General features: G+C 64.8%; 42 protein-coding genes and 6 rRNA genes (2 of these 48 only partly in view). 31 read left to right on the forward strand and 17 right to left on the reverse strand.

Features of this window, described 5'->3' with window-relative positions; genetic code table 11:
- On the forward strand, nucleotides 1–296 hold the 3' portion of the coding sequence (locus AC6JAM_RS09640; RefSeq protein WP_134164923.1) for a hypothetical protein. It extends 217 nt beyond the left edge of the window; the window shows 296 of its 513 coding nt (coding positions 218–513); its start codon lies beyond the left edge, outside the window; it ends in the stop codon at nucleotides 294–296.
- Nucleotides 297–313: 17 nt separating this feature from the next.
- Here AC6JAM_RS09640 and AC6JAM_RS09645 read toward each other — a convergent pair whose 3' ends face one another.
- The gene (locus AC6JAM_RS09645; protein WP_018771931.1) at nucleotides 314–697 is read right to left on the reverse strand and encodes an RNA-binding S4 domain-containing protein; all 384 of its coding nucleotides are present in this window, start codon (nucleotides 695–697) and stop codon (nucleotides 314–316) included.
- A gap of 154 nt (nucleotides 698–851) precedes the next feature.
- Between AC6JAM_RS09645 and AC6JAM_RS09650 the strand changes: the two genes are divergently transcribed.
- Nucleotides 852–1,208 carry a hypothetical protein gene (locus AC6JAM_RS09650; RefSeq protein ID WP_497934535.1) on the forward strand — a complete coding sequence of 119 codons (357 nt, stop codon included), beginning with the start codon at nucleotides 852–854 and terminating at the stop codon, nucleotides 1,206–1,208.
- Between the two features lie 40 nt (nucleotides 1,209–1,248).
- Here AC6JAM_RS09650 and AC6JAM_RS09655 read toward each other — a convergent pair whose 3' ends face one another.
- The 4 genes from AC6JAM_RS09655 to AC6JAM_RS09670 all read right to left on the reverse strand — a co-directional run bounded on the left by AC6JAM_RS09655 (nucleotide 1,249) and on the right by AC6JAM_RS09670 (nucleotide 5,083).
- The gene (locus AC6JAM_RS09655; protein ID WP_497934536.1) at nucleotides 1,249–2,382 is read right to left on the reverse strand and encodes a sulfite oxidase; all 1,134 of its coding nucleotides are present in this window, start codon (nucleotides 2,380–2,382) and stop codon (nucleotides 1,249–1,251) included.
- Between the two features lie 106 nt (nucleotides 2,383–2,488).
- Nucleotides 2,489–3,364 (reverse strand): SDR family oxidoreductase, encoded by an 876-nt coding sequence (locus AC6JAM_RS09660; RefSeq protein ID WP_497934537.1) that lies wholly within the window; start codon nucleotides 3,362–3,364, stop codon nucleotides 2,489–2,491.
- Nucleotides 3,365–4,369, reverse strand: coding sequence for an aldo/keto reductase family protein (locus AC6JAM_RS09665; protein WP_018771927.1), 1,005 nt, complete (start codon nucleotides 4,367–4,369; stop codon nucleotides 3,365–3,367).
- Between the two features lie 54 nt (nucleotides 4,370–4,423).
- Nucleotides 4,424–5,083 (reverse strand): hypothetical protein, encoded by a 660-nt coding sequence (locus AC6JAM_RS09670; protein ID WP_497934538.1) that lies wholly within the window; start codon nucleotides 5,081–5,083, stop codon nucleotides 4,424–4,426.
- Nucleotides 5,084–5,245: 162 nt separating this feature from the next.
- On the opposite strand from AC6JAM_RS09670, the gene AC6JAM_RS09675 reads away from it, so the two are divergent.
- Nucleotides 5,246–5,644: a YchJ family protein gene (locus AC6JAM_RS09675; protein WP_497934539.1), complete on the forward strand. Its 399-nt coding sequence runs from the start codon at nucleotides 5,246–5,248 to the stop codon at nucleotides 5,642–5,644.
- On the opposite strand, the gene AC6JAM_RS09680 is transcribed toward AC6JAM_RS09675, so the two are convergent.
- The 3 genes from AC6JAM_RS09680 to AC6JAM_RS09690 all read right to left on the reverse strand — a co-directional run bounded on the left by AC6JAM_RS09680 (nucleotide 5,645) and on the right by AC6JAM_RS09690 (nucleotide 8,907).
- Nucleotides 5,645–6,478, reverse strand: coding sequence for a TIGR04086 family membrane protein (locus tag AC6JAM_RS09680; protein ID WP_134164926.1), 834 nt, complete (start codon nucleotides 6,476–6,478; stop codon nucleotides 5,645–5,647).
- Between the two features lie 64 nt (nucleotides 6,479–6,542).
- Nucleotides 6,543–8,543, reverse strand: coding sequence for an acyl-CoA dehydrogenase family protein (locus AC6JAM_RS09685; RefSeq protein ID WP_497934540.1), 2,001 nt, complete (start codon nucleotides 8,541–8,543; stop codon nucleotides 6,543–6,545).
- Nucleotides 8,544–8,604: 61 nt separating this feature from the next.
- Nucleotides 8,605–8,907, reverse strand: a complete 303-nt coding sequence (locus AC6JAM_RS09690) for a hypothetical protein (protein WP_497934541.1) — start codon at nucleotides 8,905–8,907, stop codon at nucleotides 8,605–8,607.
- Nucleotides 8,908–9,176: 269 nt separating this feature from the next.
- Here AC6JAM_RS09690 and AC6JAM_RS09695 point away from each other — a divergent pair, with 269 nt between their 5' ends.
- The 4 genes from AC6JAM_RS09695 (at nucleotide 9,177) to AC6JAM_RS09710 (ending at nucleotide 15,756) form a co-directional block, all read left to right on the forward strand.
- Entirely contained in the window at nucleotides 9,177–10,634 is a 1,458-nt protein-coding gene (locus AC6JAM_RS09695) for a DUF3375 family protein (protein WP_268002180.1), read from the forward strand.
- Nucleotides 10,627–11,439: a DUF4194 domain-containing protein gene (locus AC6JAM_RS09700; protein WP_497934542.1), complete on the forward strand. Its 813-nt coding sequence runs from the start codon at nucleotides 10,627–10,629 to the stop codon at nucleotides 11,437–11,439. The genes AC6JAM_RS09695 and AC6JAM_RS09700 overlap by 8 nt, the downstream gene beginning before the upstream one ends.
- Entirely contained in the window at nucleotides 11,436–14,909 is a 3,474-nt protein-coding gene (locus tag AC6JAM_RS09705; RefSeq protein ID WP_497934543.1) for an ATP-binding protein, read from the forward strand. The genes AC6JAM_RS09700 and AC6JAM_RS09705 overlap by 4 nt, the downstream gene beginning before the upstream one ends.
- Nucleotides 14,910–15,126: 217 nt before the next feature.
- On the forward strand, nucleotides 15,127–15,756 hold the full coding sequence (locus AC6JAM_RS09710) for a hypothetical protein (protein WP_497934544.1): 630 nt from the start codon (nucleotides 15,127–15,129) through the stop codon (nucleotides 15,754–15,756).
- Between the two features lie 54 nt (nucleotides 15,757–15,810).
- Here AC6JAM_RS09710 and AC6JAM_RS09715 read toward each other — a convergent pair whose 3' ends face one another.
- Nucleotides 15,811–16,305 carry an FBP domain-containing protein gene (locus AC6JAM_RS09715; RefSeq protein ID WP_018771917.1) on the reverse strand — a complete coding sequence of 165 codons (495 nt, stop codon included), beginning with the start codon at nucleotides 16,303–16,305 and terminating at the stop codon, nucleotides 15,811–15,813.
- Between the two features lie 354 nt (nucleotides 16,306–16,659).
- Here AC6JAM_RS09715 and AC6JAM_RS09720 point away from each other — a divergent pair, with 354 nt between their 5' ends.
- The 7 genes from AC6JAM_RS09720 (at nucleotide 16,660) to AC6JAM_RS09750 (ending at nucleotide 25,089) form a co-directional block, all read left to right on the forward strand.
- The gene (locus AC6JAM_RS09720) at nucleotides 16,660–17,748 is read left to right on the forward strand and encodes an iron-siderophore ABC transporter substrate-binding protein (RefSeq protein WP_497934545.1); all 1,089 of its coding nucleotides are present in this window, start codon (nucleotides 16,660–16,662) and stop codon (nucleotides 17,746–17,748) included.
- A 13-nt stretch (nucleotides 17,749–17,761) separates the two neighbouring features.
- Nucleotides 17,762–18,841: a FecCD family ABC transporter permease gene (locus AC6JAM_RS09725; RefSeq protein WP_497934546.1), complete on the forward strand. Its 1,080-nt coding sequence runs from the start codon at nucleotides 17,762–17,764 to the stop codon at nucleotides 18,839–18,841.
- Complete coding sequence (locus tag AC6JAM_RS09730; RefSeq protein ID WP_497934547.1) at nucleotides 18,841–19,872, forward strand: FecCD family ABC transporter permease; 1,032 nt, start codon at nucleotides 18,841–18,843, stop codon at nucleotides 19,870–19,872. Before AC6JAM_RS09725 ends, AC6JAM_RS09730 begins: the two co-directional genes overlap by 1 nt.
- Nucleotide 19,873: 1 nt before the next feature.
- Nucleotides 19,874–20,686: an ABC transporter ATP-binding protein gene (locus AC6JAM_RS09735; protein WP_497934549.1), complete on the forward strand. Its 813-nt coding sequence runs from the start codon at nucleotides 19,874–19,876 to the stop codon at nucleotides 20,684–20,686.
- 59 nt (nucleotides 20,687–20,745) lie between these two features.
- A complete protein-coding gene (locus AC6JAM_RS09740) occupies nucleotides 20,746–21,768 on the forward strand; it encodes a siderophore-interacting protein (RefSeq protein WP_497934550.1) in 1,023 nt (340 codons plus the stop codon).
- Between the two features lie 180 nt (nucleotides 21,769–21,948).
- Entirely contained in the window at nucleotides 21,949–24,144 is a 2,196-nt protein-coding gene (locus AC6JAM_RS09745) for a CBM96 family carbohydrate-binding protein (RefSeq protein ID WP_497934551.1), read from the forward strand.
- A 99-nt stretch (nucleotides 24,145–24,243) separates the two neighbouring features.
- A complete protein-coding gene (locus tag AC6JAM_RS09750) occupies nucleotides 24,244–25,089 on the forward strand; it encodes an SGNH/GDSL hydrolase family protein (RefSeq protein ID WP_488315424.1) in 846 nt (281 codons plus the stop codon).
- A gap of 14 nt (nucleotides 25,090–25,103) precedes the next feature.
- Here AC6JAM_RS09750 and AC6JAM_RS09755 read toward each other — a convergent pair whose 3' ends face one another.
- On the reverse strand, nucleotides 25,104–25,409 hold the full coding sequence (locus AC6JAM_RS09755) for a YciI family protein (RefSeq protein WP_018771909.1): 306 nt from the start codon (nucleotides 25,407–25,409) through the stop codon (nucleotides 25,104–25,106).
- A 60-nt stretch (nucleotides 25,410–25,469) separates the two neighbouring features.
- Here AC6JAM_RS09755 and AC6JAM_RS09760 point away from each other — a divergent pair, with 60 nt between their 5' ends.
- The gene (locus tag AC6JAM_RS09760; RefSeq protein ID WP_026266173.1) at nucleotides 25,470–25,967 is read left to right on the forward strand and encodes a MarR family winged helix-turn-helix transcriptional regulator; all 498 of its coding nucleotides are present in this window, start codon (nucleotides 25,470–25,472) and stop codon (nucleotides 25,965–25,967) included.
- Nucleotides 25,968–26,010: 43 nt separating this feature from the next.
- On the forward strand, nucleotides 26,011–26,772 hold the full coding sequence (locus tag AC6JAM_RS09765) for an SGNH/GDSL hydrolase family protein (RefSeq protein WP_018771907.1): 762 nt from the start codon (nucleotides 26,011–26,013) through the stop codon (nucleotides 26,770–26,772).
- 30 nt (nucleotides 26,773–26,802) lie between these two features.
- Here the strand turns inward: AC6JAM_RS09765 and AC6JAM_RS09770 are convergent, their stop codons facing one another.
- From AC6JAM_RS09770 to AC6JAM_RS09780, 3 genes are read right to left on the reverse strand one after another with little or no spacing between them, the layout of a single operon-like run.
- Nucleotides 26,803–27,579: an FAD:protein FMN transferase gene (locus AC6JAM_RS09770; protein WP_497935948.1), complete on the reverse strand. Its 777-nt coding sequence runs from the start codon at nucleotides 27,577–27,579 to the stop codon at nucleotides 26,803–26,805.
- A 28-nt stretch (nucleotides 27,580–27,607) separates the two neighbouring features.
- A complete protein-coding gene (locus tag AC6JAM_RS09775; RefSeq protein WP_497934553.1) occupies nucleotides 27,608–28,066 on the reverse strand; it encodes an FMN-binding protein in 459 nt (152 codons plus the stop codon).
- Complete coding sequence (locus AC6JAM_RS09780) at nucleotides 28,063–29,535, reverse strand: ferredoxin reductase family protein (protein WP_497934554.1); 1,473 nt, start codon at nucleotides 29,533–29,535, stop codon at nucleotides 28,063–28,065. Before AC6JAM_RS09780 ends, AC6JAM_RS09775 begins: the two co-directional genes overlap by 4 nt.
- 318 nt (nucleotides 29,536–29,853) lie before the next feature.
- Between AC6JAM_RS09780 and rpmB the strand changes: the two genes are divergently transcribed.
- From rpmB to AC6JAM_RS09855, 15 genes are all read left to right on the forward strand, one after another.
- Complete coding sequence (gene rpmB, locus AC6JAM_RS09785; protein WP_013602738.1) at nucleotides 29,854–30,090, forward strand: 50S ribosomal protein L28; 237 nt, start codon at nucleotides 29,854–29,856, stop codon at nucleotides 30,088–30,090.
- The gene (gene rpmG, locus AC6JAM_RS09790) at nucleotides 30,090–30,257 is read left to right on the forward strand and encodes a 50S ribosomal protein L33 (RefSeq protein ID WP_013602737.1); all 168 of its coding nucleotides are present in this window, start codon (nucleotides 30,090–30,092) and stop codon (nucleotides 30,255–30,257) included. Before rpmB ends, rpmG begins: the two co-directional genes overlap by 1 nt.
- Nucleotides 30,258–30,259: 2 nt before the next feature.
- Nucleotides 30,260–30,565: a 30S ribosomal protein S14 gene (gene rpsN / locus AC6JAM_RS09795; RefSeq protein ID WP_009358853.1), complete on the forward strand. Its 306-nt coding sequence runs from the start codon at nucleotides 30,260–30,262 to the stop codon at nucleotides 30,563–30,565.
- Nucleotides 30,566–31,206: 641 nt separating this feature from the next.
- A 16S ribosomal RNA gene (locus AC6JAM_RS09800) occupies nucleotides 31,207–32,729 on the forward strand.
- Nucleotides 32,730–33,240: 511 nt separating this feature from the next.
- Nucleotides 33,241–36,370: ribosomal RNA gene (locus AC6JAM_RS09805) — 23S ribosomal RNA — on the forward strand.
- A gap of 173 nt (nucleotides 36,371–36,543) precedes the next feature.
- Nucleotides 36,544–36,660, forward strand: a 5S ribosomal RNA gene (rrf, locus tag AC6JAM_RS09810).
- The 16S, 23S and 5S rRNA genes sit together here, the layout of an rRNA operon.
- 104 nt (nucleotides 36,661–36,764) lie before the next feature.
- Nucleotides 36,765–37,772: a LacI family DNA-binding transcriptional regulator gene (locus AC6JAM_RS09815; RefSeq protein WP_026266224.1), complete on the forward strand. Its 1,008-nt coding sequence runs from the start codon at nucleotides 36,765–36,767 to the stop codon at nucleotides 37,770–37,772.
- A 93-nt stretch (nucleotides 37,773–37,865) separates the two neighbouring features.
- Nucleotides 37,866–40,898 carry a glycoside hydrolase family 2 TIM barrel-domain containing protein gene (locus AC6JAM_RS09820; protein WP_497934556.1) on the forward strand — a complete coding sequence of 1,011 codons (3,033 nt, stop codon included), beginning with the start codon at nucleotides 37,866–37,868 and terminating at the stop codon, nucleotides 40,896–40,898.
- A 597-nt stretch (nucleotides 40,899–41,495) separates the two neighbouring features.
- Nucleotides 41,496–43,018 (forward strand): 16S ribosomal RNA (locus AC6JAM_RS09825).
- Nucleotides 43,019–43,529: 511 nt separating this feature from the next.
- Nucleotides 43,530–46,659, forward strand: a 23S ribosomal RNA gene (locus AC6JAM_RS09830).
- 173 nt (nucleotides 46,660–46,832) lie between these two features.
- Nucleotides 46,833–46,949 (forward strand): 5S ribosomal RNA (rrf, locus tag AC6JAM_RS09835).
- A 283-nt stretch (nucleotides 46,950–47,232) separates the two neighbouring features.
- The gene (locus AC6JAM_RS09840; protein ID WP_011693739.1) at nucleotides 47,233–47,517 is read left to right on the forward strand and encodes an HU family DNA-binding protein; all 285 of its coding nucleotides are present in this window, start codon (nucleotides 47,233–47,235) and stop codon (nucleotides 47,515–47,517) included.
- Nucleotides 47,518–47,680: 163 nt separating this feature from the next.
- A complete protein-coding gene (locus tag AC6JAM_RS09845; protein ID WP_497934557.1) occupies nucleotides 47,681–49,858 on the forward strand; it encodes a bifunctional copper resistance protein CopD/cytochrome c oxidase assembly protein in 2,178 nt (725 codons plus the stop codon).
- Nucleotides 49,858–51,864: an NHL domain-containing thioredoxin family protein gene (locus tag AC6JAM_RS09850; protein WP_497934558.1), complete on the forward strand. Its 2,007-nt coding sequence runs from the start codon at nucleotides 49,858–49,860 to the stop codon at nucleotides 51,862–51,864. The genes AC6JAM_RS09845 and AC6JAM_RS09850 overlap by 1 nt, the downstream gene beginning before the upstream one ends.
- A 168-nt stretch (nucleotides 51,865–52,032) precedes the next feature.
- Entirely contained in the window at nucleotides 52,033–52,902 is an 870-nt protein-coding gene (locus AC6JAM_RS09855; RefSeq protein ID WP_223993001.1) for a type IV toxin-antitoxin system AbiEi family antitoxin domain-containing protein, read from the forward strand.
- 57 nt (nucleotides 52,903–52,959) lie between these two features.
- Here AC6JAM_RS09855 and AC6JAM_RS09860 read toward each other — a convergent pair whose 3' ends face one another.
- The 4 genes from AC6JAM_RS09860 to AC6JAM_RS09875 form a co-directional block, all read right to left on the reverse strand.
- Nucleotides 52,960–53,952 (reverse strand): hypothetical protein, encoded by a 993-nt coding sequence (locus tag AC6JAM_RS09860; RefSeq protein ID WP_196804800.1) that lies wholly within the window; start codon nucleotides 53,950–53,952, stop codon nucleotides 52,960–52,962.
- A 167-nt stretch (nucleotides 53,953–54,119) separates the two neighbouring features.
- Nucleotides 54,120–55,895, reverse strand: coding sequence for a helicase HerA-like domain-containing protein (locus AC6JAM_RS09865; protein WP_497934559.1), 1,776 nt, complete (start codon nucleotides 55,893–55,895; stop codon nucleotides 54,120–54,122).
- Nucleotides 55,896–55,943: 48 nt separating this feature from the next.
- Complete coding sequence (locus AC6JAM_RS09870) at nucleotides 55,944–56,495, reverse strand: GNAT family N-acetyltransferase (protein ID WP_497934560.1); 552 nt, start codon at nucleotides 56,493–56,495, stop codon at nucleotides 55,944–55,946.
- Nucleotides 56,496–56,531: 36 nt separating this feature from the next.
- Nucleotides 56,532–57,671, reverse strand: partial view of an FAD/NAD(P)-binding protein gene (locus AC6JAM_RS09875; protein WP_497934561.1) — the 3' portion only. 810 nt of this gene lie beyond the right edge of the window; 1,140 of the gene's 1,950 nt are visible here — the last part of the coding sequence; its start codon lies off the right edge, out of view; it ends in the stop codon at nucleotides 56,532–56,534.

Here is a 57,671-nt window from a genome sequence, read left to right on the forward strand (position 1 = left end):
AGGGCGCCGTCGTTCTCTATGTCGGAAAGGCCGGGCCGGGAAGCAAAGGTAACCGGGGGCTGCGACGTCAGATCCAGGAGTTTGTGGACTTCGGGCAAGGAAAGCCCCCCGGGCACTGGGATGGGCGGGCGATCTGGCAGCTGGCCAATGCTGGATCACTGGCCATTGCGTGGAAAGAACTCCCGGCGGAACAACTGAATGACGCAGAAGCGGCCTGCCATTCAGCTTTCGTGGCGGAATTCGGCCGGTTGCCGTTCGCTAACCTCGTGCAGGCGCGCACCAAGTCTGGCGGTTGACCTTTGCAGCACGCTCCTCACGCAGGGCCGCGCAAACGCTCCATCTCGCGACGGTCCTTCTTGGTGGGCCGCCCGGCGCCCCGGTCCCGTTGCGGCAGGCCAAGTGCCGGCAGGACTGGCCGCGGGGGAGTGTGGTCGGTAAAGCAGTGCGATGCCGCCTCGGCTCCCACACGTTTGGCGATCAGCCGCCGAACCTCCAGGATGCGCTCGTATCCCGGCATGCGGACGGTCACGGTATCACCGGTGACGAGGGTGGCTGATGCCTTGGAAGGGCTGCCGTTGAGGCGGACATGCCCGGCGCGGCAGGCTGCCGTGGCGGCGGACCGCGTCTTATAGGCGCGAATGGCCCACAGCCAGGCATCGATTCGGACACTGGCGGGGGAGGAGGGGAGGCTGGTCATGGTTGGCACCGAGTATAGCCGCGGCCGCGTCGTGCCGTCCCGCGCCTCGTGCAAGACTTGGAGCACCTGCCAGGAAGAGAGAAACGTGGAGCCCTACCGCCCTCACCAGCACCAGGACCCCAGAGCCTGTCCGGATTCATCACAAAGGCCTGCGTTGCCTGCATGGGCGGGGACGTTCCGGACGGTCCTGCTGGTCCTGGCCGCGATTTTGTTGCTGCTTCTGCTGCTCCTGCTCATGATGGGCACGTCAAGAGCCGGGGACATGTATGCCGGCGGCACTTCGGCAGTCCTGCAGGCGACCATCTGGATTGGATTGGCGCTGCCCGCCCTGGGCGTCCCGTACGTGGTGGCCAGCATTGCCTACGGAGCCTTGTGGACGGCAAGGCTGCGGGGCAGGGGCTACCGCCGCTACCGGGCCACGACGTGGATGCTTGTGGCAGGGCCGATTGTTGTGGGACTCTCCATCACGGCCCTGGTCGCGCTGGTCATGGCACCGGCCAGCCTGCTGTGATGCCCGGTAACCCTGACCGGCCGTACCCTTGCACGCAGGACTAATTTGACTCCACCGTCACGCTGACCCGCTGCACCATGTTGTTGCCCATCCCCTGGTAGTTCCAGTTCTGCTCCAGGGGCTGGGTGGCACCAGTGACGTCCGTGGCGCGGCAGGCCAGGACGTGCTCGCCGGGGTCGGCCACCCAGGGCAGGCTCCACCTCCGCCACGCGAATCCGCCGGACGGCTTGTCCAGATGGGCCGGCAGCCAGGTGCCGTCAATCCCCACCTCGACGGCGGTCACGGCGCCTTCCCCTGACCAGGCCCTGCCTTCCAGCATGACCGGGCCCGGGCGAAGGAACCGTTGCCGGGTGAAGAAGTCCGGAACGCCCGGCGGAACCATCAACGAACGCACCCTGATCCGCGTGACCGGCCTGCCGGCGTCGTCCGCGGAACTCTGGTAGCGGTAGGCGGACTGCTGCTGGAACCCGGTGAACGGCGCCCGGACCACGTCGATGGACTGCAGCCACTTCACGCTGGCCATGCCGTACCAGCCCGGCACCACCAGCCGCAGCGGGTACCCATGCTGCGGCGGAAGGTCGGTGCCGTTCATCTTGTAGGCAAGAACGACGTCGGGACGCAGCGCTTCACGGATCGGCAGGCTCCGCGCGTACTGCTGGGGGACGCCGCCCTGAACCCCGGCATCGGCTCCGGTGAAGACCACCTCCACCGCGTCCGGCAGCACCCCCGCCTTGCCCAGGAGGTACGCCAGCGGCACCCCGGTCCAGTGCGCCGTGCCCACCGCCTCCAGCACCCAGGGCTGGCTCAGGGGCCGCGGTTCCAGGAGCGAGCGGCCGTTGCCCGCGCACTCGAGGGTGACCGGGACGGTGATGGCCGGATCCCTGCGAAGTGCCGCCATTCCCAGCTCCAGGGCACGTTCCACTGCGCCGCCGATCCGCAGATGCCAGGACGAAGCATCAAGGTCTGGAATGTCGAAGTGGGTCAACACGTAGTGAAGCCCCGGCGGCGTGACGTCGCGGCGGAGCGCCTCCAGCGGCAAGGAATGGTTCCGGGCGGCGAGCTGCAGCTCCTCACGCGTCAGTGGACCTGACACGGGCTGCGCGGCCGGGGACAGTACCGGCGCCTGCCCTGCCGCCGGCTCCTGGCCAATGGACTGCTGGTTGCTGTGATTCATGGCGGTGCGATTCTGCTTGGCGTAGTAACCCTGCTTGGCGGAGTAAAAGGTCCCCGCCACAGGTCTACGCCGGGTCCACCCGCCCGTCAACGCATAAAACAGCCCGCTACAGCACCGGCCGCGTCAGGAACTCGGCAAGGCTCATGGGGTCCTGGCCGGTCAGCCCATGGACGTCCGGCGAGAGCCCCGCCATCTCACCGGCGGCCATCGCCGTGTAGGTGCTGACCCAGGCGTCCAGCTGCCACTGCGGCACACCGTAGGAGGCCCGGGACGCATAGGCTACCTCCACCGTCTCGGGGTGGTAGCTGATGGTGCGCCCGGTCCCGGTGCTCAGCACCTCCGCCGCCTGTGCCAGGGTCAGTTCCTCCGGACCGGTCAGGTCATAGGTCTTGCCCTTGTGGATGGCCGGATCCCGCAGGACCGCATGGGCGCAGCGGGCAACATCCTCCCGGGCCACGCCCGAGAACACGCCGTCGCCGGCAGGCCCGCGGATCACGCCGTCCTCCCCGGCCAGCAGCGGCAGGAAGTCGAGGTAGAAGTTGTCCCGCAGGAAGGTGTATTGCATCCCGGACGCCCTGATCCGCTCCTCCGTGGCGTGATGGTCCCTGGCCAGGGTGAAGGTGGCGTCCGGCGCGGCACGGTAAAAGGACGTGTACACCACGTGCTCCACTCCGGCATCAGCAGCGGCGTCCACAAATGCGTAGTGCTGCTGCAGCCTGTCTTCGGCCTCCGCGGCGGACACCATGAAGAGGATTTTCGCCCCCTCCAGGGCGCGCCGGGAGGCAGCGCCGTCCCCGTAGGAACACACCACGGGATGAGCGTCATCCAGCTGTGGCGCCCGTGTGGCATCGCGCACCAGCAGGCGCTGGGCGAAGCCGGAGGCGGCAAGCTGCCGCGCCAGCATTCCGCCCAGGCCTCCGGTGGCCCCGGTGACCGCAAGCTCCGGGAGCTCTGACGGGGACAGTTCCGACGGGGACGCCACTTACGCTTCCCGCGTGGCCGGCGACTTGGTCTGTGCGGGGTCCCTTTCAGCAAGGCCACCGACGGCGTCGTCGATCTTCTTGAGGACCTCCGCCTCCAGCTTCACGCCGGCTGCGCCCACGCTGTCGGCAATCTGCTCGGGCCGCGAGGCACCCACGATGGCTGACGCAACGTTGGGGTTCTGCAGCACCCATGCCACAGCCAGCTGCGGCATGGAGAGGCCCGCTTCCTGGGCGATCGGCTTCAGTTCCTGCACGGCTGCCAGGACGTCGTCGCGCATCCAGCGCTGGATCATCTTGGCGCCGCCCTTTTCATCCGTGGCGCGGCTGCCCTCCGGAGCGGGCTGGCCGGGCTGGTACTTGCCGCTGAGGACGCCCTGGGCCATGGGCGACCAGACAATCTGGGAGACCCCCAGTTCCTCCGACGCCGGGACCACCTCGGCTTCGATCACGCGCCACAGCATGGAGTACTGCGGCTGGTTGGAGATGAGCTGGAAGCCAAGCTCTTTGGACAGTTTGTGGCCCTCCCGGAGCTGGTCCGCGGTCCACTCGCTCACGCCGATGTACAGCGCCTTGCCCTGCCGGACGATGTCCGCGAAGGCCTGCATGGTTTCTTCCAGCGGCGTTTCGAAGTCATAGCGGTGGGCCTGGTAGAGGTCCACGTAGTCCGTTTGCAGCCTCCGCAGCGAGCCATTGATGGACTCCATGATGTGTTTGCGGGACAGGCCAAGATCGTTCTTGCCCTTGGGTCCGGTGGGGCCAAAGACTTTGGTGAAGATTTCCAGGGACTCGCGGCGCTCGTCCTTCAGGGCCTGGCCCAGGACGGTTTCCGCGGCTGTGTTGGCGTAGACGTCGGCGGTATCGAAGGTGCTGATGCCGGCGTCGAGGGCAGCCCGCACGCACTGGGTGGCAACGTCGTTTTCCACCTGCGAGCCGTGCGTCAGCCAGTTGCCGAACGTGATTTCCGAGACTTTGAAGCCGCTGTTTCCGAGGTATCTGAATTCCATATGTTCACGCTAACCCAGATGGTTGCTCAGGGTAAGGGCTTGGCCGTTTCTCCCTTACGGCTGGGGGCGCGGATCCTGCGCCTTCTCCTTGAGCACCTGCTGCGGGCCGGCTATGGAAACCAGGGACCCGGTATCCAGCGGCGGTACCGGATGAGGCGGCTGGGGCTTCTTGAAGGACCTGGGCAGCTCATGCGGCGGCCGGTGGTTGTGCAGGGCGGACTCCACCAGCGGGGCGACCTCGGACACCTTGTCGGCAGGGACGGCCGGGTCTGGAAGGTCCCGTACCGACAGTTTGATTTCGGGCGCCGCGGCGCGCGTCCTGGCCTGGGCGCGCTTGTCGGCCTCGGCGACCGCGGAGGCCCAGTCCTCAGCGAGGACCGGGGGTTCATGGCGGGCGGCGGCAAGCTTGGGATGGCGTTCGACGGCGGTGCGGAGCGACTTTTTCAGCCGGTCCGGCTTGAGTGCGGAGGCCCGAGCCCGGAGCGGCCTGCGGGCTTGGTCCGGATTCACGGGGGCGCCGGCGGTACCGGGAGAATCCCTCCTGCCGGGAACGCGCCCGAACAAGGCCATCAGCACAAGGGCGGCAAACCGGCCCAGGCCCGCGAGCACCAAGGTGATAACGCCCAGCAGGAAGAGGACCAGAAACATAAGGAGGGCAACGCCCACCGTGCCCAGGAATGTCAGGTTGAGGACGAGAGTGTCCGGGTTCTCCACGTCTTCTCTCCTCTCCAATCAACATCCTGGGCCGCCCCGGCACTCACGGCCGGCGGCAGGCTCCTTCTCCACCATACGGATTTTTATCAGGCGATGCCGCCGCCTGCCCGGCACGGTTCGAGGTTGTAGCGAAGCTGTTACCGGATATGGCAGCATCACCGGATGACCGAATCGATGGAGTCCGCGAACTGCACGTGCCTGTCCGGGGAGCCGTACGCCGAATGTTGCGGCAGGTTCCTTTCCGGCCGCGCATCTGCAGCCACTGCCGAACAGCTGATGCGGTCACGCTATAGTGCGTTCGTCCGGCTGGATGAGGACTACCTGCTGCGCACCCACCATCCGTCCACCGCACCGGCCAGCCTGGACCTGGACACGGCCATGGAATGGCGCCGCCTGGACATTGTGTCCACCAGCAACGGCGGTCCCTTCGATACCGAAGGGACCGTCGAATTCAAGGCCTACTACCGGCAGAACCGGGAACGCGGGGTCCTGCACGAGAACAGCAGGTTTGTCCGGGAGGATGGCCGGTGGCTGTATGTGGACGGTGACATCCTCGCCTGACTACTCCCCGTCGTCGTAAAACTCGCTGTCCGGGGTGAAGCCGGCGCGGTCGACCTTCCGGTGGAACCGCATGCCCGCCAGGCCGCCCAGCAGCGCGCCGACAAGGGCGACTACCGCCACCACGATCGCGGCGATGATGCTGGTGGTGGTCAGCTGCCCCTCGTTGATTGGGATCCGCGGGAAGCTGTTCAGGTTGGCCAGGACGTTGAACTGTTGCCCGGCCACCAGGCCCAGGATGGCCACCACAACGGCTGCGATCAGCGCCCAGATCCAGACCATGAGTCCCTGCTTGAGGCCGTTGAAGCGGGCCATCCGCCCGGCCACGTAGCCGCCGCAGTAGTAGGAGAGGAAGAGGATCACCAGCAGCACGATGATGCCCACCAGGCCAACCGTGCCGCTGTTCTGCGCCGCCTGGTTCACGGCCTCGTTGACGTCGGTGTTGCTGGCCAGGCCCACGGCGGTTCCGGCGGCTGCCACCAGTGCGGTGAGGAGCACGGCCATCCCGGTGGCGGTCAGCCAGCCGAAGAAGGCCGAGCCCACTTTGATGCCGCCAAACCGCTCCTTCTGGCGCGCGACGGCGGTTTCCCGGTTCGCAAGCGTTGGGTCTGCCACCGGTTCCACCACGGGTGTGGCCCTGGTGGGGGCAGGCTGGTATTCGCGCTCCGCGGCGGGGGCGCGGGTGTAGTCCCGCTCCCGCTGGCCGGCCGGCGCCTGGTCCATCGAGCGCGTGGCGGCATCGTCTGCGGCTGCCTCCCGGTAGCTTCCGCTGCGGGTGGTTTCGTCCTCCCGGGCACGCCGGGGAGGCAGGTTCTCTGGTTCCGTTGAGCTGCTCATGGCTCAACTCAACCACCCGCCCCGGGTGATAGCAAGCGTGCTTACTATTTTGTGACCTGCGGCTTTACCGGTATTTCCGGTGCAGGTCCTCCTTCCTGGATGGGCCCGGCGAGGCATCGGCGATCCACGGGCCGGTGCCTTCGGACTGGTCCAGGACCCCTGCCTCAAGCCATAGGTAGTCACCGGCGAGGACCTTCCGCGTCAACGCCCGGTCGGCATCGTCGGTGTTCCGCCACAGCTGGTCGAAGTACTCGTCCACCCGCACCCTGGCCTGCTCGCAGTAGGCGTCGGCAAGCTCGTAGGCGCCGGCAGCCTTTTCCGGGGCGGTTTTCAGCAGCATCTCTGCACGGGAGCAGCATGCAGTCATGGCGAACAGTTCGGCGCCGATATCCACCACTCGGCCCAGGAACGCCTGCTTCCGCTCCAGCTTGGCCTGCCACCGGCCCATGCCATAGAAGGTCTGCCGGGCCAGCCGGCGCGACGACCGTTCAACGAACCGGAGGTGTTTGGCCAGCCTGCCGAACTCCCCGTAGGAGCGGGGGTCCATGCCGGCGCCGGCCACCAGCTTGGGCAGCCACTTTGCATAGAAGCCGGAGGCGCCGACGGCGGCCTTCGCTTTGTCCGCCATGCTCGCATCCAGCGAAGCAAGGTCGCCGGCGGCAGCCAGGTGCGCATCCACCGCCTCGCGCGCAATCAGCAGCCGCATGATTTCGGAGGACCCCTCGAAGATCCGGTTGATCCGCATGTCCCGCAGCTGCTGCTCCGCCGCTACGGCACGTTCACCGCGCGCGGCCAGTGATTCAGCGGTCTCAAACCCCCGTCCGCCGCGGATCTGGACCAGTTCGTCCGCGATCCGGCAGCTGATTTCCGTGGCCCAGAGCTTTGCGAGCGCGGCCTCGATCCGGACATCCTTCTGCCCGGCATCGGCAAGTTCTGCGGAGAGTTCGAACACGGCATCCAGGGCAAAAGCCGTGGCCGCGATGAAGGCGATCTTCTTGCCGACTGCCTCATGTTCACCCACGGGCCTGCCCCACTGGGTGCGGGCGTTGGACCATTCACGGGCAATCTTCAGGCTCCAGCGCCCGGACGCCACGCACAGCGCCGGAAGCGCCAGGCGGCCGGTGTTGAGCGTGGTCAGCGCGATCTTCAGTCCCTGGCCCTCCCGGCCCAGCCGGTTGGCGGCCGGCACCCGCACCTGGTGGAACCGGGTAACCCCGTTCTCGATGCCGCGCAGGCCCATGAAGGCATTGCGGTTTTCCACCGTGATGCCCGGCGAGTCCATTTCCACCACGAACGCGCTGATGCCGCCCTTGTGCCTGGTGCCGTCCGGATCGGTGTGCGCCGGGACAACTGCCATGACCACCACCAGTTCCGCGATCACCCCGTTGGTGGTCCAAAGTTTCACGCCGTCCAAAAGGTACGCGTCGCCGTCGTCCGTGGGAGTTGCCGTGCTGCCCAGCCGGGCGGGATCGCTGCCCACGTCCGGTTCGGTGAGGAGGAAAGCAGTGACGGCGCCGGCAGCGCACCGCGGCAGGTACTCACGCTTCTGTTCGGGCGTGCCGAACACCTTGACCGGCTCGGGCACGCCGATGGACTGATGGGCGGAGATGAGGGCGCCCAGGCTGGGGTGCACGCTGCCCAGCAGGGCAAGGGCCCTGCCGTAATAGACCAGGGAGAGGCCCAGGCCGCCGTATTCCTCCGGGATTTTCATCCCGAAGACGCCCAGGGCAGCCAGGTCCTTGATGTATTCGTCCGGAATCTTCGCTTCCCGTTCAATGACCCGCCCGGACATGGTTTTGGCGAACTCCGTGAGGCGGGCCATGAATGCCCCGCCCTTGTCCACGGAAGCGGGGTCGGCAGCCGGCCAGGGATGGACCAGGCCCAGGTCGAAACTGCCCAAATAGAGGCCCTTGGCGAAGCTGGGACGGTCCCAGTCGGATTCACGGGCGGCTTCGGCAACGGCCCGGGCATCTTCGGCGGTGGCTCCGGCGCCGATGTTGCCGGCGGGGACGGGGGTTTCTTCAGCCGGGGCGTCTTTGGCCTGGCTGTCAGTTGCGGAGGTCATGGGTTATCTCCTTGGCCGGAATGGCCGGTGTAGCCATGGATCCGCCGGGTTGGAGAACCCTTCAGCTGTCCCTCAAGATTACCCGCGGGTAGGTTCCGGTGCTAGGGGATGGCTGCGCCTGGAAATCGCCGGGCAGTTCCACGGTGGAGGCCCGGTGGACCAGCCGGTCCCAGCCGGAGTTGATCCCGTGGACCACCGCCAGGAGCGTATTGGCCACCACCATCCAGGTGAGCTTGCCCACCCCCAGCAGCACCAGGGCAACCAGCCCCACCGAGAGGACGAATGCGGCCAGGACTGCGCCGAACACCAGCGTCCCGATGAAGACCAAGGTGGCTGTTTCCACTGAGCTTAGATCGAACTGCATGAATCCCCCTGCTGCGACGTTGCTTTGCATAAGACTGCGGTGGCGAAGACCAGTAGCAGAAGCGTAGGGGGACAGCTGCGCGGCCAGCCAGACCCGGCACGGGCGGGGGAGCCTGTTGATATGGGATCGAAATGCTACCGGCAGGTAGGTCACGGAGCGGTCGCGGCGGCTGCGTTAACCTTGTAGTTGGCAGTTTTCCGGTTCGTCCCCTGCGTGCCGCCCCTGCCCGGTCCCCGTTCAGCCCCCGTTCAACAGTCCAAGGAGAGTGCGTGCCCCGCTCCGCCAGGTCATCCGCTGACGCCATCAGCGCCCGGCTCCGGGACCTCGAACTCCTCACCAAGGGGCCCGCGTGGGCACTGACGCGTTCGGCGCCCTGGGTGATCGCCGTGCTCCAGGCTTCCTTCACCCGCACCCGGCCGCAGGTGCCGCTCGAGGAATTCCATGCCGACGTCGACTCCTTCCTTGAGGAGCTCCGGCGCCAGGATCCGGGCCTGGGCGGAGGGGCCAGCGGAAAGGCGTTCGGGGATGAGTGGACCCGGCGGCAGTTCCTGACCCGGCGGAACCAGTCAGGCCAGATCGTCTACGAGGCCACCGAGCCTGCAGCACGCGTGCTCGCCTTCCTTGACAGCCTTTCCAGCGAGCGGTCCACGTTGAACGGTTCCCGGCTGGGCACCCTGCTGGGGGACGTGGAAAAGCTCGCCAACGAGACCAACCCGGACCAAAGTGCGCGCCTCGAAGCCCTGGAAGAGGAAATCGAAGAGCGGCAGCAGCTGATCCAGGACATCAGCACGGGCGACTTCGACGGCCTGCTTGACGACGACGAGGCCGTGGAGGCCGCCGGAAACATCCTGGACCTGGCCGCCAGTTTGCCCGCGGACTACAAAAAGATGCGCGACCGGATCGAGGAACTGGTGGGCGGACTGCGCAACCAGATCATCGAGGAGTCGCTGACCAAGGGCGCCACCATGGCCCAGGTCCTGGAGGCGGACAAGCGGCTCCGCCAAAGCCCGGAGGGCAGGACGTTCCGGTCCTTTACCGCCTTCCTGGAGGACCCGCAGCAGCAATTGCGGTTCCGGTCCGCGATTGGGGAGGTCCTGAGCCGCCAGTTCGCGGATGACCTGTCACCTGACGACCGGGAGACACTGAAGAACCTGGTGGCCGAGCTCCGGCAGCAGCACAGCCAGATCCAGCGCATCTACGGCAAGCTCAGCGAAAGCCTGAACACGTACGTCCAGAGCGACGACTTCCGCCAGTCGGTCCGGCTCCGGAAGGTCCTGCGTGAGGCAGAACAGGCCATCCGTTCACTCCCGTACGAGCGTGAACGGCCCGGCCTGGTTCCCGGCCCCGTCCTGTACAACGCAGGGTTTGAGTCACTGTCCATGGTGAAGCTCTTCGACCCCGACGAGTTCGCGGCACCACCCAGGCTGGCCGATCCCATCGCGTTTACCGACTCGGACCGGGTGCGCTCGCCGCGGACGGGCAAGGCCAGGCCCGACGTCGTCCGGTCCGCCATGGCTGGGGCTGCCACGCTCGCCGACGCCTGGCAGCAGCTGCCGCCAGAAGAGCAGCACATCAACACCATCCGCGCGCTGCTGTCCGAGGCCCTGCACGCCGGGGCCGACTTCAACCGCAGCGCCTGGGATGGCCTGGACTTCGAACAGATAGACGGCTCCACCCGCAGGGCCTACCTGCCCGTGGTTACGCTCGCAAAGGATCCACATGACTGAAGTTTCAAACACTGAGGGCCCAGAGCTGATCGAAGACCAGCCGCGCGGCGAAGGGGCGGGGGCGGCACCGGGCGTTGAGCGCCCCTTCGCAGTGTCCCCGCGCGATACCTTCGTCGACGGCGCTGCCCTGTTCCCCGGCGATACCGGCGTCCTGTCCATGAAAGTGCGCCAGGCCCTGGTGAAGCTGTTGAAGGGCCCGTACATCGACGGCGGCCGGGACGAAAAGCTCTGGACGGTACTGCTGGACAACCAGGTGATCCTGCGCAGCCGCCTGTCCGAGCTGTTCCTGACCCTGCAGCTGGACCACGAGCGGAAAATCGCGGTCCTTCGCCCCGTGGACCCGGACGTCATCGGCGGCAGCGCCCGGTCCAGCATCCTGCGCCAGCAGCGTGCCCTCAGCCGGGTGGAAACCATTGTGCTGCTCCGGCTCCGCCTGCTGCTGGACCGGCACGTCACGGCCCAGACCGACCCCACCATCACCCGCGAGGAGATCACGGACCTGGTGGCGCACTACCAGCCCGCCGGCCAGCAGGACGCCCTGCGCGACTCCGATGTGGTCACCCGTGCCATCACCAAGCTCCTGGCCCGCCAGCTCCTGCTCCCCACCGGACTGGACGACGTCTACACCATCTCCAACGCCATGCCCCTGGCCCTGCCGTTCGAAAACGTCGGCGACATCCCGGCCCACATCGAAGCCCTCGTAGCCGCCTCGGCTGACCAATCAGGAACGGAGCCGCTCCTGGACCTGGAGGACACAGCCGCCGCGGAGACGAACGGAACCACGTCCGAGGAGGATGACCAGTGACCATCGCAAGCATGCTCCCGCTGGGGGATGTCACCAACCCGGGCCAGATGCGGCTTGCGTTGGTGCAGGTGGTCAACTGGGGGACGTTCCATGGAGCGCACACCATGCACGTTGACCGGGACGGAACCCTGCTGACCGGTAACTCGGGCGTGGGTAAATCCACGCTGTTCGACGCGATGCTGCGGGTCTTCGATGCGCGGCCGCGGTCCAACGAGGCGGCGGCGCAGCGGTCGGGCGGTGCCGTGGAGGACAAGCGGACCACCTTCACGTACATGCGCGGCAAGGTGGGGGACAAGGCGGTGGGGGAGGGCTCGGCGAGTGCGTTCCAGCGCCCGGGTGCCACCTGGTCCGCCGTCGCCCTGACCTTCGACAACGCCGCCGGGACGCGGGTGACGGTGTCGGCGCTGTTCGACCTGCCCAAGAACGGCACGGAGTCCAGCGTGGGCCGGTTCTACCTGATCGACAACGTGCCCCTGGACCTTGAGGCGGTTGAGGGCATCGCCGACAAACGGTTCACCAAGGGCGCGCTTGAGGCGATCTTCCCGCACGCCCAGGTCTTCGACGTGCACAAGGCGTTCGCGGAGCGGTTCCGCCGGCTGCTGGGGATCAACTCGGACCAGGCCCTGCCCCTGCTGCGCGTCATCCAGGCCGGCAAGGGCCTGGGCGGCAGCGTCAACACCTTCTTCCGCGACCAGGTGCTGGATGCCCCGGCAACCCTTGCCGCCGCCGATGACGTGGTGGAGGAGTTCAGCAACCTGATGTCCATCCGCCAGCGGCTGGAGGATGTCCGGCAGCAGCGCGACCAGCTGGCGCCGGTGCCGGGACTGAACCGCGAATATGCGCAGTCGCTGCTGGACGCGAACCGGCTGCGGGAGCTGGTGGGTGGGGAGTTCGAGGCGTACAGGCAGCAGCTCGCCGTCACCGTGCACCAGAAGACGCTGGTCCGTTTCCGCGAGCTGGCGCAGGCGAAGGCGAAGGAACTCGGCGCCGAGCGTGCGGTCCGCGACAACCTGGCCAAGGAACTGCGGCAGCTGGAAACCGAGTACAACAACCAGGGCGGCAACGCGATTTCCGCGATTGAGCAGTCGCTGGAGAACGCCCGGGTTGGCCTGAAGCTGCGGCGCCAGGTGGAGGAGGCGGCGCAGCAGGCATTGGCCGACGCCGGGCTGCAGCTTGAGTGGAGCGCGGCCGGCTGGGAGCAGGCACACGAGCAGGCGGCGGCACGGTCGGCCGAGCTGAAGGATGATTCGCAGGCCCTGCAGGAGCTGCGGTTCGAGGCCTTCGACGCCCACGCCAGCCGCAAGCGGGAGCTGGCGGCTGCCGAGCAGGAACTCGTGTCGTTGAAGACGCGCAAGTCCCTGCTGCCGCCGTCGAGCATTGAAAACCGTGCCGCCATCGCCGCTGCCACCGGTATTGCGGAAGACCGCATGCCCTTTGCCGGCGAGCTCATGGACCTCGCAGACGGCGAGGAACGGTGGCGCCCCGCTGCCGAGCGTGCGCTCCGCAGCCTGGCCACCACCCTGCTGGTGCCCGGTGAGCACTTCGGCGCCGTCACCCGCTACCTGAATGACCACAACGTCCGCGGCGCGCTGCGGGCAGTGGACGTCTCCAAGCCGCTCGCCGGCGGCGCGCTCGCTGTGGAGGACGTGCGCGACGGCGACCTGCTCACCAAGCTGGATATCCTCGAGTCCGGCGCGGCGGCCGAAGCCGGCGGGTGGGTCCGTGAGCGCATCACGCTGGACTTTGCCTACCCCTGCGTGGAGGACCCGGACGAGCTGGCAGCCCTGGACAAGGGCCTGAGCCTGGGCGGCGTGGTCAAGCGGAACCGCCACACGGTGGAGAAGGACGACCGCTTCACCAGCCGCCAGGACTACGTCCTGGGCTTCGACAATGCCGCCAAGCTGGAACTCGTGGCCGGCCAGGTGGAGGACCTCCGGCAGGAAGTGGCCAAGGCCGCCGAACTGGCGCAGAGCCGCGAGGACTCGCACCAGGGCATGAGCCGCCAGCTCGACGCCCTGCGCCGGATTGCCGAAGACGACCGGCCCTGGCAACAGGTGTCCGCGGCCGTTGCTGCCGATGAGCTCACCAGGATCGAGCAGCGGCTCAAGGACGCACTTGCCGCGCAGGCGGACCTGGAGCCCCTGCGCGCCACCATCGAGGAGGTCCGGAAAAAGCACCAGACCAGCACCGAGTCCGCGGCCGTCCTGCAAAGCGAATACAAGGCATTGGACCGCCAGCTCACGGCTGCGGATTCACTGCTGGAAGCGGCGCGTGACCGCCTGGCCCAGGCGCCGCCGTCGGACGCTACCGTGACGGCGCTGGAACCGTACTTTGCGGAATTCGGCGACGTTACCGAAATGCACGAGCTGGACAACCTTGCCAACCGCGTCCGGACCACCCTGCTGGGCGAACTGCACACTGCTGAATCACGGGGGCAAGGGACAGCCGAGCGGCTCACCCGGATTTTCGAAGGCTTCGTCCGGGAGTGGGGCAGCGCCATTTCGGCGGACCACGGCACCAGCATCGGCGCGGCCAGCGAATTCGAAGCCCGCTACCATGCCATCGTCAACGACGGCCTGCCGGCGCAGGAGGCGGAGTTCCGGCAGTTCTTCAACCAGCGCACGCACGAATCCTTCAGCACCCTGCTGCACCTGCTGGACGAGGAACGCCGCTCCATCACCAGCCGCATCCTGCCCCTCAACGGCATCCTCTCCCAGGTGAACTTCCATGAGGGCAGTTACTTGGAGCTGGATATCAAGCAGACGCTGCCGCCCACTGCCAAGCAGTTCAAGGACGCCATCCAGAACGCCTTGAAGGCCCGCCACGCTCGGCCGGCCAGGACGGACGCCGCCAGGGGGGAGGGGCCGGACGTTGACGACGCCGAGCTCACCGCGCGCTACAAGTCCCTGGAGACCCTGGTCAAGAGGCTTGGCTCGCAGGCGCCGGAAGACCGGCGGTGGCGGGCGGAGGTGCTCGACGTCCGCGGCCACCTGTTCATCCAGTGCAAGGAGCACCGGGAAGTGACCGGCCCGGCGGCTGGCAAAAAGAAGGGCGGCGGCACGAAGACCGAGGTCTTCATGCACGCAGACACCGGTTCCATGTCCGGCGGCGAGCGGCAGCGGTTCACCGCGTTCATCATGGCCGCGGCCCTGAGCTACCAGCTGGGGATCGCCGAGCAGGGCTTCACCACCTACGGCACCGTGATGATGGACGAAGCGTTCGTGCTCGCCTCCGAGGAATTCGCCGGCGCCGGCATCAAGGCCCTCCACGAATTCGGGTTCCAGCTGCTGCTGGCCGCCCCGGAAAACGTCATCGATCTGTCCCGGCACCTGGGCTCCGTCACCGAGATCCTCCGTGACCGCCGCACCAACCGCTCCGGCGTCCTCACGGCCCCGGTGATCCGGCCGCGTCCGGGGGAGGAAGGAGCCTGGCGCTCCGAGGCAAACCCGGTGGATATCGTCCTGCGTTGAAACCGGATCCAGCAATATAACAAATTGATGGATTTATCGCTCCGGCCGTGGTGGCCGGTCTTTTCGCTGTGCCACTCTGGGCTTTACCAACTCACCTCGCCAGAGTAGATCCCATAGGTACTGCAGGATGCTGGGTCCGCACTTTCTCCGAGAGAACGATGGCGTCCTCTTGAAAGGCACCCCCATGCGCCCACGGCACCCCGCTCCAATCCTCCTTGTGATAACAGCCGCAGCGGCGCTGTCCCTCGCCGCCTGCGCGGACTACGCCCCCGCAGGGAGCGGGGGCGCGTCCACGGAGACTGCCGTTCCGCCGCCCTCGCCTGCTCCCACGTCCGCGCCCACTCCTGCCGGGATGGTGACCTATACCTTCCCCGATGGCCGGCTGTCCTTTGCCCATCCGGCGGACTGGCGCGTGGTACATGAGCAGGTTTCCGCATCACCCCCGGTGGAAACGGCCGCCGTCATTGATGCCAACGGCGCCGGGCGGGTCAACATCTACTACAGCCAGGTGGGTGACGCCGTGGCCGGTCCTGATGCCAGGTTTGTCCTTGCGGCGGACCCTGTGCCGGGGCTGGTGGGCCACGCAGTTCCCACGCCCCATTCGTCGTTCTTCGCCGATCACGTCAATGGTGCCGTTGAGTACCGCATGGGGCTGACGGCGGGATTGCCGGTGTCACCGGACGGCAAGGTGCAAAACGGGCCCGTCATGCTCGGCGACCGCATTTTGGCCGCAGACGTGCTGTTCACCGGTCCGCCGTTTGCCAATGACGAGGCGGCGAAGGCGTGGTACTGGGGCGGGGACGGCCAAAAACTGAAGGCGTTGCTGATGAGCTTCTCCTACCGCTGAGGCACATGGGGAAGCCCTCCGTCACCGGAGTGATGGAGGGCTTCCGCTGCCCGCCTACTTATTCTGCACGCGGGCCAGGAACTGCGCGGTGCGGTCCTGCAGGCCCTGGATCTGGCGTACCACGACGGCCGCCGGATCGGGGTTGATCTCGTTGGCCGGCGGTTCCTTGCGGACGTTGCCACAACACAGGAAGTCGGCGCAGATCAGGGTCCCCACGGTGTTGCCGTCGCGTCCTGACTGGCCTGCGCGCCTTGCGACCCAAAGGAGCACGTCCTCCTTCGAGAACACATCCCGGCACAGTTCGCACAATACCGAGCGGTTCTTCCTGGCTCCTCCTTCGGGCGCCCGGAGCAGGATGCCCGTGAGGCCCTTGGGGCCGGGAACCACCAAGTACCCGCGCAGCGGCATCTTTTCATCGCGCCAGCCCAGGAACTCCAGGCTGTCCCAGTCCAGGGCGTCGAAGTTCCTGGGCAGTGTCAGCTTGGCTGCTTCTGAGCGGCTGGCGTTGACGAAGGATGAACGGATTTGTTGGGGCGTGACTGATTGCATGGCTGAACTTTCGTAAAGGGTGGGCGGCCCTAAGCCGGGCCGGGGTAACAGGGGAGTCAGTCAGTCTCCGCGGAGCAGGCCAAAGCGGCCACCCCGCTTCCCATGGCAGCGGCGGCCGGAACGACCTTTTGCATGCGCATTGTTCCCGTTGTTCCGTTTCTGTTTCAGCGTGCCCTGGTAAGGGTGCCCTGCCGGCAAGGCAATCCTGCCAAATGTGCCCCGCCCTGTCCAAGAACCTGACGGCGGATGTGGCCTTTGTCACGTTGCGGGATTAGGTGACAAAAACGTTGCGTAATCGACATTTACATAGGTTAGCCTTACTTAAGTTTCCAGCAGCCTGATCCAAGGAGCCCCGTGACATCCCCCCTCTTTTCCGGCCCTCTCTCCACCCGCCGGACGCTTTTCTCTTCCGCAGGCAAGGCGGCTGCGGTGCTCGCCGCGGCAGCCTTGACCCTGTCCGCCTGCAGCACGGGTCCGGCCTCTTCAGTGGCTGGCACGGGCGGCACCGGCAGCAGCACCCAGTTCCCGGTGACCATCGGCCATGCATTCGGCCAAACCACCATCGAGAAGCAGCCCGCGCGCGTGGCGACGGTTTCATGGGTGAACGACGACGTCGCGATTGCCCTCGGCGTGGTGCCCGTCGGTATCCCCAGGAACGAGTGGGGTGGCAATGACAAAGGGTCCACCCCCTGGAAGGACGCGGCGCTCGAAAGGCTGGGGGCCGGATTCGGATCGGCCAAGGCCCCCGTCCAGTACTCGGAGGCGGACGGCATCAACTTCACGGAAATCGCCAGGCTCGCCCCGGACGTCATCCTCGCCGCCTACTCCGGCCTCACCGAGGAGGACTACAGGAAGCTCAGCGAAATCGCTCCCGTGGTGGCGCACCCGGAAGTGGCCTACGGAACCTCGTGGCAGGACTCCACCACCATCATCGGCAAGGCCCTGGGCAAGGAAGCGGAAGCGGCCAAGCTCGTCTCCGACACCGAGGCCACCGTTAAGGACAAGGTCTCCCAGTACCCGCAGATCCAGGGCAAGAGCTTTATCTACGGCAACCTGGAGCCCGCCCGGGGTGACGGCGTCAACGTCTACACCGCCAACGACAACCGTCCCCGCTTCCTCACCGAAATCGGCATGACCCTGGCCCATGTGGTCGCGGAGAACTCCAAGGGTTCCAAGGAGTTCTACCTTTCCTGGTCCGCCGAGAAGGCGAACGAACTGCAGTCGGACATCTTCGTCACCTGGGTTCCCGACGCGTCCACCGCGGAGGCCATCAAGGCTGATCCGCTGCTCGGGCAGATCCCGGCCATCAGGAAGGGCGCCCTGGTGGCCGACCAGGACAACACCCTGACCCTGTCCATCTCGGCGTCGTCGCCGCTGAGCCTGCCGTGGTCGCTGGATACGTTCCTGCCGCAGTTGGCCACGGCGGCGGATGCAGTGAAGTAGGGGCCGCGCCTTCATGGGTACGACGACGGTACGTCCGGCCGCCGGCACGGGCGCCCAGGTGCGGGCCGGGGCAGCCGCTGCTCCCGTCTGCGGTGATGCGCCGGGAACGCGAGCCGCCTGGCTGGCCGGCGCCGTCGTCGTGCTGGTGCTGGTGGCCGGGGCATCGCTGGCCGTAGGGGCACGGGAGGTTCCCCTTGCGACGGTATGGCAGGCCCTTTCCGCGTTCGATCCCGCCAACGGTGACCATGCCGTGGTGCTGGCCCGCATTCCGCGCACGGTCCTGGGCCTGCTGGCCGGCGGCTCGCTGGGCCTGGCCGGGGCCGCGATGCAGGGAGTTGCCCGCAATCCGCTGGCCGACCCCGGCATTCTTGGCGTCAACGCCGGAGCCGCCCTGGCGGTGGTCGCCGGCATTTACATCTTCGGTGTGGCCACCTTCTCCGGCTACGTTTGGTTCGCCTTGATTGGGGCCGCTGCTGCCGCAGTGGTGGTATACCTCATCGCCTCGCTGGGCAGGGAGGGAGCCACCCCGGTCAAGCTCGCGCTGGCCGGAGCCGCGCTCAGCGCCGGACTGTCCTCGCTCATGAACATCATCCTGGTCTCCAGCCAGGACACCCTGGACAGGTTCCGCTTTTGGCAGGTGGGCGGCATCGCGGGCCGTGACTGGACCGTACTCCTGCCCGGCCTGCCGATCCTGGCCGCCGGTGCGCTCATCGTGCTCCTGGCCGGCCGCACCCTCAACAGCCTGGCGCTGGGGGACGACATCGCGCGGGGGCTTGGCCGGCGCGTCGGGCCCTCGCGGGCCCTGGTGGCCCTGGGCATCGTCCTGCTCTGCGGCACCGCCACGGCATTGGCGGGCCCCATCGGCTTTGTGGGCCTGGTGGTACCGCATGCCGTGCGTGTCCTCACCGGGCCCGACTACCGCTGGATCCTGGCCTTCTCCCTGGTGGCGGCTCCGGTCCTGCTCCTGGCCGCCGACATTCTTGGGCGGGTGGTGCTGCCGCCGGGCGAAGTCCCGGCCGGCATCATGACCGCCCTCATCGGTGCGCCGGTGTTCGTGTGGCTGATCCGCCGCGGAAAGGGGGCCGGGCTGTGATGGCCAAGGGGGCCGGCAACCGGACCGCCGTGCTGGGCGCCGCCGTCGTGCTCCTGTTTTTCGTATCCGTCCTGCTGGGCAGCTACACGGTGACCGTCCCGGACTTCTTCGCCATCGTCTTCAACCATGTGACGGGCGGCGCCAGGATTCCGGGCGCCAGCTTCATCGTGATGGAGAACAAGCTTCCGCGGGCCGTCATCGGCACCATGACCGGGACTGCCTTCGGGCTGGCCGGCGCCCTGTTCCAGACCATGCTGCGGAACCCCCTGGCCAGCCCCGACGTCATCGGCATCAGCTCCGGGGCCAGCGCGGCGGCGGTGGTTGCGATTGTCATCTTCGGCGCCTCCGGTGCGCTGGTTTCCGGGGCGGCGCTGGCGGGTGCACTGGCCGTGGCAGGCCTGATCCATGCGATCTCCAGCGGCGGTGCCACCCGCAGGGCAGGCCGGGGGAGCGCCGCCGGAAACCGGCTGGTCCTTGCCGGCGTCGGGATCGCTGCCGCCCTGCACGCAGTGGTCAGCTTCCTGATGACCCGCGCTGACATCCGCACTGCCGCCGACGTCCTGGTCTGGCTCAATGGATCCCTGAACTCCGCCAACTGGGACCGGGCCGGCGTCCTGTTCCTGGCGCTCGCGGTGCTGGTTCCCGCCGTTGTGCTCATCGCCGGTCCGCTCCGCATCCTGGAACTGGGTGATGATGCCGCGGCAGGGCTGGGGGTCCGCGTCAATGCCGCACGCCTGGCGCTGGTGGCCATTGCGGTATCGCTCGCGGCAGTTGCGACGGCGGCCGCAGGGCCGGTGTCGTTCGTCGCCTTCCTGGCCGCTCCCATCGCCCGCCGCTTCGCCGGCAAGGCCAGCCTGCCGGCGTCGGCCCTGGTGGGCGCCCTGATTGTCCTGGCGGCAGACTATGTCGCCGCCAACCTGGCCCCCCTGTTCCTGGACGGCACCGTCCTGCCGGTGGGTGTTGTCACCGGCGCGCTCGGCGCCCCCTTCCTGCTGTGGCTCCTGGTCACGGCCAACCGAAAGGATGCCTGACGTGGCAGTTCTCGAAGCACGCGACCTGACGCTCACGTACGGCCAGCGCTGTGTGGCGGACGGGCTCAACGTCCGGATTCCCGAGGGCAGGGTGACCATGATCGTGGGTGCCAACGCCTGCGGAAAGTCCACCCTGCTCCGCGGGCTGTCCCGGCTCCTGAAGCCCGCCGGCGGCACCGTGACCCTGGACGGCAGGGACATCCACACCCGTCCGGCCCGTGAACTGGCCCGGACCCTCGGCCTGCTTCCCCAGCACCCCACCGCCCCGGACGGCATCACCGTCCGAGACCTGGTGGGACGCGGGCGCTACCCGCACCAGGGTTTCTTCCGTAGCAGGAGTGACAAGGACGACGCCGCCGTGCAGCGCGCGCTGGAAGCCACCGGGACGCTGGACCTCGCCGGGCGCGACGTGGACGAACTGTCCGGCGGCCAGCGGCAGCGGGCCTGGATTGCCATGGCACTCGCCCAGGAAACCGACGTCCTGCTGCTGGACGAACCCACCACCTACCTTGACCTGGCCCACCAGGTGGAGGTCCTGGACCTGGTAACGGACCTCAACCGCAGACGGGGTATCACCGTGGCAATCGTCCTGCACGACCTCAATCTGGCGGCCCGCTACGCGGACCACATCATCGCCATGAAGGACGGCACCGTGACAGCGGTGGGGTCCCCGCGCGAGGTGGTGACGGAAGGACTGGTCCGCCACGTCTTCGGCCTGGAGAGCCGGGTCATCCCGGACCCCGTTTCGGCCACCCCGCTGATCATCCCCATCGGCCGTCACCACACTGCCTACGAACTGGAGCCCGTCCCATGACGACCCGCGACACCGCCCGAACACAAACGGCAACTGCACAACCGGCAAGTGCCCAGCCGATGACCACCCAGCCGATGAGTCTCGCCTTTGAGGTCACCGTTTCCTCCGTCCAGCAGCTCAGCCCCACCTTCCGCAGGATCACGTTCGGTGGCTACGCGCTGCGTGACTTCGGCGTCCAAGGCCACACCCTGGACCTCCGGATCAAGCTCCTGATTCCGTCCCTGGCCCCGGACGGCTCGCAGCTGCCGTTGCCGGCCGTCAACACCGGCCAGCCCGGCTGGTATCGGGATTGGCTGGCCATGGACCCGGAGGTGCGCGGCTCGATGCGGACTTACACCGTCCGTGAGGCGCGGCTGGACGCGGTCTATCCGGAGATCGACGTGGACTTTGCGATGCACAAGGACGGGCCGCACAACAGCGGGCCGGCCGCGGACTGGGCCCTGAAGGCCAAACCCGGTGACGCCCTCACCATCATCGGGCCCAACAACCGTGCCGCCCACTGCATCACCGCCGGGACATACTCCGGCATCGAATGGCGGCCCGGCCTGGCCCAGCGCATCCTCCTTGCCGGTGACGAAACCGCAGTTCCCGCCATCTCCGCCATCCTCGAAACCCTCCCGCCGTACATGAGCGGGCACGCCCTCCTGGAGGTTCCCCAGGCCGGCGACTTCCTTGAACTGCAGTCCCCGGCGGACATCGAGATCACGTGGCTTGCCCGCGGCGCCGTCATCGGCCGCTCCCGGCCGCACGGCCAGCTGCTGCAGGAGGCCGTACGCACAGCAGTCCCCGTGCCGGGCTGGGTGGGCATCAAAGCGGACGGCGGCGGCGCCGGCCCGGAGCCCGAAGACGTCAACGTGGACACGGACATCCTCTGGGAAACCCCCGCACGCCTCGAAACGGGGGACATCGGCGCCGCCGGCAACCCCGGAATGCCCGCCGGCGCCATGCCCTTCTACGCCTGGATCGCCGGTGAAGCCGCCGTCATCAAGGCCCTGCGGCGCTACCTGGTGCGCGACGTGGGGATGGACCGGAAACAGGTGGCCTTCATGGGTTACTGGCGGCAGGGCAAAGCCGAAGGCTAACCCCGGCCCGCTCGGCGCCTCCGCGCAGTAACACAAATTTTCAGCAATTGCCAATTAAGGAAATTGCTGTGTCACAGGGTGTGACACGCGTATGCTTCGGATATTTCAACTGGAACATTAAGGTCTCATTCCATGAAAACTATCCTGCGGCCAGCTGTTTCCGTCCTGACACTCTTAGTCATGCTCGCCTCACTTGCCGTAGTGGGCAGCGTGGCGAACGCGGTGGGAGCGCTGACATTCGCGCCGACCGCCGACAGTTATGTCCAGGCCGACCGGCCAACGGAGAACTTCGGGACCAGTGTGCGTTGGTCCACGGAGGGCCGGACAAGCATCTCGCGGAGCAGTCTCCTGCGGTTCAACGTCCAGGTTCCCGCCGGGGAACACGTCGTCTCGGCAAAGCTGCGGGCATATTCTGAGGCGGCGGCAACGTCGACCGAGTTTGTGGACGTTTACACCACCAGCGGCACATGGGCCGAAACGGGCGTCACCTGGAACAACGCACCGGCCCGCGGGAGTTGGCTGGCCAAGGCCGGCGGGTTCGCCACGGGGGCCTGGGTGGAATGGGACGTTACCAAGGGCGTCGGCGCCACCGGCGGCGAGCAGAACTTCCGGCTCGAATCCAGCGCGCAGAAATGGCTGGGCTTCAAATCGAACCAGGCCCTGGACGCGGCACTCCGCCCAAAGCTGGTGGTCACCACCGCCGCTGACGCCGTGGTGACAAGCCCCGCCCCGACGCCAACCCCCACCCCTACCTCCACCCCTGCGCCCGCGCCCACTGACGCGGGCGGAGTCCAGGCTGCTGCCACGCAGAACTGGGGCGCACCTGTGGCCGGGGACGAGTTCAACTACACCGGAGCCCCGGACGCTACCAAATGGAGCGTGTACAACAGCGCAGGGCACGCCGGCCAAGGCATCCGCAGCCCGCAGCAGGTAACAGTGGACGGTTCCAAGATGGTCATGAGCGGGACCCCGGACGGGACCACTGCCGGCATGTCCGCGAAGTTCGCCAAACAGAAGTACGGGCGGTGGGAAGTCCGCGCCGCCGGGTCGGGGGACAATGAGTACCATATGGTTTCGATCCTGTGGCCGGACAGCGGAAACTGGCCTTGCGACGGCGAAGTGGATTACGCGGAAACAACGGGCGCCTGGAACGTGATCAACTTCTTCCAGCACTTCTCCTGCAGCAACTCCCAGACCAGGGCCAGCAAGACGCTGGACGTGACCCAGTTCCACAACTACGCAGTGGACTGGTCCCCCGCCGGGATGGTCGGATACGTGGATGGCGTGAAGTGGTTCGAGGACACCGACCCCAACCACCAGCCTCCGGGCAGTATGCACCAGACGCTGCAACTGGACTGGTTCCCTGATTCCACTGCTGACGGTGCTGCGGAAATGCGCGTGGACTGGATACGTGTCTACCCGGCCGCCGGCGGGACGAGCCCCACCCCGACTCCTACCCCCACCCCGACTCCAACCCCGGCGCCTACCACGCCGCCGGCGGGCGATTCCTTCGAGTTCGCCGCTGTTGGCGACATGAACCCGTCAGGAAATACGTCCACGAGTTCGGCGTCCGGCAAGAACGCTGCCAGCATCATCAGCGGCCTCAACGATGGTTCGTTGGATAATTTCCTTGCCATCGGCGACTTCCAGTACGACAAGGGGACCTGCTCGGCGCTTGGAGCGTGGAACACGCTGTGGGGCGGGTTGAAAGCCAAGACGTACTGGACCACGGGCCCCAACCACGATGTGGAGCCGGGTGTGAACGATGACGTGGACCGGTTCATGGACGGCCAGTGCGTCAACACCACCAAGTCCGCTACCAGCACCACTCTGGGCCGGTTCCAGGATGCGCTGGAGTGGTATTCGTTCGATAAGGGGAACTGGCATATCCTGGTGGCGCCCACGGCCACATGGCGCTACAACGTGGCCCGGGCGCAGGCGATGACCGCCGAAATGGACGCTGACCTGAAGGCGGCCAAGGCCGCGGGGAAGCATCTGGCGGCCGTCTACCACGACCCGTATTTCACGTCCGACACATCCAGCCACACGCGCTTCACCCAGGCGAAGCCCTGGATCGACATGTTCTGGAACAACCGGGTGAAAGTCCTGCTGTCCGGGTCCCAGCACAACTATGAGCGGACCTGCCCGGTGAACAACGCCGACCAATGCGTCCCCGACGGCATGCAGCAGTTCCAGGTGTCCACCGGCGGTATCGGCCTCCGATCGTTCGCGAGCAACCCGGCCTACGTCCAGCGGAAGTTCAGTGATACCTGGGGCCACCTGAGGATGAGCCTGAAAGCGGACGGCTCCTACACCTGGGAGTTCCGTCCGGTTTACGGAGGAATGCAGACGGACAGCGGGTCCCGGACGCCATAAGTGCTCCACCGGATCCCGCAGCGCTTTCCCAAGCTCCCGCTCACTTACTGTTCATCCCGGCGTCGTCCTTGCTTTTCCCAGCGCCGCTACGTTGGGGCGGTGGTGACTGGATCCTTGCTTCCTGACTCCGGGCGGCGGGTGTTTGTGGCCCTTGGCGACTCCTTCACCGAAGGCGTGGGGGACCGGGATGAGCGGCTGCCCAACGGGGTGCGGGGGTGGGCCGACAGGGTTGCCGAGAAGCTCGCCAAGGCGCAGCCAGGGTGGAAGTACGCCAACCTGGCCATCAGGAGCAAGCGGCTGCGGCACATCATCGACGAGCAGCTGGAGCCGGCACTGCGGATGCGGCCAACACTGGTGACCTTGTACGCCGGCGGTAACGACATCCTGGACCTGAAGACCGATATGCCCGCGCTCATGGCGGACTATGAACAGCTTGTTGACCAGCTCGCCGGCACGGGGGCCACAGTGGTCCTCTTCACGGGGTTCGACGTCAAGGTTTCCGCGCTCCTGGAGCCGTTGAAGAAACGCAACGCCTACTACAACCAGCGGGTGCGGGACATCGCGGAAAAGTACGGGGCCGTGCTGGTGGACTACTGGTGCCTGGATGCCTTCCACGACGCCAGGATGTGGGACTCTGACCGGCTCCACATGTCCAAGGCCGGGCACAAATACCTGGCCGGGCAGGTGCTGGACCAGCTGGGCGTGCCGCACAAGATCAAACCCCGGGACTGGGAGCCACCACCAAGGTTGGGCCTGCGCGAATGGGAACGGCGCCAGCGGCGCTGGGTCCATGACTGGGTCCTGCCGCTCTTTGGCCGCAAGCTCCGCGGGGTGACGCTGGGGGACAGGCTCAGCCCGCGCTGGCCCAAGCCTGTGAAGGTGCCGCGGAAAGGTGGCCTGAAGAAGCTCGCCGCAGAAGGGTACGACGGCGGCAGCCCACCCTAGCGGCCTGCGTCACCTTAGGTGGTTTGCGCGGGCGGGGTGTCCAACAGGTTTTCGAACCCCGGGGCCACCCGGCCGGCGTGGAACTCCAGCACCTCGAAGTCGGCCACGCCGTTGATGTAGAACGGGTCCTGCGCAAGGCTCGCGTCAAGGGTTTCCCGTTCCGCCTGCGAGAGCAGCAGCCCTCCAGTGCGGGGAATCTTGCGGCCGGCGGCAATGAAGACGCCGTCGTCGAACGCCTTTTGCAGCCAGGCGATGTGGGCGTCGTTGTGGAAGTCGACGATCTCCTGCGGCACGCGGTAGGTGAGGGAGACAACATACATGGGGCAAGCCTACCGGTGCCGCTTCCAGCTACTTGAAAGATCAATCGTAGAATGGGGGCCATGACCGAACCCCGCTGGCTCAACGCTGACGAACGCCGCGCCTGGCTGGCGCTGGTGAGCATCAATACGCTGCTGCCGGCGGCCCTCGACACCAGGCTGCATGCGGCCGGGAAGCTGTCGCTCTTCGACTACACGGTCCTTGCCATGCTGTCCGAGGCAGACGACCGGTTCCTGCCCATGAGTGAGCTCGCCGCCCGCAGCAGCGCTTCACTGTCCCGGCTTTCGCATGTGGTGACCAAGCTGCAGAAGCGCGGCTGGGTGGAGCGGCGTCCCCACCCCCATGACGCAAGGGTGACCACCGCGCACCTCACGGAGGAAGGCATGGCCACCATCGTTGGGCTGGCCCCGGGCCATGTTGAGGACGTCCGCGACCTGTTCCTCGATGCCCTGACCGGGCAGGATGTGCTGGACCTGGCGCGGATCGGCGAGAAAGTGGTGGGACGCCTGGACAAGGACCACTGGATCCTGCGCGAAACCCAGCCTGACCAAGCGACATAACCGGCCATTGGTTGCTTCCGGCAACGGATGGCAAACTAACCGCATGGATTTCACTTCCCGCTTCGTGGCCCTTGGCGACTCGTTTACCGAAGGCGTCGGTGACGACGACCCCACCCGCCCCAACGGGGTCCGCGGCTGGGCGGACCGGGTGGCGGAGCAGCTCTGCGCCGCTGATCCGGATTTCGGCTACGCCAACCTGGCCATCCGCGGCAGGAAGCTTCGGCAGATCGTGGCCGAGCAGGTGGACGCCGCCGTCGAACTTAAACCCACGCTGGTGAGCATCTACGCCGGGGCCAATGACATCCTCCGCCCGCGCGTGGACATCGATGACCTCCTGGTGGAGTACAACGACGCCGTCGGGAAGCTGGCGGCCACCGGCGCCACTGTGGTGATGTTCACGGGTTTCGATGCCCGGGGTTCAAAGGTGTTCGGCACCATGCGCGGCCGCACCGCCATCTACAACGAACTGGTCCGCGGAATCGCAGGGGACCACGGCGCCCTGCTGGTGGATTACTGGCGCTTCAGCGAGTACTACGACTGGGGCATGTGGGCCCACGACCGGATGCACATGTCCGCCGCCGGCCACGCCAACATGGCCAAGCGCGTCCTCGAGGTCCTTAAGTACGACCATTCCATCGACGTCCCGCCGATGACCCCTGTTCCGGAGTTGAGCGGCGCCGACGCCCTCCGCGCCAACGCCCGGTGGTTCCGCGAGTACGCCGCGCCGTGGGTGGTCCGGCGCGTCACCGGCAAGTCGTCCGGCGACAACCTGCAGCCCAAGTACGCCCAGCTCACCCGGCTGTAGCGGTTGTAGCGGCGGTGGGGCGCGGGCGGCTCAGGCGGGATGGAAGGCCGGAGTCGCCAGCATGGAGCCGTCAGCGCGGATCGCCAGCACGGCAACATCCCAGATGTCCGTGGCGCGGTTCAGCATCTGTGTTCCGCCGGCGACGATCGCCGTGGCCAGCACGTCGGCGGTGACAATGTCCGCGGCGGCCACGGTGACCTGGACAAACCCGGCGCCGCGTCCCACCCGCCAAATGTGCTCACCGCGTTCAGCGGAGCCGGAGGTGGCGATCGCACTGTGCCGGCTGCCCGCGCCCAGTGCGTAGCCGGTAATCAGGGTTTGGCGGTCCGCCGGATCCACGATGCCGGCTTTCCAGGGCTCGGCGCTGCCGGGGCATGGTGAGCCGCTGACCAACACGTCGCCCCCGGCATTCAGGCACCAATCGTGCCGGCCCAGGGCCTGGAGCGACGTGCCCGCCTCGCGGATGGCATGACCCTTGACGATCCCGGACAGGTCCAGGACGCCGTCAGGCCGTTCCGGGGTGAAGGCGCCCTCCGTGCGCAGCCGCCATTCGTGCGCCTCGGCGTACCGCTCTCGCATCCGGGCTGAGGCGCCCCGCAGCATCAGCTCGCCGCGGGCCAGCCTGGCCGCTTCCGAATCCGGGCGGTAGAGGCTGAATTGTTCGTCCAGGTCGCGGAAAAGGCGTTCGACGACGGCGGTGGCGGCAGCCAGCTCATCGAGCCCAGGCTGCCCTTCCGCAGGGGAGCTGACGGGCAGCGTCAGCCCGATGACCGTGCCCATGCATTCAAAGGTGCGGGCCTTCAGCATGGCGGCGGGGGTTGCGGCGTCCAGGGGGCTAGAGGTGGGCTGCATCGATGGCCGCCTGGACTGAGGTCAGGTACGCGTCGCTGGTAATGGTGGCGCCGCTGACGGTCTGGACATCCGCCGACTGCGCCGCGAGGACCTTGCTCCGGAGCAGGGGTGCCGCGCGGTTGCTGATCTGGATGGATTTGCCATCGGTGTTGGTGAGCTGGAGGGCGGTGATATCCGTGATCTTCCCGTTGGCCACCGTGATCTGGACCTGCACGGGACCGAACCGGGTCTGCACGGCGGTTCCCTTATAGGTGCCGGAAGCCGAGGTGCCCGAAGAGCCCGAGGAGCCGGACGTACCCGTACCCGTCGAGCCCGTGGTGCCTGACGCCGTCGTGCTTGATGCGACAGTGCTGATGCCGCCTGCCTGGGTGCCTGTTTGCCATCCCGCCATGAGGATCCCGGCGGAGGCCAGGGCCGCTGCGACTGTTCCGCGTATTTTCACCAGTCAAACCTTTCGTGATGGATCTGTTCCCCGGAGACGCCGGCTTTCCCGGCATCCGCTATGACGTTGGCCGCCCACGCCGCCGGGCCGCAGACGTAGACGTCCGCATCCGCGATGTCGGGCACGTAGGAGGTGAGGCTGTAGCCGTTCCGCACGGCGTCCCCGGGAAGCCAGGTGGAGTGGCCGTGGGCCCTCGGCCCGGTGAGGTGGAAGAGCCGGACCCCCCTGGCCTGGCAGAGGTCGAGGATTTCGCTGCCCAGGTACAGCTCCTGGTCGGTGTGGCCGCGGAGCAGGACTGTCGCCTCGCCGGGAGCAAACGGCGTGGTTTCCAGCAGTGCGCGCAGGGGTGTGATGCCGATGCCGGCCCCGATCATCACCACCTTGTTCCTGGTCCTGGCAGCCGTGCTGAGCAGTCCGTAGGGACCCTCCAGCGCCACCTTGGTCCCTTTCCGCAGCCGCAGGAGCTGGGCGGAGCCGCTGCCAAGGTTCCGTACGGTGACCCGCAGCGTCCCCTGGCCGTCCGGGCCATGGAAGACGGGTTCGGCGGACAGGCTGAACGGGTGGGGATGCCACCACAGTCCCGGAGCCAGGAAGCGCCAGATGAAGAACCGTCCGCCCGTGCCCGCCAGCTGGTCCAGTTTCCGGCCATTCATGACGATGTTCACCACGCCCGGCGCCACGGCCTCCACGCGGGCCACCGACAGTTGGTGCCGCGCCGTGGCCAGTGCCGGTTCCAGTACCCGGAAATACACCAGGGCAGCGCCGGTGTAGATGCAAATGGCCAGCCAGTACCAGCGCTGCCATGTGCCTGCCGCAAAGAGGCCTCCCACGCTGAACTGGTGGGGGAGCGACGTTGCAACCGCGGCGTAGGTCAGGAGGTGCACCACGTACCAGAACTCGTACGGGAAACGACGCCGCACAGCCACCAGGGACGTGACGACGACCGCGATGAACAGCGCCATGGAGACAAACGCCAGCCACATGTCCGGCACCTGCACCCAAAGGTTGACGGACTCGGTGAACGGATCCAGTCCTTCAGCCATGCCGTACCCAGCCGCGACCAGGAGGCCGTGTGCCAAAAGCAGGTACAGCGAAGGCTTTCCCAGCTTCCCGTGGAACTCCAGCGCGCGGTCGTGGCCGATGGTGCGGTCAATGAAGGGAATCCTCGCGGCCAGCAGCAGCATGAGCAGGACAAGGTCCATGCCCGCCAGCCCGGCCACGATGCCCGCCGCCGTGAACAGGGACGCCGGCGACGTGATCGCGGTGGCCCCGCCGTCGGCAAGCCAGAGGGCAATTGCGGCGGCAACGGAGGCCCAGGCAATGACCGTCAGGAGGTCCGTCCGCAGCATGCGCTGCCGGTACTGCCGGGCAAACCAGCCACGGGCGGGCCTCTTCGCTGAAGGTGATGAAGGCTCCGGGCGGCCGGAGCTGCTTGCGGCCGGAGATGCCGGCAGGAGCTGCGTGTTCATGTATCCAAGGTGCTTGGCGAAGCTATGTGCCTGCTGTGAAAAGGACCAACCTGTCGCTGTGACCTTTCGGCGGCCCTTATACACCCGATGACCCCCGATTGGTCTTTAATTGCGCCAACTCGTAGACTTGGTAGGCGCTAAGTGCGCGGAGCGTGCGCAATTGCTCCGGTTGCCCGGTAATTTTCTCCAGGGTGGCCGGTAGTTAGGGGCTCAAGTTGCGTGACTAACCGTTGCCCTTCTGCATTTTTGGGTCGCCCTTAGCAGCATGGTCCAGCAGCAGATATGCGGATCATTACTTTCAATTCTTGAGGAGAAGTCATGGCAGCACACTGCCAAGTGACCGGGGCCGAGCCGGGCTTTGGGCACAGCATTTCGCACTCGCACCGCCGCAACAAGCGTCGGTTCGATCCGAACATCCAGAAGAAGCGCTACTGGGTTCCGTCCCTGCGCCGTAACGTCACGCTGCAGGTCTCTGCACGTGGCATCAAGACCATCGACGTACGCGGCATCGACGTAGTCGTCGCCCAGATCCTGGCTCGTGGGGTGAAGCTCTAGTGGCTAAGGACAAGGACGTACGTCCGATCATCAAGCTCAAGTCGACCGCGGGTACGGGTTACACCTACGTAACCCGCAAGAACCGTCGTAACGATCCGGACCGCATGGTCCTGAAGAAGTACGACCCCAAGATCCGCCAGCACGTCGAATTCCGAGAGGAGCGCTAAACATGGCTAAGAAGTCCAAGATTGCTCGCAACGAGCAGCGCAAGGTCATCGTTGAGCGTTACGCTGCAAAGCGCCTCGAGCTGAAGAAGACCCTGGTTGACGAGAACGCAACCGACGAAGCACGCGAAGCAGCCCGCCTGGGCCTGCAGAAGCTGCCCCGCAACGCGTCCCCGATCCGTCTGCGTAACCGCGACATCATCGACGGCCGCCCCCGCGGTACCTTCCAGAAGTTCGGCATCTCCCGTGTCCGCTTCCGCGACATGGCCCACAAGGGCGAACTCCCGGGCATCACCAAGTCTTCCTGGTAATCCAGCACCGCTGAATCCAGCTGCTTGAGAAGGGCCGGCAACCTTAGGGTTGCCGGCCCTTCTGTGTCTGCCGTGATGGCCGCCGGATGTGCGGCAGCGCACACAGCGGAATTACGACGGCGGGAGGCCGGCGGGTGCCCCGCACGGCCGTTCCTGCCCCGGAATCCCGGGGAATTGCAGCCATTGGATGAGCGGTTTGCGGTGGGCCACGAGTGCGTGTATTGTTTTCTAAGTCGCCGCGGGGGAGACAGTCAAGAGCTGGTAACCGCGGGTGGCCAAACCCCCAAATTCAAGACCAAATTCTGGTCGCTCCTTAGGGCGCCGGAAATTGGTGGGGGACCGTCTTCTGGTCTGATGGGAATCCTGAGAAATGGATTTGCGTCGGGGTGGTTGATCGGGTAAGTTTGGAAAGTTGCTCCGGAGCGAGCCTGGACGTTGGTTTGGGTGGTGCCGGGTGTGTCTGTTGTTTGAGAACTCAATAGTGTGCCAAGTTTGTTGATACCGATTATGTATGTAATTGGTTGATTGTGCTGTGCCGCCACCCCGTGGTGTGCATGGTGTTTTTAGCTGGTTTCAAATTTTGTGCAGCTGTTTCTGCCGTTATTTCCGGTGGTTGTGGTTGTGTCTGTTTTTGTTTTACTTCAACGGAGAGTTTGATCCTGGCTCAGGATGAACGCTGGCGGCGTGCTTAACACATGCAAGTCGAACGATGATGCCAGCTTGCTGGTGGATTAGTGGCGAACGGGTGAGTAACACGTGAGTAACCTGCCCTTGACTCTGGGATAAGCCTGGGAAACTGGGTCTAATACCGGATATGACCTTCCATCGCATGGTGGTTGGTGGAAAGCTTTTGTGGTTTTGGATGGACTCGCGGCCTATCAGCTTGTTGGTGGGGTAATGGCCTACCAAGGCGACGACGGGTAGCCGGCCTGAGAGGGTGACCGGCCACACTGGGACTGAGACACGGCCCAGACTCCTACGGGAGGCAGCAGTGGGGAATATTGCACAATGGGCGAAAGCCTGATGCAGCGACGCCGCGTGAGGGATGACGGCCTTCGGGTTGTAAACCTCTTTCAGTAGGGAAGAAGCGTAAGTGACGGTACCTGCAGAAGAAGCGCCGGCTAACTACGTGCCAGCAGCCGCGGTAATACGTAGGGCGCAAGCGTTATCCGGAATTATTGGGCGTAAAGAGCTCGTAGGCGGTTTGTCGCGTCTGCCGTGAAAGTCCGGGGCTCAACTCCGGATCTGCGGTGGGTACGGGCAGACTAGAGTGATGTAGGGGAGACTGGAATTCCTGGTGTAGCGGTGAAATGCGCAGATATCAGGAGGAACACCGATGGCGAAGGCAGGTCTCTGGGCATTAACTGACGCTGAGGAGCGAAAGCATGGGGAGCGAACAGGATTAGATACCCTGGTAGTCCATGCCGTAAACGTTGGGCACTAGGTGTGGGGGACATTCCACGTTTTCCGCGCCGTAGCTAACGCATTAAGTGCCCCGCCTGGGGAGTACGGCCGCAAGGCTAAAACTCAAAGGAATTGACGGGGGCCCGCACAAGCGGCGGAGCATGCGGATTAATTCGATGCAACGCGAAGAACCTTACCAAGGCTTGACATGAACCGGACCGCTGCAGAAATGTGGTTTCCCCTTTGGGGCTGGTTTACAGGTGGTGCATGGTTGTCGTCAGCTCGTGTCGTGAGATGTTGGGTTAAGTCCCGCAACGAGCGCAACCCTCGTTCTATGTTGCCAGCACGTGATGGTGGGGACTCATAGGAGACTGCCGGGGTCAACTCGGAGGAAGGTGGGGACGACGTCAAATCATCATGCCCCTTATGTCTTGGGCTTCACGCATGCTACAATGGCCGGTACAAAGGGTTGCGATACTGTGAGGTGGAGCTAATCCCAAAAAGCCGGTCTCAGTTCGGATTGGGGTCTGCAACTCGACCCCATGAAGTCGGAGTCGCTAGTAATCGCAGATCAGCAACGCTGCGGTGAATACGTTCCCGGGCCTTGTACACACCGCCCGTCAAGTCACGAAAGTTGGTAACACCCGAAGCCGGTGGCCTAACCCCTTGTGGGAGGGAGCTGTCGAAGGTGGGACTGGCGATTGGGACTAAGTCGTAACAAGGTAGCCGTACCGGAAGGTGCGGCTGGATCACCTCCTTTCTAAGGAGCACCTCCAACTCTTCTGTGCTGGTGAATGCCGGTGTGGGGGGTTGTCAGGAAGCAAGCCCGCAGCATGGACGATTGTTCCGTGGCGGGTGCTCATGGGTGGAATATCAACAAATAGGTGCCTGGTGGCACGGACCGGTGTGGTTAGTACGAATGTTTTGTTCTTCTCTTCGGGGGAGGGCGGGTGTTCTGGAACGCGGCTGGTTTGGGTTGCTGGGTAGTGTTTGGCACACTGTTGGGTCCTGAGGCAACAGGGCCGGGGGTTTTCCCCTGGGTTTGTTTGTTTCTGGTTTCCCTGCCGTGACGTTCCGTGCGCCTGTTTGGGTGTGTGGGGTGTGTGGTGTGGGGTTGTTGTTTGAGAACTACATAGTGGACGCGAGCATCTTGTATAAGAAGCAATTTCCAAGATTAATGAACCTGGATCTGGCTGCGCTGTTGATGCCCTTTGGGTGTTGGGGTGTGGTTGGTTTCTGTGGTTCTCTCGAGAAATGTTTTTGATCTTTGTGGTCAAGTTTTTAAGAGCACACGGTGGATGCCTTGGCATTAGGAGCCGAAGAAGGACGTAGGAATCTGCGATAAGCCTGGGGGAGTCGATAACCGGACTGTGATCCCAGGGTGTCCGAATGGGGAAACCCCGCCGAGCGCGCGAGTGACTCGGTGACCCGTACCTGAACACATAGGGTGCGTGGGGGGAACGCGGGGAAGTGAAACATCTCAGTACCCGCAGGAAGAGAAAACAATAGTGATTCCGTTAGTAGTGGCGAGCGAACGCGGATCAGGCTAAACCGTTCCATGTGTGATAGCCGGCGGGCGTTGCATGGTCGGGGTTGTGGGACTTTCCATACCAGTTCTGCCGGGCTGGTGGGGTGTGATGTGCGCGCATAGGTGAACGGTTTTGAAAGGCCGGCCAGAGAGGGTGTTAGTCCCGTAACCGTAATGTGTTTGTACCGCCTGTGAGAGTATCCCAAGTAGTACGGGGCCCGAGAAATCCCGTGCGAATCTGTCAGGACCACCTGATAAGCCTAAATACTCCCTAATGACCGATAGCGGACCAGTACCGTGAGGGAAAGGTGAAAAGTACCCCGGGAGGGGAGTGAAACAGTACCTGAAACCGTGTGCTTACAATCCGTCGGAGCCAGTCTGATTCTGGTGACGGCGTGCCTTTTGAAGAATGAGCCTGCGAGTTAGTGTTACGTCGCGAGGTTAACCCGTGTGGGGCAGCCGTAGCGAAAGCGAGTCTGAATAGGGCGTGTGAGTGGCGTGATCTAGACCCGAAGCGAAGTGATCTACCCATGGCCAGGTTGAAGCGACGGTAAGACGTCGTGGAGGACCGAACCCACTTCAGTTGAAAATGGAGGGGATGAGCTGTGGGTAGGGGTGAAAGGCCAATCAAACTTCGTGATAGCTGGTTCTCCCCGAAATGCATTTAGGTGCAGCGTTGCGTGTTTCTTGCTGGAGGTAGAGCTACTGGATGGCTAATGGGCCCTACAAGGTTACTGACGTCAGCCAAACTCCGAATGCCGGTAAGTGAGAGCGCAGCAGTGAGACTGTGGGGGATAAGCTTCATAGTCGAGAGGGAAACAGCCCAGACCACCAACTAAGGCCCCTAAGCGTGTGCTAAGTGGGAAAGGATGTGGAGTTGCCCAGACAACCAGGAGGTTGGCTTAGAAGCAGCCACCCTTAAAAGAGTGCGTAATAGCTCACTGGTCAAGTGATTCCGCGCCGACAATGTAGCGGGGCTCAAGTACACCGCCGAAGTTGTGGCATTCACATTTTAGCTAAGCCCTTGTGGTTCAGGCGTGTGGATGGGTAGGGGAGCGTCGTGTGGGCGGTGAAGTCGCGGTGTAAACCAGCGGTGGAGCCTACACGAGTGAGAATGCAGGCATGAGTAGCGAAAGACGGGTGAGAAACCCGTCCGCCGAATGATCAAGGGTTCCAGGGTCAAGCTAATCTGCCCTGGGTAAGTCGGGACCTAAGGCGAGGCCGACAGGCGTAGTCGATGGACAACGGGTTGATATTCCCGTACCGGCGAAAAACCGCCCATGCTGAGCGGGGGATACTAACTGCCCGAAGCCTGCCCGAGCGCCCTTGTGGTGTGAGGGTTTTGGTGGAGCGCAGGACCTGATCCCGGGAGGCAAGCGTATTAACAGGTGTGACGCAGGAAGGTAGCCGAGCCGGGCGATGGTTGTCCCGGTCTAAGGATGTAGGGCGAGTGGTAGGCAAATCCGCCACTCATGGTGCCTGAGATCTGATGGGACCCCCGTTTGGGGGGATTTGGTGATCCTATGCTGCCGAGAAAAGCATCGACGCGAGGTTTTAGCCGCCCGTACCCCAAACCGACACAGGTGATCAGGTAGAGAATACCAAGGCGATCGAGAGAATTATGGTTAAGGAACTCGGCAAAATGCCCCCGTAACTTCGGGAGAAGGGGGGCCCCAACCTTGATACACCCTTTGCGGTGTGGAGGGGATCGGGGCCGCAGAGACCAGGGGGAAGCGACTGTTTACTAAAAACACAGGTCCGTGCGAAGTCGCAAGACGATGTATACGGACTGACTCCTGCCCGGTGCTGGAAGGTTAAGAGGACCGGTTAGCCGCAAGGCGAAGCTGAGAATTTAAGCCCCAGTAAACGGCGGTGGTAACTATAACCATCCTAAGGTAGCGAAATTCCTTGTCGGGTAAGTTCCGACCTGCACGAATGGAGTAACGACTTCCCCGCTGTCTCAACCATAAACTCGGCGAAATTGCAGTACGAGTAAAGATGCTCGTTACGCGCAGCAGGACGGAAAGACCCCGAGACCTTTACTATAGTTTGGTATTGGTGTTCGGAGTGGCTTGTGTAGGATAGGTGGGAGACGTTGAAGCCCGGACGCCAGTTCGGGTGGAGTCATCGTTGAAATACCACTCTGGTCACTTTGGACATCTAACTTCGGCCCGTAATCCGGGTCAGGGACAGTGCCTGATGGGTAGTTTAACTGGGGCGGTTGCCTCCTAAAAAGTAACGGAGGCGCCCAAAGGTTCCCTCAGCCTGGTTGGCAATCAGGTGTCGAGTGTAAGTGCACAAGGGAGCTTGACTGTGAGAGAGACATCTCGAGCAGGGACGAAAGTCGGGACTAGTGATCCGGCGGTACATTGTGGAATGGCCGTCGCTCAACGGATAAAAGGTACCTCGGGGATAACAGGCTGATCTTGCCCAAGAGTCCATATCGACGGCATGGTTTGGCACCTCGATGTCGGCTCGTCGCATCCTGGGGCTGGAGTAGGTCCCAAGGGTTGGGCTGTTCGCCCATTAAAGCGGTACGCGAGCTGGGTTTAGAACGTCGTGAGACAGTTCGGTCCCTATCCGCTGCGCGCGCAGGAAATTTGAGAAGGGCTGTCCTTAGTACGAGAGGACCGGGACGGACGAACCTCTGGTGTGTCAGTTGTACTGCCAAGTGCACCGCTGATTAGCTACGTTCGGATGGGATAACCGCTGAAAGCATCTAAGCGGGAAGCTCGCTTCGAGATGAGATTTCCATACACCCTCGGGTGTGAGAGGCCCCCAGCCAGACCACTGGGTTGATAGGCCGGATGTGGAAGCGAGGACTAACGACTCGTGAAGCTGACCGGTACTAATAGGCCAACAACTTACACCACACAGATACATACAAACTCTGCTTGCGTCCACTATGTGGTTCCCAACCAACAACCCCCCAACACGCGGGGTTGTCACGGCACGGAACCACCACAACTGAATAACAACACCACAATGTTGTAACCACCAGACTTCCCACCCCCGAACAAAACACCGGGCGGGCGGGTACAAGGGTTACGGCGGTCATAGCGTGGGGGAAACGCCCGGTCCCATTCCGAACCCGGAAGCTAAGACCCACAGCGCCGATGGTACTGCACCCGGGAGGGTGTGGGAGAGTAGGTCACCGCCGGACACACATTGGTCGAGGCCCCAACCACCAGGTTGGGGCCTCCCACATTTAACCCACCAATCACCGGTATCAAAACGGGCCTTCACCACCGCCTAGACTTACCGTTTATGACCCCCCGAACGCCCAGTCCCAGGGACCGGCGTGCAACCATCCTGGATGTGGCGGCCGCTGCAGGCGTATCGCGCCAAACCGTCACCCGGGCCATGAATGACATGGCAGGCATCAGCGCGGAAACCCGCGCCCGGGTCCAAAAGCTCGCAGCAGAAATGGGCTACAGCCCCAGCCGCTTCGCCAAGGGCCTTGTGCAGGGCGCGCGGATCTCTGTTGGCCTCGCCATCCCGGACCTGACCAACCCCTATTTCCCGGCCTTTGCCTCAAGCGTGGTGGAGGCCGCCACGGAGCGCGGTTGGAACGTGGTGGTGGACGACTACGGCCACGGGACCGGCAGCGCCGTTGACGCCGCCGCGCGGCTTGCGCCCCAGGTGGATGCACTGATCGGATACCTTGCACCCCACCAGGACGAGGCGCAGGCGCTGATGGGCCGCCGTCCCGTCGTCGCCCTTGACTCCCCGGACGCCGGCACCGCCGGCAGCATCTCCTTTGACTACCGTCACGCTGCCAGGCTCGCCCTCCGCCATCTCGCATCCCACGGGTGCAGGAGCATCCTCTTCCTGGACTCGGACCAGGGCGGCCCCGCCGGCAGCCGGAGCGCGGCCGCCGCCGCGGTGGCAGCGGAGGCAGGCATCCAGCTCGCCCGCCTCCAGGCACAGCCATCGGCGGCCGCGGCACGGTCGGCGGTGGCCCTCCATCTGGCCGGGGGCGGGAGCCCCGATGGCATCCTCGCCTTCAACGACCTGATGGCAGCCGGCGCCTTGAAGGCACTGCGGGAGTCAGGCACCTCCGTCCCCAATGAGTGTGCCGTCATCGGCATGGACGGGATACCGCTGGGGGAACTGCTCACACCTGAGCTGACCACCCTCGCACTGGACCTGCGCGCCGTGGGCCGCGCCGCCGTCGGACTCCTGGATGGTTTACTCACAGGTGCCATCCAGAACCGCACCCCAGGCGCCCACCTGACCCTGCAGCACCAACTGGTCCTCCGGCAATCAGCCTGACCCCTACTCAAATCATGACCGAGCGGATAGGCTAAACATGCAACTGCGTGAACGTTCACGTAGGCACTTCCGAAACTCCCCTCAAGGACCTCCATGCCAGCCCACACCCCTGCCGCAACTGCCGGCCACGGCTCCGCTCCGGCGACCAGACCCTCCTACCGCAGACTCGATCCGGCTGCCGCAGACGTCGCAGAATTAGCCTCGCTGGGACCCGGCCGGGGAAGCCTCCCGGCGCGGGCCTACCTGGAGTCCGACGCACCCCGGCTCCTACTCAACGGAGAATGGCAGTTCCGGCTGAGCCCGGGAATCCGGGCGGCCCCACACGACGACTGGCAGCAGGGCAATGACCTCTCCGGCTTCACCCCGCTGCCCGTCCCCTCCAGCTGGAACATGCACGGGCACGGCTCTCCGGCCTACACCAACGTGCAGTTTCCCTTCCCGGTGGAACCTCCCTACCCACCGGACGCCAACCCCATCGGCGATCACCTGGTGACCTTTGAGGCCGGCCCGGAGTTCTTCCCGCACGCCGTGCTCCGGTTCGACGGCATCGACTCGGCCGGAACCGTGTGGCTGAACGGAGTGGAGCTCGGGACCACCCGCGGAAGCCGCCTGGCCCACGAATTCGACGTGTCCGGCATCCTGGTCGAGGGAACCAACACGCTGGCCGTGCGGGTGGCCCAGTTCTCCGCCGCCAGCTATGTGGAGGACCAGGACATGTGGTGGCTCCCGGGGATCTTCCGGGACGTCACCCTGCAGGCGCGGCCGGTGGACGGCATCGACGACGTCTTCGTCCACGCCGGCTATGACCCGGGCACGGGCGAGGGCACGCTCCGCGTCGAGGTGAGCCGGGCCGGGCGGGCGATTGACGCCGTCGTACGCATTCCGGAACTTGGCCTGGAACTTCCAGCAGGGGCGGAGCAGCGTGTCCCCGGCGTGCAGCCCTGGTCCGCCGAAGTTCCCCGCCTCTATGGCGCAACGGTCAGCACCCCGGGCGAGACCGTTGCCCTGCAGGTGGGTTTCCGCAGCCTCGTCATCGAGGACGCCCAGTTCAAGGTGAACGGCCGCCGGATCCTGCTCCGGGGAGTGAACCGCCACGAGCACCACCCCCGGCTGGGCCGTGTGGTCCCGCGGGACGTGGTGGAGGCGGAGCTGCGGCTGATGAAGCAACACAACATCAATGCCATCCGGACCTCGCACTACCCGCCGCACCCGGAGTTCCTGGCGCTGGCAGACCAGCTGGGTTTCTACGTAGTCCTGGAATGCGACCTGGAAACGCACGGCTTCCACTGCGCCGGCTGGGCACAGAACCCCAGCGACGATCCGCAGTGGGAGGAAGCCCTGCTGGACCGGATGCAGCGAACCCTTGAGCGCGACAAGAACCACCCTTCCGTGATCATGTGGTCGCTGGGCAACGAGGCAGGCACCGGCCGGAACCTTGCGGCGATGTCCCGCTGGGCCAAGGACCGTGACCCGTCCCGTCCCATCCACTACGAGGGCGACTGGTCCTCACCGTACGTGGACGTCTACTCCCGGATGTATGCCAGCCAGGCCGAGACGGCGCTCATCGGGCAGGGCATCGAGCCGGCGCTTGAGGACGCCGAACTGGACGCTCGGCGCCGAGCCATGCCGTTCGTGCTGTGCGAATATGTGCATGCCATGGGAAACGGGCCGGGCGGCATGACCGAGTACCAGGACCTGTTCGACACGTATCCGCGGCTGATGGGCGGTTTTGTCTGGGAGTGGCTGGAGCACGGGATCCTTGTTCCTTCCCCGGGCAGCGGCGAACACTTCGCTTACGGCGGGGACTTTGGCGAGGAAGTCCACGACGGCAATTTCGTCACGGACGGGCTGGTGGATGCCAACCGCAAACCCCGTCCCGGGCTGTTGGATTTCAAGAAGGTCATCGAGCCTCTGGGCATTGACGTTTCCTCCTCATGGGGCAGCTTCACGCTGCGGAACCGGCAGGACTTTGCGGACACCTCCGCCTACCGCTTTGAGTACAAGGTGGAGGACGACGGCGGGACACGGCTGGAGGGAACGGTGGCCGTTGCGCCGCTTGCGGCGCAGTCCACGGCTGTTGTTGAGCTGCCGGCGGAGGTTGCCGCGTGTGTGGCGGGGTTGGCGCAGGACGCGGGTGCGGTGCTCACCGTCAGCGCTGTGCTGGCCAACGATACTGGGTGGGCTGCCGCAGGCCACGAGGTTGCTTGGGGGCAGGCTGTCCGCCTTGCCTCACCAGGCACGGGGGTGCAGGCCCGGGACCTGGTGGAGGCCGGCCAGGACGAACTGCAGCTGGGTACCGCGGTGTTCAACCGGGCAACCGGCATGCCCACATCCATTGGTGGACTTCCCGTGGAAAAGTTCGGCCTGGTCCTGTGGTGGCCCCCGACCGACAACGACCTCGGCCGCGAGTGGGGAAGCCCGGACGAACGGCCCCTTGCGACGCAGTGGAAGGACGCAGGACTCCACCGGCTCCACACCCGCCTGCTGGGCATCCGGGCGGAAACTTCTCCTGACGGCGGAGAGTACCTGCGCGTCAGCACGCGCATGGGTGCCGCGGACAAGCAGTTCGGTGTGCTGGTGGATTACCTGTGGACCGCCAGCTCCGACTCCCTGGGACTGCGGACGCAGGTCAGGCCCGTGGGGGACTGGGTCAACGCCGGCTTCGAGGTGGAATGGGCGCGGATCGGGCTGGAGCTGGTGCTGGGTTCCCGGACCACCGGGGTGCGGTGGTTCGGCCAGGGCCCGCACCAGGGCTACCCGGACACCGGCCAGGGTGCGCGGACGGGATGGTTCGAGCTGCCCCTTGCCGCGCTGGACGTTGAGTACGTCCGTCCCCAGGAGTCGGGAGCCCGGTCCGGCGTGCGGTCCGCTGTCCTGCACACCGGCGGAAGGGAGCTGCACCTTTCCGGCGAGCCCTTTGCCCTCACAGTCCGGCCGTACAGCATGCAGGCTCTGGATGCCGCAAACCACAGGCCGGATCTGGTGTCGGACGGGCGGAGCTACATCTACGTGGACCATCTCATGCGTGGCGTTGGCACCGCCGCCTGCGGCCCCGGCGTTCTGGAGCCGTACCGGCTGAAGCCGAGGCAGGCCGACTTCGAAGTGGTCCTCAAGGTACTGGGGTAGGGAAGTCCCGGCTCCCCCTTCGGCTACTCCCTCGGCTCCTCTTCGGATGTGAGCCACTCCATAGAAACAGCAAACGAGCTTCAGAAGCGGAAATCACTTGCCCACGCTGCCGGAAACCGCGGAATTCCGGGGTTTCCGGCAGCACAAGAGGCCCCCGGGGGTCGATTTGCGGTTGGGTGTGGGGGCGGGTATTGTTTTCTGAGTCGCCGCCGCTGAAGCGGAAAGATAGCGGCCAAACCCCTTACTGAACGGCCTGGAAATGGTTCGCCTCTTGGCGTGCCGGACGCGGGTGGGGCTGGTTTTCGAGTGGAGTGGATCGCGGTAACGCTGATTTGCGAAGCTTGTTGGAACCGGGTAAGTTTGGAAAGTTGCTCCGGAGCGAGCCTGGACGTTGGTTTGGGTGGTGCCGGGTGTGTCTGTTGTTTGAGAACTCAATAGTGTGCCAAGTTTGTTGATACCGATTATGTATGTAATTGGTTGATTGTGCTGTGCCGCCACCCCGTGGTGTGCATGGTGTTTTTAGCTGGTTTCAAATTTTGTGCAGCTGTTTCTGCCGTTATTTCCGGTGGTTGTGGTTGTGTCTGTTTTTGTTTTACTTCAACGGAGAGTTTGATCCTGGCTCAGGATGAACGCTGGCGGCGTGCTTAACACATGCAAGTCGAACGATGATGCCAGCTTGCTGGTGGATTAGTGGCGAACGGGTGAGTAACACGTGAGTAACCTGCCCTTGACTCTGGGATAAGCCTGGGAAACTGGGTCTAATACCGGATATGACCTTCCATCGCATGGTGGTTGGTGGAAAGCTTTTGTGGTTTTGGATGGACTCGCGGCCTATCAGCTTGTTGGTGGGGTAATGGCCTACCAAGGCGACGACGGGTAGCCGGCCTGAGAGGGTGACCGGCCACACTGGGACTGAGACACGGCCCAGACTCCTACGGGAGGCAGCAGTGGGGAATATTGCACAATGGGCGAAAGCCTGATGCAGCGACGCCGCGTGAGGGATGACGGCCTTCGGGTTGTAAACCTCTTTCAGTAGGGAAGAAGCGTAAGTGACGGTACCTGCAGAAGAAGCGCCGGCTAACTACGTGCCAGCAGCCGCGGTAATACGTAGGGCGCAAGCGTTATCCGGAATTATTGGGCGTAAAGAGCTCGTAGGCGGTTTGTCGCGTCTGCCGTGAAAGTCCGGGGCTCAACTCCGGATCTGCGGTGGGTACGGGCAGACTAGAGTGATGTAGGGGAGACTGGAATTCCTGGTGTAGCGGTGAAATGCGCAGATATCAGGAGGAACACCGATGGCGAAGGCAGGTCTCTGGGCATTAACTGACGCTGAGGAGCGAAAGCATGGGGAGCGAACAGGATTAGATACCCTGGTAGTCCATGCCGTAAACGTTGGGCACTAGGTGTGGGGGACATTCCACGTTTTCCGCGCCGTAGCTAACGCATTAAGTGCCCCGCCTGGGGAGTACGGCCGCAAGGCTAAAACTCAAAGGAATTGACGGGGGCCCGCACAAGCGGCGGAGCATGCGGATTAATTCGATGCAACGCGAAGAACCTTACCAAGGCTTGACATGAACCGGACCGCTGCAGAAATGTGGTTTCCCCTTTGGGGCTGGTTTACAGGTGGTGCATGGTTGTCGTCAGCTCGTGTCGTGAGATGTTGGGTTAAGTCCCGCAACGAGCGCAACCCTCGTTCTATGTTGCCAGCACGTGATGGTGGGGACTCATAGGAGACTGCCGGGGTCAACTCGGAGGAAGGTGGGGACGACGTCAAATCATCATGCCCCTTATGTCTTGGGCTTCACGCATGCTACAATGGCCGGTACAAAGGGTTGCGATACTGTGAGGTGGAGCTAATCCCAAAAAGCCGGTCTCAGTTCGGATTGGGGTCTGCAACTCGACCCCATGAAGTCGGAGTCGCTAGTAATCGCAGATCAGCAACGCTGCGGTGAATACGTTCCCGGGCCTTGTACACACCGCCCGTCAAGTCACGAAAGTTGGTAACACCCGAAGCCGGTGGCCTAACCCCTTGTGGGAGGGAGCTGTCGAAGGTGGGACTGGCGATTGGGACTAAGTCGTAACAAGGTAGCCGTACCGGAAGGTGCGGCTGGATCACCTCCTTTCTAAGGAGCACCTCCAACTCTTCTGTGCTGGTGAATGCCGGTGTGGGGGGTTGTCAGGAAGCAAGCCCGCAGCATGGACGATTGTTCCGTGGCGGGTGCTCATGGGTGGAATATCAACAAATAGGTGCCTGGTGGCACGGACCGGTGTGGTTAGTACGAATGTTTTGTTCTTCTCTTCGGGGGAGGGCGGGTGTTCTGGAACGCGGCTGGTTTGGGTTGCTGGGTAGTGTTTGGCACACTGTTGGGTCCTGAGGCAACAGGGCCGGGGGTTTTCCCCTGGGTTTGTTTGTTTCTGGTTTCCCTGCCGTGACGTTCCGTGCGCCTGTTTGGGTGTGTGGGGTGTGTGGTGTGGGGTTGTTGTTTGAGAACTACATAGTGGACGCGAGCATCTTGTATAAGAAGCAATTTCCAAGATTAATGAACCTGGATCTGGCTGCGCTGTTGATGCCCTTTGGGTGTTGGGGTGTGGTTGGTTTCTGTGGTTCTCTCGAGAAATGTTTTTGATCTTTGTGGTCAAGTTTTTAAGAGCACACGGTGGATGCCTTGGCATTAGGAGCCGAAGAAGGACGTAGGAATCTGCGATAAGCCTGGGGGAGTCGATAACCGGACTGTGATCCCAGGGTGTCCGAATGGGGAAACCCCGCCGAGCGCGCGAGTGACTCGGTGACCCGTACCTGAACACATAGGGTGCGTGGGGGGAACGCGGGGAAGTGAAACATCTCAGTACCCGCAGGAAGAGAAAACAATAGTGATTCCGTTAGTAGTGGCGAGCGAACGCGGATCAGGCTAAACCGTTCCATGTGTGATAGCCGGCGGGCGTTGCATGGTCGGGGTTGTGGGACTTTCCATACCAGTTCTGCCGGGCTGGTGGGGTGTGATGTGCGCGCATAGGTGAACGGTTTTGAAAGGCCGGCCAGAGAGGGTGTTAGTCCCGTAACCGTAATGTGTTTGTACCGCCTGTGAGAGTATCCCAAGTAGTACGGGGCCCGAGAAATCCCGTGCGAATCTGTCAGGACCACCTGATAAGCCTAAATACTCCCTAATGACCGATAGCGGACCAGTACCGTGAGGGAAAGGTGAAAAGTACCCCGGGAGGGGAGTGAAACAGTACCTGAAACCGTGTGCTTACAATCCGTCGGAGCCAGTCTGATTCTGGTGACGGCGTGCCTTTTGAAGAATGAGCCTGCGAGTTAGTGTTACGTCGCGAGGTTAACCCGTGTGGGGCAGCCGTAGCGAAAGCGAGTCTGAATAGGGCGTGTGAGTGGCGTGATCTAGACCCGAAGCGAAGTGATCTACCCATGGCCAGGTTGAAGCGACGGTAAGACGTCGTGGAGGACCGAACCCACTTCAGTTGAAAATGGAGGGGATGAGCTGTGGGTAGGGGTGAAAGGCCAATCAAACTTCGTGATAGCTGGTTCTCCCCGAAATGCATTTAGGTGCAGCGTTGCGTGTTTCTTGCTGGAGGTAGAGCTACTGGATGGCTAATGGGCCCTACAAGGTTACTGACGTCAGCCAAACTCCGAATGCCGGTAAGTGAGAGCGCAGCAGTGAGACTGTGGGGGATAAGCTTCATAGTCGAGAGGGAAACAGCCCAGACCACCAACTAAGGCCCCTAAGCGTGTGCTAAGTGGGAAAGGATGTGGAGTTGCCCAGACAACCAGGAGGTTGGCTTAGAAGCAGCCACCCTTAAAAGAGTGCGTAATAGCTCACTGGTCAAGTGATTCCGCGCCGACAATGTAGCGGGGCTCAAGTACACCGCCGAAGTTGTGGCATTCACATTTTAGCTAAGCCCTTGTGGTTCAGGCGTGTGGATGGGTAGGGGAGCGTCGTGTGGGCGGTGAAGTCGCGGTGTAAACCAGCGGTGGAGCCTACACGAGTGAGAATGCAGGCATGAGTAGCGAAAGACGGGTGAGAAACCCGTCCGCCGAATGATCAAGGGTTCCAGGGTCAAGCTAATCTGCCCTGGGTAAGTCGGGACCTAAGGCGAGGCCGACAGGCGTAGTCGATGGACAACGGGTTGATATTCCCGTACCGGCGAAAAACCGCCCATGCTGAGCGGGGGATACTAACTGCCCGAAGCCTGCCCGAGCGCCCTTGTGGTGTGAGGGTTTTGGTGGAGCGCAGGACCTGATCCCGGGAGGCAAGCGTATTAACAGGTGTGACGCAGGAAGGTAGCCGAGCCGGGCGATGGTTGTCCCGGTCTAAGGATGTAGGGCGAGTGGTAGGCAAATCCGCCACTCATGGTGCCTGAGATCTGATGGGACCCCCGTTTGGGGGGATTTGGTGATCCTATGCTGCCGAGAAAAGCATCGACGCGAGGTTTTAGCCGCCCGTACCCCAAACCGACACAGGTGATCAGGTAGAGAATACCAAGGCGATCGAGAGAATTATGGTTAAGGAACTCGGCAAAATGCCCCCGTAACTTCGGGAGAAGGGGGGCCCCAACCTTGATACACCCTTTGCGGTGTGGAGGGGATCGGGGCCGCAGAGACCAGGGGGAAGCGACTGTTTACTAAAAACACAGGTCCGTGCGAAGTCGCAAGACGATGTATACGGACTGACTCCTGCCCGGTGCTGGAAGGTTAAGAGGACCGGTTAGCCGCAAGGCGAAGCTGAGAATTTAAGCCCCAGTAAACGGCGGTGGTAACTATAACCATCCTAAGGTAGCGAAATTCCTTGTCGGGTAAGTTCCGACCTGCACGAATGGAGTAACGACTTCCCCGCTGTCTCAACCATAAACTCGGCGAAATTGCAGTACGAGTAAAGATGCTCGTTACGCGCAGCAGGACGGAAAGACCCCGAGACCTTTACTATAGTTTGGTATTGGTGTTCGGAGTGGCTTGTGTAGGATAGGTGGGAGACGTTGAAGCCCGGACGCCAGTTCGGGTGGAGTCATCGTTGAAATACCACTCTGGTCACTTTGGACATCTAACTTCGGCCCGTAATCCGGGTCAGGGACAGTGCCTGATGGGTAGTTTAACTGGGGCGGTTGCCTCCTAAAAAGTAACGGAGGCGCCCAAAGGTTCCCTCAGCCTGGTTGGCAATCAGGTGTCGAGTGTAAGTGCACAAGGGAGCTTGACTGTGAGAGAGACATCTCGAGCAGGGACGAAAGTCGGGACTAGTGATCCGGCGGTACATTGTGGAATGGCCGTCGCTCAACGGATAAAAGGTACCTCGGGGATAACAGGCTGATCTTGCCCAAGAGTCCATATCGACGGCATGGTTTGGCACCTCGATGTCGGCTCGTCGCATCCTGGGGCTGGAGTAGGTCCCAAGGGTTGGGCTGTTCGCCCATTAAAGCGGTACGCGAGCTGGGTTTAGAACGTCGTGAGACAGTTCGGTCCCTATCCGCTGCGCGCGCAGGAAATTTGAGAAGGGCTGTCCTTAGTACGAGAGGACCGGGACGGACGAACCTCTGGTGTGTCAGTTGTACTGCCAAGTGCACCGCTGATTAGCTACGTTCGGATGGGATAACCGCTGAAAGCATCTAAGCGGGAAGCTCGCTTCGAGATGAGATTTCCATACACCCTCGGGTGTGAGAGGCCCCCAGCCAGACCACTGGGTTGATAGGCCGGATGTGGAAGCGAGGACTAACGACTCGTGAAGCTGACCGGTACTAATAGGCCAACAACTTACACCACACAGATACATACAAACTCTGCTTGCGTCCACTATGTGGTTCCCAACCAACAACCCCCCAACACGCGGGGTTGTCACGGCACGGAACCAACACAACTGAATAACAACACCACAATGTTGTAACCACCAGACTTCCCACCCCCGAACAAAACACCGGGCGGGCGGGTACAAGGGTTACGGCGGTCATAGCGTGGGGGAAACGCCCGGTCCCATTCCGAACCCGGAAGCTAAGACCCACAGCGCCGATGGTACTGCACCCGGGAGGGTGTGGGAGAGTAGGTCACCGCCGGACACACATTGGTCGAGGCCCCAACCACCAGGTTGGGGCCTCCCACATTTAACCCCAACTCCCCTTCATGGAACCGGACGCGGCGTCCCAGGAAACCCGGCAGGAAGCGCAAAGCCTTCCTCCAAGGGCTGAAAATGGGCCCCGGAATCGGTGATTAACCTCAAAAAGTCGCGGAAACACGCGGAATTTGCGGACCGGAAGCGCCCAAGCTGGTAAGTTTTCGGACAGTGGCTTGTGCGCATGCCGCGTGCAGGCTCCAGAATCAGAATCGTCCAGGAGGACATAAATGGCTAAGAACCGTAGTGAACTTGTTGCAGAGGTAGCAGGCAAGGCCGGCACCAGCCAGGCTGCCGTCAACTCCGTCCTCGATGCACTGTTCGAGGTTTTCGAGACTTCTGTCGCCGCGGGCGAGAAGATCACCATCCCGGGCTGGCTCGCCGTCGAGCGCACTGACCGTGCAGCACGCACCGGCCGCAACCCGCAGACCGGCGAAACCATCCAGATCGCAGCAGGCCACAGCGTCAAGCTGACCGCCGGCTCCAAGCTGAAGGCTGCGGTCTCCAAGAAGTAAAGCTTGTCCCTCCCGGCATGCAGCCGGCTGGAACAAGGAGCGGCAACCCATCGGGTTGCCGCTCCTTTGCTTTAACGGCCCGGCTCCAACCGTTCCCCGGCTCCAACTGCTCACTGGCATACAACCCGGATTCGCGGCGCAGGCAGGCGTAGCGGACAATGGAATGGTGTCTTCCGCCGCAACTCCACGTTCCACCGCGCCCCAGTCCGATCCTGGCAAGGGAGCTGCGGTCCGGGACGCCGGAAGCCGGGGGATCCCGGTGCCCTGGCAGCTTGCAGGCCTGGCGGCACTCTTCCTGGCCCTTGCAGCAGCACTGATCTTCTCCGGCGCTGCAGCGGCGCGCAGCGTCGCCGACCCCGGCGCCCTGGTGCGGTGGGGCCTGCCCGTCAGCAAGGCAATCCATAACGTCTCCCTGGCGACCGTCGTCGGAGGCCTGATCTTCGCCGTCGGCATCCTCCCCAAAAACCTGAACCCCCGGAACAGCGCCGTGCGGGGCCGGGACCGGGAAACTCCACCAGCCGGCGGTGCGCCCGAACATCCCGCCTTCACCCGCGTGCTCGCTGTGGCGGCCGTCGCGGGCGCCGTGTGGACCTTGTCCGCCATCGCAGTCCTGGTGCTCACCTATGCCGACGTAGCAGGGCAGGGGCTGTCCGGCGATCCCGCGTTCACCCAGGCCCTGGTGTACTTCATGACGGACATCGAGACGGGCCGGGCATGGCTTGCCGTCATCATCATTGCCGCCGTGGTGACCACCGCGCTGTTCGGCGTCAGGTCCCTGGGCGGCCTCGCCCTGACCCTCATCCTGGCCCTCATCGGCCTGGTCCCCACCGCCCTGATCGGACACTCGTCGAGCTCTTCGGACCACGAGGGCGCCATCAACTCACTCGGCCTGCACCTGGTGGGCGTGAGCACCTGGGTGGGCGGCATCATCATCCTGGCCCTGCTGTCCGGGATCCTCACGGGGTCCAAGGCCGGGGCAGCCACGGATATCACCGAACCCACGCTCCGGCGGTTCTCCACCCTGGCCGGCTTCGCGTTCATGCTGGTCTTCGCCTCGGGCATCATCAACGCCAGCATCCGAGTCACCAGTTGGCATGATCTCTTCGGCTCGGCGTACGGCCAGCTGATCCTGGCCAAGACTGCCGCGGCGGTGGTCCTGGGCGGCATCGGCTTCATGCACCGGCAGTGGGTCATCCCGCAGCTGGGCCGCAAGGGCTCCACCCTGTCCTCGCGGCGGGTCCTCTGGCAGCTGGTGCTGGCTGAGCTGCTGGTCATGGGTGCCACCTCGGGCATCGCCGTGGCCCTGGGCCGCTCGGCGCCGCCGCAGCCAACGGAAGTGGCGGCCAATGCCTCGCCCGCCTTTATCCTCAGCGGCTACGAGCTGCCCCCGGAGCTGACGCCCGAACGCTGGTTGACCGAGTGGCGGCTGGACTGGCTCTGGGTGGGCGTGGCCCTCTTCGGCCTGGCTACCTACTTCCTGGGCGTGGCCAAGGTCCGCCGCCGGGGCGATTCCTGGCAGTGGTTCCGGTCCCTGAACTGGGTCATTGGCCTGGTGGTCCTGACGTTCATCACGTCCGGGCCGCCGTCGGTCTATGGCCGCGTCCTGTTCTCCGCGCACATGGTGGACCATATGGCCCTGACCATGGTTGCCCCGATCTTCCTGGTGCTGGGCGCCCCCGTGACCCTGGCCCTGCGTGCGCTGCCCGCCCGCGGCGACGGCTCACGCGGGATGCGCGAATGGCTGCTGGTCTTCGTCCATTCGAAGTTCTCGCAGCTGGTCACCCACCCGCTGTTCGCCGCTGCCAACTTCGCCGGCTCGATCGTGCTGTTCTACTACTCGGACCTGTTTGGCTTCGCCATGCGCGAGCATGTGGGCCACGAACTGATGAACCTGCACTTCCTGCTCACCGGGTACATCTTTGTGCTCAGCATGATCGGCACGGACCCGCTGCCGCGCCGTGCGCCGTACCCCATGCGGCTGCTCCTGCTGCTGGCCACCATGGGCTTCCATGCCTTCTTCGGGGTCTCCATCATGGGCGGCACCGGGCTGCTGGCCGCGGACTACTTCGGCAACCTTGGCCGCGCCTGGGGACCGTCAGCCCTCGTCGACCAGCAGACCGGCGGCGCGGTGGCCTGGGGCATCGGTGAGGTGCCAACGCTGCTGGTGGCGATCGGCGTCGCCATCATGTGGTCCAGGTCCGACCAGCGGGAGACCAAACGCGTGGACCGCGCGGCGGACAGGAATAACGACGCCGATCTGACCGCTTACAACGATATGTTTGCCAAATTGGCCGAACGCGACGCCAAGCTGGCTGAACGCAACAAGCTGGAAGGACGCTGATGAGCGAAACCGTACGCACGCATGCCCGGGTCCGGGCCTCCGAACTGGTAGGCCGCAACTGGCTGAACACCGGCGGCAAGACCCTGGACCTGGAGGCCCTGCGCGGCAAGATCGTGCTGCTGGACTTCTGGACCTTCTGCTGCATCAACTGCCTGCACGTCCTGGACGAGCTTCGGCCGATGGAGGAGCAGTACTCCGATGTCCTGGTGACGGTGGGCGTCCACTCGCCCAAGTTCGAGCACGAGGCGGACCCGGTGGCGCTGGCCGCGGCCGTGGAGCGGTACGAGATCCACCACCCCGTCCTGGATGATCCAGAGCTGGACACCTGGAAGGCCTACACCGCCCGTGCCTGGCCCACCCTGGTGGTCATCGACCCCGAGGGCTACATCGTGGCGCACCTCTCCGGCGAGGGCCACGCGGACGGGCTCGCCGTGCTGATCCCCGAGCTCATCGCCGAACACGAAGCCAAGGGCACCCTCCACCGTGGCTCCGGCCCGTACGTGGCGCCCGAGGCAACCTCCGGCACCCTTCGCTTCCCCGGCAAGGCGCTGTTCCTGCCCGCCGGCCGCGGGTCTGCTTCAGGGGCAGCGTCCGACGGCGGCACGTCCGCAGGTGCCCCGACGTCCGGCACCTGGCTGGTCACCGACACCGGCCACCACCGGCTGGTGGAACTGGACACCGACTTCCACACGGTGCTGGCAACCTTTGGCTCGGGCACCAAGGGCTATGCCGACGGTCCCGCCGCCGGTGACACGGCCACCGCCCAGTTCAACGAACCCCAGGGCCTGGTCCTGCTGCCGGAAGATGTGGCAGCCAAGGTGGGCTACGACGTCGTAATTGCTGACTCCGTCAACCACCGCCTGCGCGGTCTGTCCCTCACGGACGGCAAGGCGTCCACGCTGGCCGGCAATGGGATCCAACGCCTGCTGGAGACCGGCCCCGCCCGCGTGGACGAGGACGCCGCGGGGTTCACGGGCAAGCTGAGCGAGCACCCGCTCGAAGTCTCCCTGAGCTCTCCCTGGGACGTGGTGTGGTCACGGAAGCTGAACGCCGTGGTGGTCGCGATGGCCGGTACGCACCAGATCTTCAGCTTCGACCCTGTGGGCGGCGAAGTGGACATCATCGCGGGCAACGGGCTTGAGGGCCTGCTGGACGGCGCCGCGCACGAATCCTGGTTCGCCCAGCCCTCAGGCGTGGCCGAGGACGCCGACGGCAACATCTGGGTGGCTGATTCGGAGACCTCCGCACTGCGGAAGCTGGTGGTTGACGATTCCGGGAAGGTCACCGTGGAGTCTGCAGTGGGCAAGGGCCTGTTCGACTTCGGCTTCCGCGACGGCCCGGCCGCCGACGCACGCCTGCAGCACCCGCTGGGCGTGACCGTCCTGCCCGACGGCTCCGTGGCGATCGCGGACACCTACAACGGTGCCGTCCGCCGCTACGACCCCGCATCCGGCACCGTGTCCACCCTGGCACGAGGTTTGGCCGAGCCCTCCGACGTGATCGTGGACCACACCCACTCGGCCGGTTCCGAGCCCCTGCTGGTAGTGGTGGAGGCCAACAAGCACCAGATCGTCTACGTGCCCATTCCCAAGGAAGCACAGCAGGTGGATGAGGGCGCTTCCCAGACCCACCGGCCCAAGAGCCCGGTGGCGCCCGGCGCGCTGGACCTGACCGTCCGCTTCACGGCGCCCACGGGGCAGAAGCTCGACGACCGCTGGGGCGACCCCACCCAGCTGAAGATCTCCTCCACGCCTCCCGGGCTGCTGGTCTCCGGCGGCGGAACCTCCGTGGGACTGCAGCGCACCCTGGAGCTGTCCCCGGACGTGCCCGAGGGCGTGCTGCACATTACCGCCCGCGCCGCGGCCTGCGACGGCCCCGAGACCGAGGACGGCGAAATCCCCGACCACGCCGCCTGCCACCTGTACCAGCAGGACTGGGGCATCCCCGTGGTCCTGCAGGCCGATGGTGACACGGAACTGGTCCTGGACCTGCGCGGAATGGACTGACCCTCCGCTGGTTTTGCTGAACTGGCCCGGTTTTCAGAGCGTCGTGCCCTGAAGACCGGGCCAGTCCTGTCTCTGCTCCCCGAAAACTGGGCCAGTCTGGACGCGCCGTTGTCCACATAGCCTCCGTTACTTCTGCCGCAGGCCAGGGCAGGCAGGCATTGTGGCCTCATGGACCCTACAGAGATCCTCAGGTCGGCCGGGGGAGTACTGCTGCGGCGTGACGTGCTGGCCGCAGGGGCTACGGAAACGGCGCTTCGGCGGGCGGTCCGGAGCGGCCAGGTGGTACGCCTGGAGCGGGGCGTCTTGGCCGTTGCAGGCGCTGATCCGGAGCTGATGGCTGCCGGCAGGGCCCGCGGTCTCCTGACATGTGCCTCCGCAGCCCCGAAATACGGCCTATGGCAGCTGCGTTCCGCCGCGACGCCCCATTACTGGCACAGCAATGGGCGGAGTGCAGCCCGATGTGTCAGCCACAGGCTTCCCCTGACCCAGCAGCCGCAGCACAGGACGCTTGCAGCACTGCCCGACGTCCTGCTCCACGCGCTGCTGTGCCTGCCGGAACTCGAATCCGTGGTCATGGTGGAATGCGCCTATAACCGCGGAGACATTGAGCCCGGCCATCTCTTCCGCCTCTTGGATGGCAATCGATGCGGCAAGGCCCGGCAGGTGCTGTCCAAGGTTGAGCGTGGCGCGGACTCCCTCCTGGAAACCCTGGCCCGGGTGCTGTTCAGGGATGCCGGGATAGCCACGGAGACGCAAGTGTGGATCGAGGGAATAGGACGTGTGGACTTCCTCCTGGAGGGATTCCTCATCGTCGAGATCGATGGAATCGCCTTCCACATGGAGCCACGGCAATACAAGAAGGACCGCCGCAGGGATAACGCCGCAATACGTCGGGGCCTGCCCGTGCTCAGATTCTTCTACGACGATGTGGTTTACGCGCCGGAGTCCGTCTTGGCGCAGGTGCGGGAGGTGCTGGCGCGGGGTTCGCTGCGGTGGCCGCAGCCGAACCAGCCCAGTTTTCGACAGGACTGGGTCTAAAACTCCGGGCAGCACGTCAACTAGGGGACCAAAACTGGGCCACTTTGGAAGCAGGGCCTAGAAGCTCAGCATCGGGGTGACCTTGACGGTGTCGCCGGAGACGTCCAGGCGGGTGGTGAAGCTGAAGTCCACCTCTGCGTCCAGCGGGTACCAGGCCCCGGTGAACGAGTTCTGCTGGAGCGCCTCCACCTTGGCCTTGCCGTCCAGGGGCGCCACCACCCAGCGGCCGTCGAACGGCTCCACTGATACACCCGGGTACTTGGTCACGGTCCACCGGATGGTGCCGTCCTGGACCCTGTTGTTGCTGGTGTAGTAGAAGGGGCAGTCCGGCTGGAGCTTCTGTTCCTTGACGGCCTCCGCCGCGCAGCCGTCCAGGAACTCCCGGATCTTGGCTGCAACGTCGTTCTTCAGCTTGTCCGTGGCCTGGGTCAACAGGTTGAGGGGCGCCACCGGGGCGTCCTTGGAGGTGACGGTGGCCCTGGTGGCGGGTGCCGAGAAGTACTGTCCGTCCAGGGACGCCTCGTATTCGCCCGGGTAGAACACGGCAAAGGAGTTGCGGCCGTTGGGCATATTGACCGGGACGCCGTTGACGTCAGCCTCGTTGCCGTTGACCACGGTGATATCAACGGTGGGCAGCCGGGACGGGACAAACGCCCAGGTGTTGAAGAACAGCCACTCGGTGCCGGTCTTCTGCAGGAGGAAGTCAGTGTGCAGCCGGCTGCCGTCGATGGTGTACTCCAGGGGCACCGTGACCTGGTTGTTCGGACGTTCCTCAGGGTCGCCGATCTTGATGTTCGCTACACGGGACGCCGCCGTCTGCAGCCCGGGGCCATCCAGCATTGCAGCATTGCTGGGCGGGACCGCGGCCCGCAGGAGTCCGAGTGCACGCCCGCCGTCTCCGCTCCTCAAAGCATCCAGGTATTCCCGTACCGGCTGCTGCGGGCTGGCCACGGTGTTGTTCACAACGTTGATGGCCACGATGGCTCCGGCAATGGCAAGCATGAGGCCCAGCAGCCATCCGGCCGCGATCCTCACCAACGCTTGACTCATCTGCACGTTCCTTACAGTAACGGCAGTGCGGACGCACACTAAAGTTGGCGTCCCCCCTATCTTGCCGGGCAACACCCGGTTAATGCCCGACGGCGGGTGGCCCGGCCGGCATTGACACGAGCCTTGGCGGTTCCCGGGACACCCGTTGCAGGGTGGGCGCGGCAAGGTCAGCGGCGGCGGCGCCGGGACGATGTGCCGAACACGCCGCGGAGCAGTTCGCGCCCCAATTGGGTGCCCATGGACCGTGCCATGCTCTTGAGTCCGCCGCCCAGGGCGCCGCCGAGCACTCCGCCGAGGTCGCCCATCATGCCGCCCGGTTGCGGCTCGGGCTCCCGCGACTGCGGCTGCCGGGACCGCGGTGCCCGGGGGGCCTTGGCCCGCCGTGGCGTTTCACGCGCCTCCCCGTCCTCCGCGCCGCCGTACTCGGGTTCAGGATCCTGTGGTGCGGGGACGGAGACCTGCGGCGGCCTGCTGCTCGGCCTGCCCAGGATTTCCTCCTCGATCCGGCGGGCCTCGGCGTCAACGTCATACGCGGCGGGCTCCTCGGGTGCGCCGGCCGGAGGTCCGGCCGCCGGACCCGTGGGCGCGGCCGCCTTGCCGGTGAGCTTTTCGTAGGCGGAGGGGTTGTCCACCGCTGTTCCGTACTTACCCAGCAGCGCGGAACCGGCCACTGTGCTGCGCACCAGGGTCTCCTCGCTGGGGCCCATCAAGGACTCGGGTGCCCGGAGCCGGGTGAGGGCCACCGGCGTGGGCGCGCCCTTTTCGTTCATGACGGTAATGACGGCCTCGCCGATACCCGCCGAGGTGAGGGTCTCTTCGAGGTCGTAGTCGCTGACCGGGAACGTGGACACCGTGGCTTTGAGCGCCTTGGCGTCCTCGGGGGTGAACGCACGGAGGGCGTGCTGCACCCGGTTGGCCAGCTGGCCCAGGACATCGGCGGGGACGTCCTTGGGTGTCTGGGTGACGAAGAAGATGCCCACCCCCTTGGACCGGATGAGCCGGACGGTGGTGGTGATGGCGTCCAGGAAGGCCTTGCTGGCCCCGTTGAACAGCAGGTGGGCCTCGTCCAGGAAGAACACGAGTTTGGGCTTGTCCAGGTCGCCGGCCTCCGGAAGGTCCTCGAACAGGTCCGCCAGCAGCCACATCAGGAAGGTGGAGAACAGCATGGGCTTGGTCTGCAGGGTGGGCAGCTCCAGGCAAGTGACCACGCCGCGGCCGTCGGGGGCGGTGCGCAGCAGCTCGGCGGTATCGAACTCCGGCTCCCCGAAGAACTTTTCCAGCCCCTGCGCCTCGAGGCCCACCAGTTCGCGGAGGATCACCCCGGCGGTCGCCTTGGACAGCCCGCCCAGTTCCTCCAGCTGGTCCTTGCCCTCGTCCGAGGTGAGGAACTGGATGACGGCGCGGAGGTCCTTGAGGTCGATCAGCTCCAGGCCGTTCTTGTCCGCAAAATAGAACACCAGCTGCAGGCTCGATTCCTGCGTGTCGTTCAGTTCCATGATGCGCGAGAGCAGGATGGGCCCGAACGAGGACACGGTGGCGCGCACAGGAACACCGTTGCCGTCCCCGCCCAGCGCCAGGAACTCCACTGGAAACGCCTTGCCCTGCCACGGCTGGCCGATGCTTTGCGTGCGTGCGGTGAGCTTGTCGCTGCCGGCGGCGGCAGTCGCCAGGCCGGAAAGGTCGCCCTTGATGTCGGCCAGGAAGACGGGGACGCCGGCTGTGGACAGCTGTTCGGCCATCATGTGCAGGGTGACGGTCTTGCCCGTTCCGGTGGCGCCGGCCACCAGCCCGTGCCTGTTCATCATGGCCAGCGGCAGCCGCACCGGCGCGTCCTTGTGGAGCTCGCCGTCGATGATGGCGGCCCCCAGCTCGATGGTGGCGCCTTCGAGCGTGTAGCCCTTCTGGATGGTGGCAAGCTTCTCTGCTGTGGTTTTGGAGGCCATGGCGCCAGCATAACCGCGGCGGCCCCGGATGCGGCGGTGGCCGGGCGGTCAGTCCGGCCGGGAATTCCGCGGAACCGGGGCGAGCTCCTTGGTGAACGCCAGCGGTCCGATGGTTTCCGGATCGGCGTCGAGGTCGAACTGCGCCTGGTAGCCGCTGGTGAGGTAAAGGTCCTTGGCTTCGGGCTGCCGCGGGCCCGTGGTGAGGTACAGCCGGGTGTAGCCGCGGGCGGCAGCCAGGGCTTCCAGCTCGGCCAGCACCAGCCTGCCCAGACCACGACGGCGGTGGGCCGAGTGCGTCCAGATCCGCTTCAGTTCCGCGGTGGTTTCGTCATACCGGCGGAACGCGCCGCCGGCGATCGAATCGCCGTCCTCCTGGATGACCAGGAGGGCTCCGTGCGGTCCCTCGAATTCCGCGGCGGGGTAGCGGTTCAGTTCCTCTGCGGCAGCCGTGCGGCCGAACAGGTCCCCGTAGCGGGTGTCGTATTCGACGGCGAGCTCGTCCAGGAGCGGCCGGACGCGCGGATCGTGCATGGGCAGGCTGAGGACCACCAGGCTGGCGGGATCAAGCGGCCTGGGACGAAGGTGTGGTTCTGCGGTCACTGGTTATTCCTTGTCACTGGTCGTTATTGTTGCCGGTCAGTTCTGTCCGGCGGCGGCTGGTTCCGGAGTCATGGCGGCCGGGGCAGACACATCCCCGGCAGCCACGCCGCGGGCAGTGCGGAGGATGGTCCGGGCCAGGGCATCGTTCTCGCGGAACGGCGCGGCGTTCGTGTTGGGCCGGGCAAAGGCGCCCGCGCCCCAGCCCGATGTTCCCGGGCCGACGCCGAAAAGGGTGGTGTGCGGCTTGCCGCCGGCCCCCACCAGCTGGTGCTGCGGGGACACCAGGAGTTTCCCGGTGGAGTGGATGCCGTCGGAGGTCAGCAGCTGCTGCTCGCTGCCCAGGCCGCTCCCGTGCAGGGAGGCGAGCACGGGGTTCAGCGAGCGGGCCACGGACGTGGCCGGCAGCCGCGCCTCGATCAGGGCCCTCGCCGTGACGATCACCCCGGACTGGGCGGACGAAGCAACAAAAAGCCCGGTGGCCTCATCGGCGGAGACCTGGAGGCCGGGACCCAGGAACTGCAGCAGGCCGGCCCGGTGCAGCGCCAGGACCTGGCGGAGCCGGTGCGGCGGCGGACCGGAGTCCACGAAGCTGAAGAAGCCGTGCCACCAGCCGTGGATGACCTGCTGCGAGCGTGCGTTCAGCCGCTCGGGCGGGACTACGCGCCCCACCTCCATATAGACGTGCAGCAGGGCCAGGAACAGAGCAAGGGTTTCGGGGTGGTCAGGGCTGTCCCGCAGAGCCAGGTCCTGCTCGATGTATCCGGCCACCGCGTCCTGGACTTCCGCGTGATCGCTGAAGCGGCGGCCGTCGAAGGGGCGGTCCAGCCGCTCCAGGTCCAGGTGCAGGCCGGCGTCAGGGACCGCTGCGGCCACCAGGTCTTTCCGCCCGGGGCTGTACCAGTCCAATCCCGCATAGGCGGAGGCGAACCCGTCCCAGCCCATGGCGGCGCGTTCAGGGCTTCCGGTCAGAAGCTCGCGGTAATAGTAGTAGCCGGCTTCCTTGGCGATCAGGGGCCAGAGATGCCGGTGGAAGTCCAGCTCGCCATGCTGCTGCAGCAGCGCATCCACGGCGGCGGCCGTAAAGAACCGCAACGGCCCTGGAGCCTGCCCCCGGAGGGCAGCGGAAATCTTCGAGTGGTACGGCACTCCCCGCCGGGAGCCGGCCCACAGCACCGG

It is taken from the genome of Arthrobacter sp. GmRoot5-12, from assembly GCF_059739365.1.

Excerpts from the sequence above, each read along its gene's own strand:
- AC6JAM_RS09760 (WP_026266173.1), top strand. The coding sequence starts at position 25,470 with ATGACCGAACCCCGCTGGCTCAACGCTGACGAACGCCGCGCCTGGCTG.
- AC6JAM_RS09700 (WP_497934542.1), top strand. The coding sequence starts at position 10,627 with ATGACTGAAGTTTCAAACACTGAGGGCCCAGAGCTGATCGAAGACCAG.
- AC6JAM_RS09690 (WP_497934541.1), bottom strand. The coding sequence starts at position 8,907 with ATGCAGTTCGATCTAAGCTCAGTGGAAACAGCCACCTTGGTCTTCATC.
- AC6JAM_RS09770 (WP_497935948.1), bottom strand. The coding sequence starts at position 27,579 with ATGCTGAAGGCCCGCACCTTTGAATGCATGGGCACGGTCATCGGGCTG.
- AC6JAM_RS09680 (WP_134164926.1), bottom strand. The coding sequence starts at position 6,478 with ATGAGCAGCTCAACGGAACCAGAGAACCTGCCTCCCCGGCGTGCCCGG.
- AC6JAM_RS09655 (WP_497934536.1), bottom strand. The coding sequence starts at position 2,382 with ATGAATCACAGCAACCAGCAGTCCATTGGCCAGGAGCCGGCGGCAGGG.
- AC6JAM_RS09665 (WP_018771927.1), bottom strand. The coding sequence starts at position 4,369 with ATGGAATTCAGATACCTCGGAAACAGCGGCTTCAAAGTCTCGGAAATC.
- AC6JAM_RS09780 (WP_497934554.1), bottom strand. The coding sequence starts at position 29,535 with ATGAACACGCAGCTCCTGCCGGCATCTCCGGCCGCAAGCAGCTCCGGC.
- AC6JAM_RS09685 (WP_497934540.1), bottom strand. The coding sequence starts at position 8,543 with ATGACCTCCGCAACTGACAGCCAGGCCAAAGACGCCCCGGCTGAAGAA.
- AC6JAM_RS09865 (WP_497934559.1), bottom strand. The coding sequence starts at position 55,895 with ATGGCCTCCAAAACCACAGCAGAGAAGCTTGCCACCATCCAGAAGGGC.
- AC6JAM_RS09845 (WP_497934557.1), top strand. The coding sequence starts at position 47,681 with ATGGTGTCTTCCGCCGCAACTCCACGTTCCACCGCGCCCCAGTCCGAT.
- AC6JAM_RS09740 (WP_497934550.1), top strand. The coding sequence starts at position 20,746 with ATGACCACCCAGCCGATGAGTCTCGCCTTTGAGGTCACCGTTTCCTCC.
- AC6JAM_RS09820 (WP_497934556.1), top strand. The coding sequence starts at position 37,866 with ATGCCAGCCCACACCCCTGCCGCAACTGCCGGCCACGGCTCCGCTCCG.
- AC6JAM_RS09675 (WP_497934539.1), top strand. The coding sequence starts at position 5,246 with ATGACCGAATCGATGGAGTCCGCGAACTGCACGTGCCTGTCCGGGGAG.
- AC6JAM_RS09755 (WP_018771909.1), bottom strand. The coding sequence starts at position 25,409 with ATGTATGTTGTCTCCCTCACCTACCGCGTGCCGCAGGAGATCGTCGAC.
- AC6JAM_RS09730 (WP_497934547.1), top strand. The coding sequence starts at position 18,841 with ATGGCCAAGGGGGCCGGCAACCGGACCGCCGTGCTGGGCGCCGCCGTC.
- AC6JAM_RS09745 (WP_497934551.1), top strand. The coding sequence starts at position 21,949 with ATGCTCGCCTCACTTGCCGTAGTGGGCAGCGTGGCGAACGCGGTGGGA.
- rpsN (WP_009358853.1), top strand. The coding sequence starts at position 30,260 with ATGGCTAAGAAGTCCAAGATTGCTCGCAACGAGCAGCGCAAGGTCATC.
- AC6JAM_RS09840 (WP_011693739.1), top strand. The coding sequence starts at position 47,233 with ATGGCTAAGAACCGTAGTGAACTTGTTGCAGAGGTAGCAGGCAAGGCC.
- AC6JAM_RS09715 (WP_018771917.1), bottom strand. The coding sequence starts at position 16,305 with ATGCAATCAGTCACGCCCCAACAAATCCGTTCATCCTTCGTCAACGCC.
- AC6JAM_RS09855 (WP_223993001.1), top strand. The coding sequence starts at position 52,033 with ATGGACCCTACAGAGATCCTCAGGTCGGCCGGGGGAGTACTGCTGCGG.
- rpmB (WP_013602738.1), top strand. The coding sequence starts at position 29,854 with ATGGCAGCACACTGCCAAGTGACCGGGGCCGAGCCGGGCTTTGGGCAC.
- AC6JAM_RS09765 (WP_018771907.1), top strand. The coding sequence starts at position 26,011 with ATGGATTTCACTTCCCGCTTCGTGGCCCTTGGCGACTCGTTTACCGAA.
- AC6JAM_RS09815 (WP_026266224.1), top strand. The coding sequence starts at position 36,765 with ATGACCCCCCGAACGCCCAGTCCCAGGGACCGGCGTGCAACCATCCTG.
- AC6JAM_RS09860 (WP_196804800.1), bottom strand. The coding sequence starts at position 53,952 with ATGAGTCAAGCGTTGGTGAGGATCGCGGCCGGATGGCTGCTGGGCCTC.
- AC6JAM_RS09725 (WP_497934546.1), top strand. The coding sequence starts at position 17,762 with ATGGGTACGACGACGGTACGTCCGGCCGCCGGCACGGGCGCCCAGGTG.
- AC6JAM_RS09850 (WP_497934558.1), top strand. The coding sequence starts at position 49,858 with ATGAGCGAAACCGTACGCACGCATGCCCGGGTCCGGGCCTCCGAACTG.
- AC6JAM_RS09645 (WP_018771931.1), bottom strand. The coding sequence starts at position 697 with ATGACCAGCCTCCCCTCCTCCCCCGCCAGTGTCCGAATCGATGCCTGG.